The organism is Pantoea sp. ABR1s (assembly GCF_057812235.1).
The window spans coordinates 1434289-1491959 of record NZ_CM173823.1 but is presented as its reverse complement, the minus strand read 5'-3'; the positions used below and the strand labels follow the sequence as shown (position 1 = coordinate 1491959).

Sequence of the window (57671 nt, the reverse complement as noted above, 5' to 3'; positions counted from 1 at the left end):
GTGTGCAGGATCCCGGCTGCCGCCGCTGCGCCCGGATGGGTCGGCAATGCCACATGTACCGTCAGCATCACACCCGCCATCGGCAGGCCAAACTTCAGCGGCGAGACCCGCGCCACTTTGGTAAAGCCATAAATCAGCGGAATAACAATGATAAAGCCGACTTCAAAAAATACCGGGATGCCAAGGATAAAGGCCGCCATGGTTAATGCCGCAACGGTACGCTTCAGCCCCAGCGTTTTACTGAAACGCTGCGCCAGCGACTCGGCACCGCCCGAGGCTTCAATGATCGCCCCGAGCATGGCACCAAGCACGATGATGATGGTGATGTGACCAAGCAGGCCGCCCATCCCGGTGATAATCGTCTCCATGATTTTTTCAGCCGGAATGCCGGTGGCGATGGCCACCAGCAGACTGACAATTAACAAGGCGACAAAGGGATGAACTTTGACTTTGATGACCAGCAGCAGCAGGATCACGATGCTGGCGGTCGCTATGGCTAACAGCAGTGCGGTGGACATAGTAAACCTCAGAAATTGTTGTATTTTTTAGGTTATCGGCGTACAGAATAAACAGGTGCAGGGTCAGAAAAAGGACGAAAAAATCTCAACCGGTGCCGAAACACCGGTTTTTTTAGCCCGTTAAATCAGGTTTTTCTCGCCCAGGGCGCAAACCAGCCAAGGCCCGCAGTAGTGCTGCCGCGCGGGATATATTCGCAGCCCACCCAGCCGGAATAGCCGACCTCATCCAGCAGTGAGTAGAGATAGGGGTAATTGATTTCACCCTCATCCGGTTCATGACGATCCGGTGCCGAAGCAATCTGCACGTGCCGATAGCGTCCGGCATAGTGGCGAATCAGATGGCTGAGGTTGCCATCCACCCGTTGCGCATGGAACAGGTCGAGCTGAGTGAAGACATTGGGTCGATCGATCTGTTCGACCATCTCCAGCGTCTGATACTGGCTGGCATAAAGATAGTTGGGTTTGGTTGTGGGATTAAGCGCCTCAATCAGCAGGATGATGCCGTGCGGCGCAAAGCGCTCAGCCGCATAACGCATATTGCTGATAAAGGTCTCAACGTAGCGCTGACGGTCAGCGTCGGGCGGCACCGTCGCCGCCATGATGTGCACCTGCGGGCAGTTCAGCGCCAGCGCATAGCTCAGGGCGCGATCGATATCCGCCTTTGCTTCTGCTTCCCGTCCGGGGATGGCCGAAACGCCCCACTCACCCGCTGCGACGTTGCCGGGTGCGGTATTGAACAGCACCAAGTCCAGCTGGTTATCATCAAGCCACTGCTTGATCTGCGTGGCGGGATAGTCATAAGGAAACAGAAATTCGACGGCGGTGAAACCGGCTTTCGCCGCTGCAGCGAAGCGTTCAGCAAACGGCAATTCAGTAAACTGCGTCGAAAGGTTAGCAGCAAACTTCGGCATTATCGGCTCCTTAATTCCGCCACTTCGGCATCATTGAGATAACGGATCGGGCGGTCTCCCAGGGTAAAGATCAGCCGGGCGGTCTCCTCCAGCTCTTCCGTGTTGTCTGCCGCTTCCTGCAACGATTTCCCCACTACTACCGGGCCATGATTCGCCAGCAGGAAGGCACGGTAACGTGGAGCCAGCGCCGCGAGATCCTCGGCCAGTCGCCCATCACCCGGCTTGTAGTAAGGCACAACCGGCACATCACCGACACGCATCACCACATAGGGGGTAAACGGACGGATGCAGTTGTCCGTGTCCAGCCCCTGTAAACAGGAGAGCGCCGTCAGGTAGTGGCTATGCAGATGCACCACCGCCCTGCAGTCGGGATTATTCAGATAGAGCGCGCGGTGAAACGCAATCTCTTTGGAGGGTTTATCGCCTGAGAGCCATTCACCGTCAGGCGTGACTTTTGCCAGCCGGTCACCCTGTAATTCACCCAGGCATGAACCGGTGGGTGTCGCCAGCAGATTGCCATCCTCCAGCAACATTGAGAGGTTGCCCGCCGAGCCGGTGGCATAGCCGCGCTGAAAGAACGAAGCGCCAAGACGCACCATCTCGTCACGCGCCTGCTGTTCCGTTAAAGAGAAAGATTCAGACATCAGTAAACTCCGTTTGCGCGCGGCGGAAGAAATCTTCATCGCCAAAATTGCCCGATTTCAGTGCCAGAGAGAGCGGCTGATGAATGTCGCGCACCCAGGGCACGCCGGGCGAAATCGTCGGGCCGATATGAAAGGCCGTCACACCCAGGCTCTGCGCGACCACGCCGGAGGTTTCGCCACCCGCCACGATAAAGCGCTGCCATCCGCGCCGTTTCAGCTCGCGGGTCACCGCGGCAAACAGCTGCTCAACGGCTTCGCTGCTGCGCTGAGCACCATAACGCTGTTGAATCGCCTGCAAGTGTTGCGCGTCAGCGGTGGCAAACAGCAGGGGTGCCAGCGTCTGATCGCTGTTCGCTTCCACCCAGTCGCATAACTGCCGGGCATAAGCCCCGGCATCGTCCAGACAGCGTTCAGTCTCAACTTCGCAGGCCGGTGCCAGCTGGCGGTACGCGGCGACCTGACGATTGGTCATCTGTGAACAGGAACCGGAAAGCACTACGGCGCGATCGCCCTGCGGACGGCCTGCCTGCTCCGCTTTTGCATCACTTTCAGCCGTCGCCCACTGCCGTGCCAGACCGATGGCCAGCCCGGAACCGCCGGTGACCAGCCGCAGATCGCTCAGTGCTTCGCCCAGCGTCAACAGATGTTCCTGATGCAGGACGTCAGTTACGACGTAGTTGAGCCCCTGCGCCGCCAGCTGACCCAGCGCCTGCCGTACTGACTCAGCGCCTTGATCGACCTGTGCCGCAGCGATCAGACCGGCTTTGCCCCTCGCCTGTGATGTCATCAGCCGCAGCAGGTTGCTGTCGTGCATCGGTGTAACCGGGTGATGCCGCATACCGGAATCTGACAGCAGCTGATCGCCGACAAACAGGTAGCCCTGATAAACAGTGCGGCCATTCACCGGCAGCGCCGGACAGATCACCGTCTGCGTTTCACCCAGCGCCTGCAGCAGGGCGTCGGTTACCGGACCGATATTGCCCTGCGCGGTGCTGTCGAAGGTGGAACAATATTTGAAGTAGAAGCGCTCACAGCCTTGCTTCTGCAGCCATGCCAGCGCAGCCAGTGACTGAGCAACCGCCTGGTCTGCCGGACAGGAGCGGCTCTTCAGGCTGACCACAATCGCCTGCGCCTCTGTGATTTCCTCGCTGTCAGGAATGCCGTTGAACTGAATAGTGGTCAGCCCGTTCTGCACCAGAAAACTGGCGATGTCAGTCGCACCGGTAAAATCGTCCGCTATCACGCCAAGCCGCATCAGATTTTCTCCTCTGCCTGCGGCAGCGTGATGCCGCTGAAGATTTTAATCACTGCACTGTCATCTTCCCGGCCGTAACCGGCGTTGCTGGCTTCGGTGAACATATTGAGGGCGGTTGAGGCCAGCGGCAGCGGGAAGTGCAGGGATTTCGCGGTATCGGCCACCAGGTTGAGATCTTTCACAAAGATATCGACCGCCGATTTCGGGCTATAGTCGCCGTCCACCACATGCCGCATGCGGTTTTCGAACATCCATGAATTGCCTGCGGCGTTGGTGACCACTTCATACATGGTTTCCAGCGGGATGCCGGCACGCGCCGCCAGCGCCATCGCTTCTGCCCCGACCGCGATGTGAACACCTGCCAGCAGCTGATGGATAATTTTGACGGTTGACCCGAGGCCGATCTCACTGCCCACGCGATATACTTTGGCTGCGACGGCATCCAGTACAGATTGCAGTTGTGCAAAGGCCGCGTCGCTGCCGGACGCCATCACCGTCATCTCACCGCTGGCCGCCTTAGCGGCACCGCCGGAGACCGGTGCATCCAGCATCAGCAGCTGATATTGCGCCAGCTGTTGTTCAATCTGCTGCGCATCCCGGGCGGACAATGTGGATGAGACCATGACCACGGTGCCGGGACGCAGTTTTGCGGCCAGGCCCTCTTCTCCGAACAGAATGGCGTTAACCTGCTGCGCATTTACCACCAGCAGCAAAACGGCATCAAGCTGGTCTGCAAAGGCGGATGCTGAAGGCTGCGCATCACGCGCGCCTGCCTGGCGTAAGTTCTCAAGCGCGGCGGGATTCAAATCGACACCCCAGGTATTGAGGCCGGCACGCAGGCAGGATTTCGCGGCACCCATGCCCATGGAACCTAACCCGATAACGCAGATATTTTCAGCTGGCACGATACGCCTCCACTGTTAATTTAAGTGATTATTTGTTTGTTACTGTTAATCCTGCCAGCTTCCTGTCGGCAAAAATGTGTTGTCGCTCACAAAAAAATATTCCCAATGTGAACGCGAACAATTTTTAACATTACCACACTGGCAGCACTGGCCCTGCTGCAGTGCAGTTAGCGCCGCCGCTGCCGGGATTAAAGCTGTTATTATTTGTTCTGGTTAACCCGCAGATCCTTTATAATGTGAAAAAATGGTAATCATCAGGGAGCCGATATGATTCCGGTTGAACGTCATCAACAGATTCTTGCGCTGGTGGCCGATCGTGGCGTGGTGAGCATTGCAGAACTCACTGAACGGCTGGGTGTGTCACACATGACCATACGCCGTGATGTGCAGAAACTGGAGGAGCAAGGGGCCGTGCTGTCGGTCTCCGGCGGCGTGCGCTCAGCCGAGCGGCTGGCCGCTGAGCCGTCACACCTGACGAAAAGCACCCTCTACAACGAGGAGAAGCGCGCCATTGGCCGCACCGCCGCCCGACAGATCCCCCGTAACAGCTGCATCTACCTGGATGCCGGCACCACAACGTTAGCGCTGGCAAGAGAAGTGGTGGATCGCGATGATTTGCTGGTGGTAACCAATGATTTTATGGTGGCGAATCTGCTGATGGAGGCCAGTCAGTGCCGGGTTATTCACACGGGCGGCACCGTTTGCCGGGAGAACCGCTCCTGTGTCGGCGAGTCGGCGGCACGCAGCCTGCGTCATCTGGCCATTGATATTGCCTTTATTTCCGCCTCCTGCTGGGGGCCGCGTGGCTTGTTTACGCCGGATGAAGATAAAGTGATGGTGAAGCAGGCGGTGAGTGAGGTGAGCAGTAAGCGGGTATTGCTGAGTGACAGTTCGAAGTACAACAGGATCGCGACGTTTCTGGCTTTACCGCTGGAGAGCTTTGATCGGGTGGTGACAGACACGCATCTGAGTGAGTCGGCGCGGGAGTTGTTAAGTGCGGCGAGCTGTGAACTGATACTGGCTGGTTAAGCTGTCGCCGCCTTCCCTGAGACCGGGAAGGCGGCAACGTGAGCGTGATTAAACTTCTTCGCTGAACTGCGGCACCGGATTACGGAAGCTGCGGGTTACGAACGCCAGGTAGATAATCCCGATGGCGGCCCAGATCAGGCCCAGCTCCATAGAACTCTCTTCCAGGTTCACCCACAGCGCACCCACCGTCAGCGCGCCAAGCAGCGGCAGCAGCAGATACTGAACGTGATCTTTCAGCGTGCGGTTACGCTTCTCACGGACCCAGAACTGCGCAATCACCGACAGGTTAACGAAGGTAAACGCCACCAGCGCACCAAAGTTAATCAGCGCGGTTGCGGTCACCAGGTCGAAGTTAATCGCCATCAGTGCAATCGCACCCACCAGCAGCACGTTGAGCGACGGAGTACGCCATTTCGGATGGATGTAACCGAAGAAACGCTCCGGGAACACACCATCACGGCCCATCACATACATCAGACGCGAGACGCCAGCGTGCGCCGCCATACCGGATGCCAGCACCGTGACCACCGAGAAGATCAGGATGCCGACCTGCAACGCTTTACCGGCCACGAACAGCATGATTTCAGGCTGCGATGAGTCCGGATGCTGGAAGCGTGTGATGTCCGGGAAGTAGAGCTGCAGGAAGTAAGATGCCGCGATAAAGATCACACCACCAATCAGCGCGGTCAGGAAAATAGCGCGCGGAATGGTGCGTTCTGCATCTTTGGTCTCTTCGGACAGCGAACTGATGCCATCAAAGCCGAGGAACGAGAAACAGAGTATCGTCGCACCGGTAATCATCGGCACCACATGCGCATTCTCAGACCAGAATGGACGGCTGCTCACCAGCGTGCCGGAACCCACGCCGCTTGCCACACCGTAGATTACCATCGCGGTAATCCCGACCATGACAACCACCTGCAGCACCACAATCACACTGTTGAAGTTGGCGACGGTTTTGATGCCCTTGAGGTTAGAGAGCGTCATAAACCCGACCAGCAACACCACAAAAATCCACGACGGGATGCCCGGCACCAGCGATTCGAAATAGTTTTTAGCCAGCAGGATGTTGATCATCGGCATGAACAGGTAGTCCAGCAGTGATGACCAGCCGACCATAAAGCCGACGTGCGGACTGATCGCCTTCTGAGCGTAGGTATAAGCGGAGCCCGCAGAGGGGAAGCGGCGTACCAGCTTACCGTAACTCACGGCAGTGAACAGAATCGCAATCAGCGCGAAAGCATAAGCGGTGGCGACGTGACCTTCGGTCAGCCCGGAAACGATGCCAAAGGTATCGAACAGGGTCATAGGCTGCATGTAGGCTAAGCCCATCATGACGACCGGAAGTAACGTGAGTGTTTTTTTGAGTTGCGCACGCTGCGGTGCGGCGGAGGTATTAAGCGACATGCTTCAGTCCCCCATGTGCGACAACCTGGCTGGGCTGGGTCACAGGGCAACTGCGCATTAAGCGACAGGGAGTAAGGTTAGCGGTTAACGCGGCGCCGTAGTCATCACGAAAACGCGTACCAGCGTTGGCTGGCAGAGTGTAAAACATCCCCATCTTTGTCATCCTCAATCTCACGCTTATGCGTGTTTTCAGTGTTTATCTATCCGGGTGCGTGCCCGGCCTCGGTTAAGTCAGCAAAAAACGCTCTAATAAAACTGGATGCAAAAAAATAACCGGCGCGGTTAGCGTCGGTTATCATCTGATTTTGCAGGCCGCGTATTCTGCCCTAACCCGTGGCAGGAATACAAGCCATCGGGGCATCTTATGCAAAAAAAAGCGCGTCAGATGACAGGTAAAAAAACCTGTCAGGCATTTTTCAGCATCCAGTCAATCTCGGTAGACGTAATCAGCCGTTCAAACTGCATCAGTTCATGATGCTTACAGCTGTGCCAGACACTGGCAAAGCGTTCGCCCAGTAACTTCTGCAGCGGATAGCTGTTGTCAAACTCATACAGCGCATCGCTCTGGCGGATCGGCAGTGCCAGACCCTCGGCATGGTGACCGTTGCCGGTGACCGGATGGGGCAACGGCAACTGGGTATCCAGCCCATGCAGCATCCCGGCAAGAATAGCCGACACCACCAGGTAGGGATTAGCATCCGCGCCCGCAACCCGGTACTCAATACGATGATTGTCGATATCCCCGCACGGCACCCGCAGCGCAACGGTCCGGTTGTTATGGCCCCACGATGCCTGCAACGGCACATAGGCGTCCGGAACAAAACGGCGATAGGCATTCACATTGGGTGCCAGCAGCGCCATTGAGGCGGGCATCAGATCGATCATCCCAGCCAGCGCCCGTTTCATCAGCGGCGAATCACTGCCGTCATCGCAGGCGAAGGCGTTGTGATCGGCGGCATCCAGCATGCTGATATGCACATGCATGCCGCTGCCCGCATACTCCTCATAGGGCTTCGCCATAAACGTGGCGGTCATACCGTGGTTTTCTGCCACCTGACGAATCAGTCGCTTCAGCTGCACCGCATGGTCACAGGCCCGCAGCACGTCGCGGGTATGATGCAGGTTAATTTCAAACTGTCCGGGCGAGGCTTCCGCCAGCGCACCATCGGCCGGGATGCCCTGCTGACGGGCCAGATCGTCGATGTCACGCAGCACATCGGCGAAATGATCAAGGTTATCTACCGAGTAGACCTGGCTCTGCATATTGCGTTCATCACTGCCGGGCGAGCACGGCGGCTGGATAAAGCCTTCGGCATCGCGCTTTTTGTCCACCAGATAGAACTCCAGCTCTACCGCTACCACCGGAAACAGACCTCGGTTACGCAGCTGTTGCCACAGCCGGTTAAGGACATTTCGGGGTTCAACGTCAAAGGGAGTGCCATCTTGGTTGCACATTGTTAACAGCAGTTGCGCAATGTGCTGAGGGTCAGACGCGGAGGGAACTAAAGTACCGGTGACGGGCAGACAGAGATTATCGGGTTCGCCCAGTGACTGGCCGAGTCCCGCTTCTTCTACTGTGTTGCCGAGGATATCCATGGCAAACACCGAGGCGGGGAAATAACACCCTTTTTCCAGCTTAGGCAGCGCAGAGACCGGAATACGCTTGCCGCGGAACACACCATTTAAATCATTTAACAGGATGTCGACATACTGCGTGTCAGGATGGCGCTCCAGCCAGGTTTTCACCTCAAGCTGGAACGCGCTGGTTCGTTTCTCTTCACTGTGAAGCGTGAAGTCTTCCACTTCTACCAGGTTAGTCATGATCTCACCCGCCCCTATTAGGTTTGCGTAATGCTCAAAATAACAGCCACACCACTAACATAGCGCCAACATAAAAAGTGTGCAAATGTAACAAATCTGTTTGAAGAACAAACAGCAGATTGCTAGATTGAAAAAATATTGCACACTTAACCGCCAGACGTGCCCTTTCGGTAGATATTTCGAACAGCGATGCGAGGACGTGAGATGGGCATTATTTTTGACAAGCCGTTGATTGGCGTAGTGATGTGCCAGAAGGATCTGGGCGGCCATCCGAGCCAGACGGTTCACAATAAGTATACCGATGCGGTTGTCCTTGCGGGTGGCGTACCGCTGGCCCTGCCCCACAGTCTGATGAATGCGCCTCATCTATTAGAAAACGCTATGGCTGTTCTGGATGGCCTGCTGCTGACCGGCAGCCCCAGCAATATCGAACCCTGGCATTATGGCGAGGCGGGCGAAGAGCTGCATGCCGATCCGGGCCGTGACCATCTCGCCTTTCAGCTGATCACCTGGGCCACCAGCCACAAGATGCCGATGTTCGGGATCTGCCGTGGGCTGCAGGAGCTGGTGGTGGCAAATGGCGGTGCGCTGTGGCGGGAGCTCAGCGGGCAGCCGTCGTTTCAGCGTCACCATGAAGATGAGACGCTGCCGCTGGAGCAGCAGTATGCTCAGGCGCATCCAATCACTATTGAACCCGACGGCCTGCTGGCGACGCTGCTGGACAGCAACAGTCCGCTGGCGGTCAATTCACTGCATCATCAGGGGGTACGCGAACCGGGCCCGCAGTTGCGCGTTGAAGCGCGCGCGCCGGATGGCCTGATTGAGGCGGTGAGTCTGCGCCATCATCCCTTCGCCCTGGCGGTGCAGTGGCATCCCGAGTGGCAGCCGGAACACACAGCGGGATCGCAGGCGCTCTTCAGCGGCTTTATTCAGGCCGCCATTCGTTATCACAAGGAAAAAGAAAATGAGTGATGCCACGCTGGCGCCGGGACGACGGCTGGCGCAGATCCGGCAGACACTGGGGCTGTCGCAACGCCGTGTCGCCGAACTGGCCGGACTGACCCATAGCGCCATCAGCACCATTGAACAGGATAAGGTCAGCCCGGCGGTCAGCACCCTGCAGAAGCTGCTTAAAGTCTATGGGCTCTCGCTGTCAGAGTTCTTCTCGGAACCCAAACCGGATGCGGAACCTAAGGTCATTGTCCGCGCCAGCGACCTGCTGGAGATTGGCAGTCAGGGGGTTTCGCTGAAGCTTATCGACAATGGCCGTGCACAGCGCACGCTGGGCATGCTGCTGGAAACTTATCAACCCGGTGCCAGCACTGGCGAGAAGCTGCGTCATCCGGGCGAAGAGACCGGCACGCTGCTGGAAGGAGAGATTACGCTGGTCATCAACGGAGAGCACTATCATCTCTCCGCCGGAGAGAGCTACGTCATTGATACGGGCTTACCACACAGTTTCACCAACCGTGCTGAAATCCCCTGCCGCATTGTCAGTGCCCATACGCCAGCCAACTTTTAGGCGCTTCCGGAGGTTGTTATGAATTACGTGGAGAGTTATTACGCAGCGACCGCCAATCCGCATGCGCCCTGGCCGACATTACAGGAGAGCATTCAGTGTGACGTCTGCATTATTGGTGGCGGTTTCACCGGTCTTTCGGCGGCGCTGCATCTGACCGAGGTAGGCTATGACGTGGTTGTGCTGGAAGCGGCGCGGGTCGGCTTTGGTGCCAGCGGGCGTAACGGCGGTCAGGTGGTGAACTCCTACAGCCGCGACGTGGATGTGATTGAGCAGCGCTACGGTAAAGAGAGCGCCCGTATGCTGGGCAGCATGATGTTTGAAGGCGCTGAAATCATCCGCGATCGCATTAAGCGGTACGCGATCGACTGCGATTACCGGCCTGGCGGCGTTTTTGCGGCCCTGAATGCACGTCAGATGGCGCATCTGCGAAAACAGAAAGCGTTATGGCAGCAGTATGGGAATCATGATCTGGAACTACTGGATGAGCGAGCCATCCGCCGTGAAGTCGCCACCGAACGCTACGTTGGCGGGCTGCTGGATCGGCGCGGCGGCCATCTGCATCCGCTGAACCTGGCGCTGGGGGAAGCGGAGGCGATCCGTCGACATGGCGGACGCATCTATGAACAGTCCGCGGCGACCAGTGTGGTTTATGGCACACCAAACCGGGTAAAAACCGCCCAGGGCGAGGTCAGCGCGACCTTTGTGATCTTCGCCGGGAATGCCTATCTGGCCCCGCAGCTGGAACCGCGACTGAGCAGGAAAAGCATGCCATGCGGATCGCAGATTGTGGCAACCGAACCGCTGTCAACCGACCAGGCGTTGTCGCTGATGCCGAACAACTACTGTGTGGAAGATTGTAACTATCTGCTGGATTACTTCCGTCTGACGGCGGACAACCGGCTGCTCTATGGCGGCGGCGTGGTTTATGGCGCACGGGAACCGGCCGATATTGAAGCGTTGATCCGGCCCAAGCTGCGCCGCACTTTCCCGCAGTTGCAGAACGTGAAGCTGGACTTCAGCTGGAGCGGCAATTTCCTCCTGACGCTGTCGCGCATGCCGCAGTTTGGCCGACTGGAGAAGAATGTCTATTTTATGCAGGGTGACAGCGGTCATGGCGTAACCAGTACGCATCTTTCCGGCAAGCTGATCAGCGAAGTGTTACGCGGCGACGCCGAGCGTTTTGATGCCTTCGCCCGCCTGCCTCATCTGCCGTTTCCCGGTGGGCGACGATTTAAGGTGCCGCTGACGGCGATGGGCGCAGTGTGGTATGCGTTGAGGGATCGGTTAGGGGTATGAGGCTGAGGGCCAGACCTGGCTGTCTGGCCTGATGAAAACAGGTCTTTCAGCGGGGCACATTCTGCCCTGTTGTTTAAACTGTTATAGTATGTTGTAACTACAGGAAGAGCAGAACTTTCACCTATCAGAGCGGGAGCACTCAGCCCCCGCAACAGCGCCAGCCGCGTATCACTCCAGCGGCATTTTAATCGGGTCGTCATAGCGGTACTCAAAACCGAGTTCGCTACAGATGCGGGAACCATCAATCAGCTTGCCGCTATTCTTTTCCTCCTCGGGTGCGAACTGCGGCGGCTGCAGCCCAAGCTGGTGCGTGACCGCAGGATAGAAGGTGTCACGCGAGGGATGTTTCGAGGCACACAGATTGTAGACCCGGCCCCCTTTGGGCGACTGCAGTAGCAGCGTGATCGCCTCAACCACATCATCCAGATGCACCAGATTCACGCCCTGCGAGCCATTGACCACATCCTGCTTGCCGGCGAGGAAGCGTCCCGGATGGCGCTTTGGTCCTACCAGACCGGCCAGCCGCACAATATCTACGCTGGTGCCCGGCAGATCGTGCAGCCAGTTCTCCAGTTTAACCAGCGTCTTTCCGGCCACCGTTTCTGCGTCCAGCGGGCTGTTTTCCCGCTTAGCGCCGGCGCTGCTGCCATAGACTGAGGTGGAACTGGTAAAGATAATGCGCGGTACCTTATAAACCAGCGCGGTATCGACCACATTCTGCACCGCCTGCAGATAGGCTTCGCCCCCTTCCGCAGTGCGGCTGGCGGGCAGTGTAACGATCAGCGCATCGACGTTGAATAGCGGCTCAATATCGGCAGCATCACAGAGCAGTTCCGGCGTCAGTTCCAGCTGGAACGCCTCAATGCCGCAGCGGCGTGCCGCGTCTACACCGTCTGGCGTGGTTTTGCTGCCGGTGACCTGCCAGCCTCGCGCCGTTAACGCCGTGGCCAGCGGCATGCCTAACCAGCCCAGTCCCACAATCGCGACCTTCTTCATTTTGACTCCTGACGTGAAACATCAACCCTGACTTCACCGTAGTTTGCCCCCGGATTGCAAACCAGAACAACCTGTTTCAGCGCTTTCCGAACCGCCCGTTTAAAAAAGTGTTGCCAAGCGCAGCCATCTTCGCTAGGTTAAACCCCACAAATGAATACTCATTCATCGACGAGATTATTATGACACGCGTTCAGTTCAACCATCATCACCACCATCATCCTGACTAGTCTTTCAGGCGATTGGTGCTGGAAGACTTTCAAGATCTTCCAGTGGTGTGAATGCAAGAGAACCCCCGGAAGATCGTCTTCCGGGGGTTTTTTTATGGGCTGACGTAACCACACATTCAGGACCGAATTAAGAGGACAGGAACCATGTTAGATAACACCCGTTTACGCATAGCTATGCAGAAATCTGGCCGTTTAAGTGATGATTCACGCGAACTGCTGGCGCGCTGCGGCGTTAAAATCAACCTTCAGCAACAGCGCCTGATTGCGTTTGCGGAGAACATGCCGATCGACATCCTGCGCGTGCGCGATGACGATATTCCTGGCCTGGTAATGGATGGTGTGGTCGATTTAGGCATCATCGGCGAGAACGTGCTGGAAGAAGAGCTGCTGTCGCGCCGTGCCCAGGGTGAAGACCCGCGCTACTTTACGCTGCGCCGCCTCGACTTCGGCGGTTGCCGTCTGTCACTGGCGATGGCGACAGATGCCGAATATACCGGCCCGGAATGCCTGGATAAATCCCGTATCGCCACCTCCTATCCGCACCTGTTAAAACAATACCTCGACAAAAAAGGCGTCAGCTTTAAGACCTGTTTACTGAACGGTTCCGTGGAAGTGGCGACCCGCGCCGGTCTGGCTGACGCCATCTGCGATCTGGTCTCTACCGGTGCTACGCTGGAAGCCAATGGCCTGCGCGAAGTTGAAGTAATCTATCGTTCAAAAGCGGTGCTGATCCAGCGTGACGGCGAGATGCCTGCCGCCAAGCAGGAGCTGATCGACAAGATGATGACCCGTATTCAGGGCGTGATTAAAGCGCGTGAATCGAAGTACATCATGCTGCACGCGCCGAGTGAGCGTCTGGAAGAAGTGATCAGCCTGCTGCCTGGCGCAGAGCGCCCGACCGTGCTGCCGCTGGCAGGCGATGTCAGCCGCGTGGCGATGCACATGGTCAGCAGCGAAACCCTGTTCTGGGAAACCATGGAAAAACTGAAAGCGCTGGGTGCCAGTTCGATTCTGGTGCTGCCTATTGAGAAGATGATGGAGTAAGCCATGGCCTTTTCTACCCCGATTGAGTGGCAGCAGTGTACCCCCGAACAGCAGCAGGCGCTGCTGTTACGTCCTGCTATCGCCGCCTCTGAAAACGTGACGCTGACGGTGCGCGATGTGCTGGAGCAGGTAAAGCTGAACGGTGATGATGCCCTGCGCCAGTTCAGCGCCCGCTTCGACAAAGCGCAGGTGGATAACCTGCGTGTTACCGCGCAGCAAATCGCAGAGGCCAGCTTACGTCTGAGTGACGAGCTGAAGCAGGCGATGGCTGTCGCGGTGGGCAATATCGAAACCTTCCACAACGCGCAGATCCTGCCGCCGGTGGATGTGGAAACCCAGCCAGGCGTACGCTGCCAGCAGATTACCCGTCCGGTAAAATCGGTCGGACTCTATATTCCTGGTGGTTCCGCCCCGCTCTTCTCCACCGTGCTGATGCTGGCGACCCCGGCCCGTATCGCTGGCTGTGGCCGCGTGGTGCTCTGTTCGCCGCCGCCGATTGCCGATGAGATCCTGTATGCCGCCCAGCTGTGCGGCGTAGAAGAAGTGTTCCAGGTAGGCGGCGCGCAGGCCATCGCCGCGATGGCCTTCGGCACCGAAACCGTGCCACGCGTGGATAAGATTTTTGGCCCGGGCAACGCCTGGGTGACAGAAGCGAAACGTCAGGTAAGTCAGCGACTCGATGGCGCGGCGATTGATATGCCAGCGGGTCCTTCTGAAGTGCTGGTGATTGCGGATGAAGGCGCCACGCCCGCGTTTGTCGCGTCTGATTTGCTTTCACAGGCAGAGCATGGTCCCGACTCGCAGGTGATTCTGCTGACGCCTTCATTAAAGCTGGCCGAGGCGGTCGCGGTCGCGGTTGAGCAGCAGCTGGCGCAGTTGCCGCGGGCTGCCACAGCGCGTCAGGCGCTGGAAAGCAGCCGCCTGATCGTGGCGCGTGACCTTGAGCAGTGTGTCGCGATCTCTAATCTCTACGGCCCGGAGCACCTGATTCTGCAAACGCGCCAGCCGCGCGATCTGGTGGAGTCGATCACCAGCGCCGGTTCGGTATTTTTAGGCGACTGGTCGCCGGAGTCCGCGGGCGATTACGCCTCTGGCACCAATCACGTGTTACCGACCTACGGTTACACCTCGACCTGTTCCAGCCTGGGCCTGGCCGATTTCCAGAAACGCATGACGGTGCAGGAGCTGACGCCGCAGGGCTTCCTGAACCTGGCCGCCACCATTGAAACCCTGGCCGCCGCCGAGCAGCTGGATGCCCATAAGAATGCCGTCACCCTGCGCGTTGCCGCACTGAAGGAGCAAGCATGAGTCAGGATATTGAGCAGCTGGCGCGCGCCAATGTGCGCGCCCTGACGCCCTATATGTCGGCGCGTCGTCTGGGTGGCAACGGAGATGTCTGGCTCAATGCCAACGAGTTTCCGCTGCCAGTGCCGTTTGAGCTGTCGCAGCAGACGCTGAACCGCTATCCGGAATGTCAGCCTAAACTGGTGATTGAGCGCTACGCGGCTTATGCAGGCTTAACGCCGGAGCAGGTGCTGGTGAGCCGTGGCGCAGATGAAGCCATCGAACTGATCATGCGTGCCTTCTGTGAGCCGGGTCAGGATGCGATTCTGTTCTGTCCACCGACCTATGGCATGTACAGCGTCAGCGCCGAAACCATCGGTATTGAATACCGCACCGTCCCGGCCCTGACCGACTGGCAGCTGAACCTGCCTGCCATTGCAGAGCAGCTGGATGGCGTCAAAGTGGTTTACCTCTGCAGCCCGAACAACCCGACCGGCAACCTGATCAATCAGGACGACATCCGTCAGCTGCTGGCAATGACCGCCGGTAAAGCGCTGGTAGTCGCAGATGAAGCCTACATTGAGTTCTGCCCGCAGGCGACCCTGACCGGCTGGCTGAAGGATTATCCGCATCTGGTGATCCTGCGTACGCTTTCTAAAGCCTTTGCGCTGGCTGGCCTGCGTTGCGGCTTTGCGCTGGCGAATAAGCCGGTCATCGACCTGCTGATGAAGGTCATCGCGCCCTACCCGCTGGCCACACCGGTTGCCGATGTCGCCGGTCAGGCACTGAGCGACCAGGGAATTGCGCTGATGCGTGAGCATGTGGCACAGCTGAATGAGAATCGTAGCTGGCTGCAGGCTGAACTGACTCAGCTGGCCTGCGTTGAGCAGGTTTTCTCCAGTGAAACCAACTATGTGCTGGCGCGCTTTACCGATTCACCAAAAGTCTTCAAAACCTTATGGGATCAGGGCATTATCCTGCGTGATCAGAACAAAAATCCGGGCCTGTCGGGATGCCTGCGCATCTCCATCGGCACGCGTGAAGAGTGCGAACGAGTGATCGCCGCGCTGCAAGCCTTTTCTGTGGAGCAAGCATGAGCCAGAAGACCCTTTTTATTGACCGCGACGGTACGTTAATCTCTGAGCCGCCTGAAGATTATCAGGTGGACCGCATGGATAAGCTGGCGTTTGAGCCAGATGTTATCCCGGCGCTGCTGGCACTGCAGGCCGCCGGTTATCGCCTGGTCATGATCACTAACCAGGATGGTCTTGGCACCCCGGGTTTCCCGCAGGCCGATTTCGATGGCCCGCACAATCTGATGATGCAGATCCTGACCTCGCAGGGCATTGCGTTTGACGATGTGCTGATCTGCCCGCACATGCCGGACGATCACTGCGACTGTCGCAAGCCAAAAACCCGAATGGTGGAAGCCTGGCTGGCCGAAGGCGCGCTGGATACCGCCAACAGCTACGTGATTGGCGATCGCCTGACCGATGTTCAGCTGGCGGAGAACATGGGCATCCAGCCTATCCGCTACGGTGCTGACGGCCAGAACTGGCAGACTATCCAGCAGCGTCTGACCCAGCGTGACCGCCATGCGCTGGTGCAGCGCAACACCAAAGAGACACAGGTGCGGGTAGAACTGTGGCTGGATCGCGAAGGCGGCAGCAAGATTAATACCGGCGTGGGTTTCTTCGACCACATGCTGGACCAGATCGCCGTACACGGCGGGTTCCGCATGAACATCGAAGTGAAAGGCGATCTCTATATTGACGATCACCACACGGTGGAAGATACCGGTCTGGCACTGGGCGAAGCGCTGCTGAAGGCGCTGGGCGACAAGCGTGGCATTGGCCGTTTCGGTTTTGTGCTGCCGATGGATGAATGTCTGGCGCGCTGCGCGCTGGATATCTCCGGCCGTCCGCACATCGAGTTCAAAGCGGAGTTCAACTATCAGCGCGTGGGCGACCTCAGCACCGAGATGGTCGAGCACTTCTTCAGCTCACTCTCCTACGCCATGATGAGCACCCTGCATCTTAAAACCAAAGGCAAGAATGACCATCACCGCGTCGAGAGCCTGTTTAAAGCCTTTGGCCGTACGCTGCGTCAGGCGATCCGTGTTGAGGGCAATACGCTGCCGAGCTCGAAGGGAGTGCTGTGATGAACGTGGTGATCATGGATACCGGTTGCGCCAACCTGTCGTCGGTGAAATGGGCGATTGAACGTCTGGGCTACACCCCGGAAGTGAGCCGCGATCCCGATGTGGTGCTGCGTGCCGATAAACTGTTTCTGCCCGGCGTCGGCACCGCGCAGGCGGCAATGAATCAGCTGGAAGAGCGTGACCTGATCGATCTGGTCAAAGCCTGTACCCAGCCGGTGCTGGGGATCTGCCTGGGTATGCAGCTGCTGGGTCGAGGCAGCGATGAAAACGGCGGCGTGCCGACGCTGGGGATTATCGATGAGCCGGTGTCGTTAATGGACACGCACGGCCTGCCGCTGCCACACATGGGCTGGAACCAGATTACCGCGCAGGCGGGCAATCATCTGTTCCGTGGCATCGACGAAGGCTGCTATTTCTACTTCGTCCACAGCTATGCCATGCCGGTCAACGCCAGCACCATCGCACAGTGTCACTACGGTGAAGCTTTCACCGCCGCGGTGCAGAAAGATAACTTCTTTGGCGTCCAGTTCCACCCGGAACGCTCGGGCAAAGCGGGCGCGCAGCTGCTGAAAAACTTCCTGGAGATGTAATGATTATCCCCGCGTTAGATTTAATTGACGGCAAAGTGGTTCGTCTGCATCAGGGCGATTATGGACAGCAGCGCGATTACGGCAGCGATCCGCTGCCACGTCTGCAGGATTACGTTCGCCAGGGCGCGACCGTGCTGCATCTGGTGGATTTAACCGGCGCGAAAGATCCGGCGAAACGCCAGATCGCGCTATTGAAAACCCTGCTGGATGGCGTTGATGTGACGGTGCAGGTCGGTGGCGGCATTCGCAGCCGTGACGATGTTCATGCGCTGCTTGAAGCCGGAGCGAGTCGTGTGGTGGTTGGTTCCACGGCGGTGAAACAGCCTGAAGAGGTAAAACGGTGGTTTGCGGAATTTGGCGCAGAGGCGATTGTGCTTGCGTTAGATGTGCGCATTGATGCCAGTAACCGCAAAGAAGTGGCAATCAGTGGCTGGCAGGAAGCGGCGGGTGTCACGCTGGAAGAGGTGATTACCGACTTTCAGCAGGTGGGCCTGAAGCACGTGCTGTGCACCGACATTTCCCGCGACGGCACCCTGAGCGGCTCCAATGTTGCGCTCTATCAGGAAGTGACGGCGCGCTTCCCGACGATTGCTTTCCAGTCCTCGGGTGGCATTGGCGACCTCAATGATATCGCCGCCCTGCGCGGCAGCGGCGTTCAGGGCGTGATTGTCGGACGTGCGCTGCTGGAAGATAAATTCACTGTTTCGGAGGCGATCGCATGCTGGCAAAACGGATAATTCCCTGCCTGGACGTACGTGACGGCCAGGTGGTCAAAGGCGTACAGTTTCGCAATCACGAAATCATCGGCGACATCGTGCCGCTGGCGCAGCGCTATGCCGCCGAAGGTGCCGACGAGCTGGTGTTCTATGATATCACCGCCTCATCCGATGGCCGGGTCGTCGACAAAAGCTGGGTATCGCGGGTTGCGGAAGTAATCGATATCCCGTTCTGCGTCGCGGGCGGCATTAAAACCCCGGAAGACGCAGCGCGCATTCTGGAGTTTGGCGCAGATAAGATTTCGATTAACTCGCCGGCGCTGGCCGACCCCACGCTGATCACCCGCCTCGCGGACCGTTTTGGCGTGCAGTGTATTGTGGTCGGGATCGATACCTGGTTTGATGAAGCCAGCGGTAAATATCAGGTGAATCAGTATACCGGCGACGAAGCGCGCACCCGCGTGACGCAGTGGGAAACGCTGGAGTGGGTGCAGGAAGTGCAGAAGCTGGGCGCAGGCGAGATCGTGCTGAACATGATGAATCAGGATGGCGTGCGTAACGGCTATGACCTGGTGCAGCTGAAGAAAATGCGTGAAGTCTGCAACGTGCCCCTCATCGCCTCTGGCGGCGCAGGCACCATGCAGCACTTCCTGGATGCGTTTACCGAAGCTAACGTGGATGGTGCTTTAGCCGCCTCGGTATTCCATAAGCAGATTATTAATATTGGTGAGCTGAAGAGCTTTCTGATCGACAACGGAGTGGAGATTCGCGCGTGCTAACTGAACAACAACAGGCCCTTCTCGACTGGGATAAAACACAGGGCATGATGCCGGTCATTGTCCAGCACTTCGTCTCAGGCGAAGTGCTGATGCATGGCTACATGAACCCGGCCGCACTGGAGAAAACGCTGGCAGAAAGCAAGGTCACCTTTTTCTCCCGCACCAAAAATCGCTTGTGGACCAAAGGCGAAACCTCCGGCAACTTTTTGCAGGTCGTGAGCATCACGCCTGACTGCGACAATGACACCCTGTTAGTGCTGGCGGATCCTATTGGCCCGACCTGCCATCTGGGCACCACCAGCTGCTTCTCACCGGCGGTCCCTGAGTGGACGTTCCTCTATCAGCTTGAGCAGTTGCTGGCCTCGCGTAAAACCGCCGATCCTGAAAGCTCCTACACCGCACGACTCTACGCCAGCGGCACCAAACGCATCGCGCAGAAAGTGGGGGAAGAAGGCGTTGAAACCGCGCTGGCCGCCACGGTCAACGATCGGGATGAACTCACCAACGAAGCTTCTGACCTGGTCTATCACCTGATGGTGCTGTTGCAGGATCAGGATCTCGACTTCCGCGCCGTGATCAACAACCTGCGTGACCGCCATAAGTAACTGTGCAATATGCTGCTCAGAATTTCGTTTTTTATGCGGATTCTGAGCAGTCTTCTGCTCATTCCTCACGTCCATCCGGCACAAAGACGGCAACTCAAACCTCAGGGAGAGAACCGTGACCACCCATGAGAAATTAATCGCCCTGCTCGACCAGCACCAGGCACGCTATCGCCTGATGGAGCATGAGGCGACCGGTAAATGTGAAGCGGTCGCGGCGATACGCGGCACCAAAATCGGCCAGGGTGCTAAAGCGCTGGTCTGTCATGTGAAAGGCAACGGCGTTAAACAGCATGTACTGGCGGTTTTACCTGCCGATCATCAGGCCGATCTGGGCAAAGTCGCGGCAGCAGTCGGAGGAAGACGCGCCTCACTCGCCAGTCCGGCGGAAACCGATCTGCTGACCGGCTGCGTATTCGGGGCGATACCACCGTTCAGCTTTCATCCCGACCTCAGACTGGTTGTTGACCCCGCGCTGTTTGAACGTTATCCGGAGATCGCGTTTAACGCCGGTCTGCTGGAACGCTCAGTGATCCTGAATACCGAAGATTATCGCGCGTTATGCGCGGCTGACGTGGTGAAGATTACGCAGTAATTGCCATCCCGGCAGCCCGGCGATACTCTGCATAATCACTCATCACGACAGAATAAGAGCAAAATCATGAACATTTTTACTCAACGCCTGCGTCAGACGCTGGCTGTGGCGGTTATGGCAGGCTGCGCTTTTGGCGCGCAGGCAAAAATCGAACAGGTGCGTTTCGCGGTCGATCCGACCTATCCGCCCTTCGAATCGAAAACGCCACAGGGCAAGCTGGTCGGCTTTGATATTGATCTGGGCAATGCGCTTTGTACTCAGATGCAGGCAAAATGTGTCTGGGTTGAAAGCCAGTTTGACGGCATGATCCCGGCCCTTAAAGCGCGTAAATTTGATGCCATTCTCTCCGACATGGGCATTACCGAAGAACGCCTGAAGCAGATTGATTTCACCGCGCCGCTCTATGACACCCACACCCAGCTGATTGCCCGTAAAGGTGCTGGCATATTGCCCACCGCTGAATCCCTGAAAGGAAAAACGGTCGGCGTAGAACAGGGAACGGTTCAGGAGCGCTATGCGCTGGCGAAATGGCAGCCTCACGGTGTGACCGTGGTGCCTTATGGCGATCAGGCACAGGTTGAAAGCGATCTGGTTTCAGGCCGACTGGATGCGGTATTCACTGATGCGGCACAGGCTGCCATCGGCTTCCTGAAGCATCCGCAGGGCAAAGATTTTGAACTGGCTGGCCCGATTATACAGGATCCGATCATCGGCCCCGGCACGGCGATTGGCCTGCGTAAAGGCGATACCGAGCTGAAAACCGCACTGGATAACGCCTTCGTCGAAATCAAAAAGAATGGCACCTTTGACCAGATTCAGAAGCGCTACTTCGCCACGGATATCTCTATCCAGCCTTAACCTCGCGGTCGCCCTTTTTCATCCTCACCGCGATCCGGCACTATACTCTAACTATTTCGGGACGGCGCGCTGTCGTCCTTTGCCGATTAAAGGACATTAACACGGTATGCATCAACAACATCATCCACTGTTAAGCGCCTCTTTAGGCACCCAGCGTGAAATCATCAGTTTCCATTTCGCGGAAGACAACGAGCGTCAGGTCTACATTCAGGCTGCGCTGCATGGCGACGAACTGCCCGGTATGGCAGTGGCGTGGTTTTTAAAGCAGCGACTACAGGCGCTGGAGTCCGCCGGTCAACTTAAAGCCGCCTTTACCCTGGTACCGGTTGCCAATCCCCTGGCGCTGGGACAGCACTGGCATGGCACCCATCTGGGCCGATTCCATACACTCTCTGGCCAGGACTTCAACCGCCGTTTCCCGTCACTGGGCGCAACCCTGGCGGCCGGGCTGGCTGAGAGTCTGACCCAGAGTGAAACACAGAATAAGAGCCTGATCCGCGAGGCGATTGATCGTCACTATCGCGATACCGTGCCAAAAACCGAACTGGATGCGCAACGCCACACGCTGATGCGCATGGCCAGTCAGGCCGATCTGATGATTGATCTGCACTGTGACTGGGAAGCCGTGCCACACCTGTACACCACGCCGCACGCCTGGCCGGACATTGAGCCACTGGCGCGCTGGTTAGGCAGCGAGGTGCAGCTGCTGGCGCAGATCTCTGGCGGTGAGCCGTTTGATGAAGCCTGTTGCGAACCCTGGCTGACGCTGGCGGAACGGTTTGGCAAAGATTATCCGATGCCACGGGGATTGCTGCCGGTGACGCTGGAGTTGCGTGGCGTGCGTGATGTGTCGCCTGAACAGGCAGAGAAAGACGCGGAGGCGATTATTTCAGCGCTACAGGAAGGCGGTTATATCAGCTACAGCGAGCCAGCGATTTCCGTGGAAGTGGCTGCGCCCGTGATCGGTGGCGACGAACTGGTCCCGGCGAGCGCGGGCGGAGACGATATCGTGGCTATCAATGACGGCCCGATTGGTTTAAACGTGCCAGATATCGCTGAAGCACCTGGAGAAGCTGGCGTCATCAAAGAGCGCCACAGCGAAGGATCGGCGGCGGCCTCCCCTTCCCTGAAAAATCCACCTACGCCGTTAGCGGGCTGCGAATACATTCACTCACCGGTATCCGGTCTGATCCTGCATCGTAAACCGCTGGGCGCAAAGATTCGGCCGGGAGAAGTGGTGGCGGAGATTGTTGACCCGATAACCGACCAGATCACCCCGCTGGTGACGGAACATGGCGGTATTCTCTATGCAAGACACTGGGCTAAGTTTGCGACGGCAGGCATGCTGGTTGTGAGGCTGGCAGGTGAGCGAGAGATTCGGAGCGGGGATTTGCTGGTGATGTAGTTAACACAATAGTCTGGCGAGTCAATTCATCACGCTATCTGGTACCTTGTATCATTAAACACGAAAAGTGATAACGTCGTGAAATTGACTGCCAGACTATACCAATTATAATAAAGTGACCAACCATAGAATTATCGCTGGTCATCTTTATTAAAACAAGCCGATCATAAGGCGACACATTGGCCGTAAAATAAACCCGACACGTCAAGGCTTATAATAGCATTGGTCGATTTTTTATTTTATTTCACTGATATCCAAGCTAACTAAACCTACACCTAACTTTCGCATATCTTCTCCAATATTTATAGAGTGAGGAGTTGTTGGCGCTGGAGGGGTAATAATAATTTCATTTGAACTGATATTTGAATTGAACTCAATGGACTGTACTGAATCATCTTCATTCAACTTAAAATCACGCCTTAAGCCCGCATAGGAGATTGCTATACTGTTGCTTACATTAGGCCCAAAAGCATGACCTTTAATGGTAAGAATAAAATGCTTAGGCAAATTTCCTTTGAACCTAATTAACACCTCTTCAGCTTCATTTTGATCAGACCAGCGTCCCCAGGCTTCATGCTGTGAAAGCCCATCAACTTCTGCTATATAATTGGGGTAACTTGACTGAGTAAAATCAATGTTTATTCTCTTTTCAGATAAAACCATTTCACTACGGCGTCCGCTTTCAAGTGAGTTAAGGAAACTTGAGAAAGAGGGCAGTAATATTTTATTGCCATAACCGCTTAAATGGTCGCCATCAAAAAAAAGTGGCCTTCCATTTTTATAAGCGCTACATGAAGTTTTATCACATAAAACCGGGAGGGGATCCCAGACATCTAACGGGACACTTTTACTGAGTTCAGTATAACTAGACAATATCGGTGCACGGTTTCGTTCAATTACTCTACGTGAAATTAAATCTCCCCCCTTACAAATTGGATTGTTTTTATTAAACCAATCAGCACAGCGATACACAGGAATTTTAAACAGTGGTTTTGGCGCTTCAAATACTATATATACACCTTTATCAACAAAAGGTTTTAAAGCTAACTTTGCATAGCTTACAGTACGCTCACGCCCTTTTTCAGCATGGTTACTGAAAAGTATATTTTCATGTTGCCTGTCACCAAAGTAGGCCCACTGATCAACAAACCTGGGTAATCTTAATGAAGCAAGGAAAAGTACATCACCTGGTTTTATCCTTTTAGCAATATCCTGAAGTGATGAATCTGAATACTGCTGGCACCTAGGCATATCCATATCTCGTTCGGGCGTAAAGCTCAGGAAGGGACATCCTCCATTATTGTATGCATAAATGGTGGTCTGCGTTTTAATGGCAAAGCTTTTGAATAAGCCAGAGTAGGCCAAAGCATGTGAATCTCCGATGACAAAAATCTGATGTGGATTTGGGGAAGCAGGATTATCACAACCTTTAGGTTTGTAAATCAGTAACAGTGCGCCATTGACATCAACATGTTCGGGTTCTGCCTGGCAACCTGGGTAGCCCTCAACAACACCACTGCCCTCTGGATACCAGTCTTGCGGGGATTTAATTAATACACTTTGCGAAATATTTCCAACGTGAGCATCAATTTTCACAGCAAAAAAATATGATGTCACTATAACCAGAAATCCTGCCGATAAAACCACCCAATTATTTCTCTTAGCGATAAAGCGAGAGGCCCGAACAGGTTTTTCGATAACAAAGTATGAAAAAAGTGAAAACAATGCTGTTATCAGTAATGCTAATAATTGTTGATAGACGGTTTCGAGGCCATACGTCCAGCGAAAAAGCACAAATACGGGCCAGTGCCATAAATAGAGCGAAAAAGATAGCTTGCCGATAAACGTAAGAACTTTATTACTTAATAGTCTGTTGACGTTTGATAGCGCAACACCATAGTAGAGGCTAAAAAACAGACCAAGCGTACTAATTGTTGCGAGCAATGCACCAGGCATTGGAAAACGGTTGGTGTCCGTTATGATAAAAGATGCCAGCAGGCCGATTAGAGAGACAATGCCAATTATTCTTTTTAACCAGATTACCCATTCGCGGGAAACGAGATACTGTCTGAATGTTGTCATAAATTGATATAAAAGAACCCCTGACGCTAGTTCCCAAAATCGACTTGTTGTAAAATAGTAAGCCTGAGTAGGTTGAGTTGCAGACAGGTTAAAGGAGAGTATAAGCGATGCCACACCTAAAACTAAATAAATAACAGAAGATATATATCTCTTACTCGATGAGAGCCAAAAAATATAAAGAAAAGGAAATATAAGATAAAATTGTTCCTCAACTCCTAATGACCAGGTATGCGTAAAAGGATTAAAATCAGTAGTTGGCGCAAAATAATCTCTTCCTGTTGAAGCGAGAATGAAATTACTGAAACCAAAGAAGGCGTAGAAGCCTGTCGACTGATTAACCCAACTTAGCCAAGATCCAGGAATAAATGCTGTTGATAATGTAAAAACAATCAACAGCATAAATATTAATGCAGGGAATATACGCTTTATTCTTCTACTATAAAATATTACAAAAAACTGTAATATCGACGCACCCTTAAAAGCAGAAACTGAAGCACTGACTATAAATCCCGAGATAATAAAAAAAACGTCTACACCTACAAAACCGCCAGGTAATAGTTTTGAATTCAAGTGAAATAGCACAACAGATAATACTGCAAGAGCACGTAACCCATCGATAAATGGATGATAAGGAATATGCTTGTCTGTAATTTTATTATTCATTTGCCAACACCATTTTAAGAGTATTTTTTATTTTTTTAAAAGAATATTTATGACAAAAGAAAACCCGGCAAAGCCGGGTTTTTTAATACCTGATTTCGGTTAATCTAACCACTCAGTATGGAATACGCCGTCTTTATCAATGCGCTTGTAGGTATGCGCACCGAAGTAGTCACGCTGCGCCTGAATCAGGTTAGCAGGCAGCACTTCTGAACGGTAGCTGTCGTAGTAAGCGATCGCCGCAGAGAAGGTTGGCGTCGGGATACCGTTCTGAATCGCGTAGGAAACCACATCACGCAGCGCCTGCTGATACTGATCAGCGATATCTTTGAAGTACGGTGCCAGCAACAGGTTAGCGATGCCTGCATCTTCTGCATATGCATCAGTAATCTTCTGCAGGAACTGGGCACGGATGATGCAGCCAGCGCGGAAGATCTTCGCGATTTCACCGTAATGCAGATCCCAGTTGTTCTCTTCTGACGCGGCACGCAGCTGTGAGAAGCCCTGAGCATAAGAAACGATTTTACCCAGATACAGAGCGCGACGAACTTTCTCGATGAACTCCGCTTTGTCACCGGTGAAGGCCTTCGCCTGTGGACCGCTCAGTACTTTAGAGGCTGCCACACGCTGGGTTTTCAGCGAGGAGAGGTAACGAGCGAACACAGACTCAGTGATCAGTGACAGAGGTTCGCCGAGATCCAGTGAACTCTGGCTGGTCCATTTACCGGTACCTTTGTTCGCTGCTTCATCCAGAATCACATCAACCAGGTATTTACCTTCTTCGTCTTTCTTGGTGAAGATATCTTTGGTGATGTCGATCAGGTAGCTGCTCAGCTCGCCGTTATTCCACTCGGTGAAGGTTTCAGCCAGTTCTTCGTTGTTCAGACCCAGCGCGCCTTTCAGCAGAGCATAGGCTTCAGCGATTAGCTGCATGTCGCCATACTCGATGCCGTTGTGAACCATCTTCACGTAGTGGCCCGCGCCGTCCGGACCGATGTAAGCCACACAGGCTTCGCCATCTTCTGCGCGTGCAGCAATTTTATCCAGAATAGGAGCAACCAGCTCGTAGGCTTCTTTCTGACCGCCAGGCATGATAGATGGGCCTTTCAGTGCGCCCTCTTCACCACCGGAAACACCGGTACCGATGAAGTTGAAGCCCTGGTCTGAAAGCTCTTTGTTACGACGGATGGTGTCTTTATAGAAGGTGTTACCGCCATCGATCAGGATGTCGCCTTTATCCAGGTGTGGAGTCAGGGAGGCGATTGTCTTATCGGTCGCTTCACCCGCCTGAACCATCAGCAGGATACGACGAGGTTTTTCCAGCGATTCGACAAACTCTTCAACGGTGTAAAAAGGAGCAAGTTTCTTGCCCTGGTTCTCGGCGATGACTTCATCAGTCTTTTCGCGTGAACGGTTAAAGATAGAAACAGTGTAACCGCGGCTCTCAATGTTAAGAGCCAAATTGCGGCCCATCACTGCCATACCTACAACGCCGATCTGTTGCTTGGACATTACATACTCCTGTCTGTGGTCTCGCATGGTGTTACTCGTAACACCACTTTGTAAGTGATCAGTATGTTAACTCAGGATAGCGGATTAAAGGTAATGAATGGTGCGGTCGTGCAGATGAAATTATCTGAAAATAAATCACACACTTAACAAGGATTTATAAAGCTTGGTATAGCTTTGAATCATTCTATCTGCTGTGAAAAGGGCTTCAAAGCGTGCTAGCGCCGCAGCACCATAGGTCGTTGCCAGCTCGGGGTTCTGCCAGATTTCATCCATCGCCCGTCGTAATGCTGCGGGATCGGATGGAGGCACGACTAATCCTGTGACCCTATCAATATTAATAAAGGTTGTTCCCGTTCCGATCTCGCTGGAGATTAGTGGTTTTGAATAGAGAGCACCTTCCAGTAAAGAGATACCGAATGCTTCTGAACGTAAATGAGACGGGAAAACCAGACAGGTACATAACTGTAGCAAGGCAGATTTTTCGCTGTCTTCCAGCGCACCCAGGAAATGGATATTGTTCACGCCTAACTGCTGCGCCTGCGATTTCAGCTCAGCCTCAATAGGTCCTGCACCAACCACAACGATTGGATAATGGCTGTTCTTTGCCGCCTCGATTAAGATATGCAGCCCTTTGTAATAGCGAAACGTTCCAATAAAGAGAAAGAAGCCATCCGGAAATCTTGCCTGCCATTTTTGCAGAACGGCAGGATCGTTATTCTGATAAAACTGTTTATCAAGACCGTAAGGAATAACTTCAACTTTATCTTTGAACTGCTGCAGGACCGGGCTACTTTCAACATAGTTTGGCGACGCGGCAACGATACGGTCTACACTGGAGAGAAAGCGGTTCATCAATGGAGTGTAGAGCCTTAGCAACACTTTCTGTTTAACAATATCAGAGTGGTAGCTTACGACTGAAGGCTTTTTGATCGCTGATGCGAAGTGCATAAAATCCATAAAAGGATAGGGGAAATGATAATGAACAATATCCGCATTTTCCGCTAAACTTTTAAATTCTTTAATGGCTGCAAAAGAAAAAGGCGTTGAAGCAACTTCACACAGCGTTTTGACCCGATTAATATGGTGTCCATCCAGCATAGTTACTTTTGCTTCGAAATCGGGACTATGAACAAATACAGTGGACTCAGTTCCCTGCTTAGCCCCGCCTTCTGCAAGTTGATAAATAACTTGTTCAATGCCGCCAAATGTATCTGGATAGTAGGTTTTATAACAATGTAGAACTTTTATCATAAAAAATTAGCAACCTGTTCATAGGCTTCAATCGTTTTATCAGCGCAGTGGGACCATGAAAAAAGACCAGACTGGTTAATACCACGGTCGATCATCGAATGATACTGAGCATCATCATAAATCATGCTTTTAATATAACCCGTAAGCGCATCGACATCTTCAGGATCGTGCATGAGTGCAGCATTTCCGACCACCTCTGGCAATGAAGTGGCATTAGAACAGATCACGGGCGTTCCCGAAGCCATTGCTTCCAGAACAGGTAAACCAAAACCTTCATAGATTGATGGAAAAACAAAACAGGTAGCGGCGCTATACAGTAAAGGGAGATCTTTACCAGAAACATATCCCAGATAAGTAAGCCAGCCTTCACTTTTTCCCTTATCGAAAAGAGTAAAAAGCGCTTCATTCTCCCATCCTTTATACCCGCTAATAACCAGAGGGTATTCTAGTTTTTCTTGCAGGGTGAGTTTGTCATAGGCGCGAAGCAGGGTGATAATATTTTTCCGTGGCTCAATAGTTCCGGTATAAAGAAAAAATTTGCGCCATTTCAGCTGATATTGTTTCAGCACCGCCCTAACATCACATTCCTTTCGCGGATGGAAATCATTATTGCAGGCGAGAGGGGCAACAATTATTCGCGCAGAATCATAGTTAAAGTAGTCAGAGATTTCACCTTTCGTGTACTCTGAGTCAGTAATAAGCATAGTTGCACGATTAACTGTATTTTTTAGCTCTTTCTGCAGGAGATGCACTCTTCCTGCGGGATGAAACTGAGGCCAGTGGAATACAGAGAGATCGTGGAAGGTTGCAATACTGCGTCTAACCCCAGACGGAATATAATAATTAGGGCTATGAAAAACGGCATCCTCTCTTTTTTTCAACAAAAAAGATTTCATCGTGGGGATCGTCAGGCGATAAATGTCACTGACAAGTTTACTGTTTTTCAAATGCCGCTTTATAGATTGTGCTGAAGGTGTTGATTCAGCAGGTTCGGTTAACAAGTGCCCAATTTTTAATCCGTGTAGGAACAGTAGTTCAAGATTTCTCTCAGGCCGTTGAAGTTCTTTGGCCAGTTCATAGGCGTATCGACCGATACCTGTAAGGGGATACCGGATACAGTCTGTTGAGTAGACGACCTTTAGCCTTTCGCTTCCAACATCCATTTCAACGTATCTCTCAGGGTTATGTTCTGTAGAGTCTTGCCCGTGAGCTGCTGCAGCAACGTGATATCACCACAAAGCTCTTTAATCTCGTTTGCCCGCACAAATTTTGGATTAACCTGAATTTCAATTTCATGGCCGGTCAACATTTTGCAAAGTTCAATAATTTCCCGGAGAGAATACATTTCACCTGAAGCGACATTGACGATCTGGGCCGTTGATGGTGCCTTTAGCAACTCTGCGTAACAGCGGACCAGATAGCGGACATCGGAAAAATCCCGCCATACGTCAATATTACCCAACTCAATTTTTTCGGCTTTAGCACGAAAATGCTTAACGATTTTCGGTATTAAGAAATTATCTGCCTGTCCTAAACCCGTATAATTAAAAGGGCGCGCAATAATGAGAGGCAGCCTTTCAGTATAAAGTTTCGCCATGTATTCCATCGCTAACTTACTGACTGCATAATCATTTGCGGGATTGACAGGGCTGGTTTCACTCAATTGCCCTGGCGTAGCATTGCCGTAAACGTTGGCACTACTGGCGATAAGGACAGATTGCGGTTTGTGCTGCGTTTCAGTAAGAGCCTGAAGAAGATTGCGGGTGCCATAGAGATTTACATCATAAAACGCTTTGACGTCCGCATGACCAACAAATGCGATAGCGGCGAGGTGGACAACAACGTCCGGTGAAATCTGATCGATAACCTCTTTTACCTGTTGGTGATCGGTCAGATCAGCCGGAAAGTAGCGGGAGTGCTTTTCTGTAGGCGTAGAGCCCAGGCCATAAACTTCATATCCGGCAGCGGAAAGTTCCGCTGCCATATATTGGCCAGTAAAGCCTTTGATCCCAGTGATCAACGCTTTTTTGCCATGAGTCATATCAGAAAGAAAACCCTTGTTTGTTGCGGCGAAGATCTTCTTCAACCATCATTCTGCAAAGTGCTTCCAGGGTGGTTTTTGGCTCCCAGCCCAGAATATTTTTTGCTCGTTCAGGATTACCGATTAACAACTCAACCTCGGCAGGACGATAGAATTTTGGATTAACTTTTACTACCACTTTGTCAGTCGCGACATCAATTGCAAATTCCTGCTCATTTTTGCCTTCAAAGCGCACTTCGATACCTGCAGCTTTAAACGCCATCGTAACGAAGTCACGGACCGTTTCAGTGCGATTTGTTGCCAGAACAAAGGTGTCGGGCTCATCAGCCTGAAGCATCAGCCACATGCCTTCAACATACTCTTTAGCAAAGCCCCAATCGCGCTTGGCATCCATGTTGCCCAATTCCAGCACATCCAGTTTGCCAAGCTTAATTTTAGCCACTGAGTCAGTGATCTTTCGAGTTACAAATTCCTGACCACGCAATGGAGATTCGTGGTTAAAAAGAATGCCACTGGACGCAAAAATGTTATAGCTTTCGCGATAGTTGATGGTCATCCAGTGTGCATAAAGCTTAGCAACACCATAGGGGCTGCGCGGATAGAAAGGAGTGTCTTCTTTTTGTGGAATGGCCTGAACTTTACCAAACATTTCCGACGTCGAGGCCTGATAAAAGCGAATCTTAGGGTTAACGATACGAATCGCTTCAAGAAGGTTCACCGGACCAATGCCGGTAATTTCCGCAGTAGTCAGTGGCTGGTCAAAAGAAACACCTACAAAGCTTTGTGCGGCAAGGTTATAAACTTCTGTTGCCTGACTTTCCTGTAGTAAGCGAATACTCGAAGACAGATCCGTCAGATCATACTCAACCAGATACAGCTGAGGATGATTTTTGATTCCCAATTCATCGATTCGCCAAAAGTTTACTGAACTTGTACGGCGATATGTCCCGTAAACTTTATAGCCTTTATTCAATAGAAGCTCTGCCAGGTAAGCACCATCCTGACCTGTAATACCCGTAATAACCGCACTTTTCATTTTATAGATAACCTTTTAATCAAAGAGTTTTTTAACAAGATTTTCTGCACTTTGCGCCCAACTCAGCCAGCTGATCTTTGCGGAGTCAGGATGTGCATTATTTTTGAAGAGTTCTATCCACTCTTCTATGGCGCGGACTAATGCTTCAGGCCGACTGGATTCGAAGTAAAAAGCGCCCTCACCCGCGACTTCACGAAGCACAGGTATATCGCGTGATATTAATGGCTTGTTATGCTGCGAGGCCTCGATCAATGGCAGACCAAAACCCTCATCTTCTGACGGATACAGTAAACAGTCAGCGCTCTGGTACAGCTCACTTAACAATTCATCACTAGCGTTATCAAACCAAAAAAGTTTTTTGTTCAATAGTGGGTGATTTTTAACCTTATTTACTATCTCTGGAATTGTACGTCTTGCATCATCTGGTAACCCCTTCCACCCCTCTTTACCGACAATGACTAGGTATGCCTCATTACCTGATGCCCAAAGCTGTTCAAAAGCTGCAATGGCCTGCAAGTGTCCTTTTCTTGGTTCAAGGGTACCTACCATCAGGAAAGAAAGGTTTTGTGTAATCAACGCAACCTTTTCAGCATCATGATAATCAATTCCGTCTGAAGGTATGGTGGAAGAAATATCGGCTCCATGATGAGAATGTTCCAGGTGCAAACGAGGATTATTTAATTTATTATCATCAATGTATTTCTTCACTTCGTTAACGACTGCGTCAGTTACACAGATAATTTTATCAGAATATTCAACTATGGTATTTAGCCAAACTGAAAAATTCTCATTACTTCCCGGTGGGAAAAAGTGATTTTTAGTGACAGGCAAAATATCGTGAATCATAAAGGTGATATTCACATTATTTTTAATAAGGTGATCGTAAAATCCACATTTTTGCGCATCCAGGACCAAATCGCAGGCTAACTCGGACGAAAAGTAAACGTCATTTGGATGTAAATCCACACATCTGTCATGATCAACGAAAGGCACAATTCGCGGATATATTTTTTTCATAAAGCTATTGGCTTCACGTAACGTATAGCCGCCTGGCTCTTTACTCATATAAACCGGGATGAGACTAAAATAGTTATCTGAAAGTTTGATAAGCTCAATCAACAACGCTCGGGTAACGCGCTCGATGCCGGTCCATAAATCGGAATCTTTGATAAGCGAGACATCAAAAAACAGTCTTCTTGTTGATTTCTTTCTTGGGAAATTCGCAGCCAGCAATGTGGCATAGTGCTCACATTCTCTGTCAGTTATGTTAATTCTATTGATTATGTCATTAACCGCAATACCAGCCTTACTATAGGCGGCTTCAATATGCTGAAAACAGGATTGAGCGCAGATCGTAGGGTTGTGCTTTTCTGAAATATAGAGATGCGCGCTATGTCCCAGATTTTCTCTGAATGCTTTGTTTTCACATAAGTAACCAATGGCACTTATCAGATCATCAATAATAAATTCGTCAGCAAGTTTGATTATTCTATCGTCAGGCAGTTCAGCCATTGAGCCATTAGCGTTAACAATAGTAGCCAACCCATAGTTCATACAATCTAAAACGGCAGCGGAAGTTTCTCCTCGTGATAAAGCACGAAGTTGAACCCCAATGTCTGCAGCGGCTAAATACTGACGATATAGCGTATCAGAGGCCCATCCTGTAACTTCAACAACGGCTTGCAGATTATATTTATTTATTAAAGACTCGATAGTTTGTTTATAATTTCCACCTAACTCGCCGACAAAAACCATTTTGATTTTTGTTTTTAAATTTTCTTTTAATTTTCCTAAAGCATCAATAAGCATATGATTTAGCTTTGAGCTATCAAGAATGCCAAATGAGCAAATTAATATAGTTTTATCGGGAATATCAAGTTCAATTCTGACTTGCTGTTTATCCATTGAAACTGGCTCAGCACGCAGCAGTGGAATTCGTTCCCAATCAAGCTCCCGACTGTTTGAATACCATTCTTTCGCTAATTTCCTCGAATGATCCGAGTGCACGATAATCGCTGTCGCATTGCTCAGCACATTAAAATTAGACGGATACCGATACATTATTTTCTCATCATCATTAATCTCTGCTCTCTTAATAAGAGCATTATAACCATGAGAAGAAAGTAACTGTTCACTCCAAAGGCGTTCAAAACCAGCAAAAGTCTCTTTGTGACGAAAATAGTTGCTGAGATAAAAGTCATGCATGCAAACGATGCCCGGATAAATTTCAAGAATCTCATGCATATAGTCATGGAAGACTGAATTACCCATTTGATAAATGATGCGTTCATAGCACATCGCTGCATCTAAAAATTCTTTAGCGGTAATAATACGATAGTGTTCATTATCGCTAGCGTCAGACTGGCTATCATCAATGACTACATCAATTTCATAGAATTTCGACAGTGCGGGCAATAATTCTTCACTATAGAGTGAAATACCTGAACGAGCTGGCCGAAGAGGTGTAAAAAAAGCCAATTTTTTTCTTGTATGTTCTAAGGTTACTTGCTTAGCAACATTTGCAGTTTCAAAAACCTCTTCTAGTGCAGCGAGTGCAACTTTAGCAGAATTTTCCCACGAAAATGCATGAGCTCGAGACAATCCTTTATTTTTTAACGATAAATAAAGTGATTCACTTGTCAGAACATTGTTAATTTTATCTCTAATATCTGTCACGCTGTAAGGATCAAATAATGCATCTTCTGTACCAATCACCTCAGGCAGGCTTGTATTTCCTGCACCAATGACAACGGCACCACATGCAAGGGCCTCCAGCGCCGGCAGCCCAAATCCCTCATGCCAGCTTGGAAAAACAAACAGTTTACACATATTGTAGAGGTGTACGAGCTCCTCATCAGACACATAACCGGTCAGTATCAATGACATATGTTCTAGTTTATACTTACGTGCATGATGATTGAGGTTATCGATATCGAACTGAGAGAGTTTTCCTGCTAAAACAAAATCATAAGCTTTCCGTAATTCCTCTGGAAGTTGGCTTAACGCGTTGATTAAAGCGGGCAAGTTTTTTCTTTCATCAGCCCCTCCTGAATACATAATAAAGGGTTTAGTTACTTTAAATTTACGCTTTATTTTGTCATTTTCTTGCGGAGTGAACTCTATAACTTTAAAAATATCATCACAAGCTGTGGAAACATTAATAATATCACCACTTTTCTCACTAAAATACTCCTGACCTTCAGTTTTAGAAAACTCAGAAATTGCCAGGAGTTTTTTACATTCCTTTAAATAGGAAATTTTTTCTAGATAAAACTTCTTATAATTTGGATTAGGATCCAGGTACTGTGCTGGATTATGTAACGGTATCAGATCATACAGCGTCGATACTACTGGCGTATTCTTATCAAAAACATTGACGCTTAGGACACTGTCATCTTGATAACCTTCAAACATTGCCGGCACATAGATAACATCAGGTTTATGGCTTTTAAAAAAGGCTTCACGAATTATTTTTGCATTAGTATTATTATGATGATTGTCAGGCTTTTCAAAAGCGCATGGACCTGCTGGATACCAGAACTTAATAGCCTGACGACCAAGCAGTGGTGTGAACTCATCAACAATTTCTTTTACAGAAAATGCACCGTTGCCTATCAAAATAACTTCGTATTTTTTATCTGATGCCAGCTTAACCAGAGACTTAACTATTGCGCGAGTATAGCGGCCAATACCTCTAAACCGACTTTCCGACTGCAACCCTTGCATATCAATTGCTATGCGCATTAATCGTTCCCTCTCTGATTTTTAAGCATCTTAATTTTTTTGATATTAGTAATACTATCTCTCGATTTAAAGCTCTCATCTGCAACATCAACTATGGATGAAACAGCCTGACTCGAATTCTGCAAGTAAATCGCTTTGAGCTTTCCATAAAGACCGGTTTTTTTAGTAATGTATACAATGAAACGCCGAGCCTGATAGTTTGCAAGCAACTTTTTTGCAACAGGCACAGCGAAGGAAATAACTTTACGCCTTAGAGGAATTGATGCATTTTTTTCTGATTTATGACTATTAATAAATCTTAATGGCTTTGTTAATCTCCATGACTTACTTGCATAAACCTGTTCGAGTACGTGTTGATGACGCCATATTTCGTCCGCAAAATATTTATTCTTACTAACTGCATCTTCTAGTTCTTTCTTGTTTCTATCAAGAGCGGCTCTTAGAAAGCCCATTTCTTTAGCGTTAACGGATTTCTGCAGTATTAATTTTTCTTTTAGCTTTTCAACTTCAGAATATAGCAAGTTCTCGCTTTCAACAAATTCTAAGTTAAGATTCCTGAAGAGAATGCTTTCCAGCTCACCAGGGATTTTCTGAATGCTAATATTATTTTTATTCCAACCATGCTTTTTATCAAGATAATAAAACAGATGTTTTTCCGCAATACTATCTTCATCTGGCATTGTAATACGCCAGTCATAATAATCTATGTTAAAAAGGTATTCAAATGGAATCAGATAATGAAGTAACCCGAACCTTAATGCACTATTAAAATCATTATTATCAAAATTGATAAATGAAAATGGGGAATCTCCTAATATTTCCGCTCGTTTTCCCCACAGCAGCGCCTCAAAGCCGATGCTTGAATTTATTGTAACTATTTTCTCACAAAGCGCAATAAATTCCTGAGGTGTTAACTCCTCACTTCCACTTGCAATATCTTTATAGTCAATACGTCCGAAAGGATGCTTCCGAATTAAAACTTTTATGGCCTGATTTTTTGCATAATTAATGAGTTCTGGGTTATCAAATCCATTACTGTACGCAATAATATTAGAGTCATCTTCTACCTGAAGAGGAACGCCAATCTCATATTCGTTGAACTTACGTATCGGCTTTATTACTTTAAGAAATAAACTAAGTAAAGCTAAGCGCCCAAACCCAACATATTTCTCATTTGTAGAATCATAATTTTTAAAACGTTCAGCAGCTTCAGTATGGCCATTAACGCCGCTGAAATCAAAATAGCATGTAGGCAAATAAATTGGATCTCTTAAAGGGCCTAATTCATTATGAATAACAGGAATTTTATGGGTATTGGCTATTTTCTTAACAGAAGGGCAATTCGACCATAAAATAACTGCTTTAATATCAAATTCTTTTTTTAATCTGATAAGCTCAGAGTCAAATAACTCCATTAATGGCGCATATTCTTTTGTAAGGATATGTTCCCATACCAGATTCTTTGACTTCAGCTTACCTTCCAGCTCTGAAAAAACATCGCTATTCCAGATGATTTTATCCAATGCTCTTATTTCTTCATTGCATGGCAGATCTGTATTAAAACCTGCGAGCCAGTTTTTGGGCAAATGGGAAGGTACATCCTGAAAAATCTGCTCATGTCCAATATGAATAGCATCATTACAGGGGAATCGCTTAACGCTAAGGTAAAATGCGGTCAGAAATGTCTCATAGGAATATTTGACATCAAAGGGAAGCCAAAAAAATAGATACTTGGATTTCTTACTTGCCATGACTAACATCCACCTCGTGTAATTAATACATATTTCTAAAACTTCAGAATAAATTTATTTTTTTATGACTTTCATTTCTGCCGGGATATGTAGCATCCCGCCAAAATTTTCTTTTAGTAGCTCTACAGGGGTGTTGACAGTAAAAACCTTGACACAAAAGATGCGATCATAAAAGTCAGAAGAGTAAGGTTCAGGTTTAATGCCAATATCGATTCTATACTCACCCATATAAAATGGAATTATGAAATCCCAGCTGATAATAACGTGTTCACCAGCTTTCAGGGCTCCGAGGCGGGTATTGTAATAGTTTGAATTCATGCTTAACACTGGGAAACCATTTTTATCACCAATAAGCATACCAACACATGCTTCAGCAGGCACATCTCTGTTACATCGTATAACCGACTGAACGGTAACTTTATCTTTTGCATAAAGGGTGGCGATCTCTTTACCCTCTGTGTTTAACATTTTAAAATCTAAAAACTCCAAATCAAGACTTCCTGCATTTTCCTGAAGGGAGTTTTGACGGAGATTGGGATTAACTGTAATATCAGGATCAAGCTTATGATTAACTATTAACCCAGTATTTTCCTGTTCTTTAATTGAAATTTTATTTTCAACTAGAGAATTTTGATAAAGGTCGCACACTTTCGCCGCGGGCCCAAACGCTTTAACTTCGCCATCCGCAATATATACAGCACGAGAACAAAATTGCCTTACCTGAAACAGTGCATGACTAACAAAAAGTATAGTTACGTTGTCCTCAAGCATCTTATTCATTCGCTGCATGCATTTAGCCTGAAACGCAAGGTCGCCTACACTTAACGCTTCATCTACAATCAGTATATCGGCCTTAACTGCTGTAGCTACAGAAAATGCAACACGAGCTTGCATACCACTCGAGTATGTTCGCACCGGCGAGTCAAAATATTCACCTATACCCGCAAAACTTTCGACATCACGTATGACCTCATCCATGTCTTCTTCATTAATACCTAGAAGCTGACCAGCTATTACTGCGTTTTGTCTTCCTGTAAAATCAGGATGAAACCCCATACCTAATTCTAGTAATGCAGCAATACGTCCTTGTGATTTAACTTGTCCAGATGTCGCAGCTGTTGTACCAGTAATAATTTTTAGCAATGTGCTTTTTCCGGCACCGTTTACACCAATTATACCTACAGCCTCACCTTTTTCTATTTCGAAAGAAACATTATTAAGGACATGTTTTTCATGAAAACGCTTCTTCTTGCCCGGAGAAACCCACTCTAATAGCCGATCTATTTTTCGTGGATACTGTTTATAACTCTTACTGACGTTTTCAACTTTTATACTATACATTATAATTCATCCACCATATCTGCCGCATGCTTACGGAAGAGATAAAGCCCTAACCCACAAAAAACAATCGAAATAACTATTGTCCATTTCATGGCAAAAAAATCTGGCATTGTGTTATGCAAGAAAATTTCATGATAGCCATTTATGATGAAGGTCATTGGGTTATAACTTAGCCATCCCTGCGCCCAGACAGGCAGCGTTGTATAGACATAGACAACAGGTGTGAACCAGAACCAGAACTGAAGCAAAACGGTGACAAACTGTCCCACGTCGCGGAAGAAAACGTTAAGAACTCCAAGTGTAATGCCCAAACCACTTGCAAAAAGAATCTGAATTATGAGTACAGGAATGATGTAAAGAATGTTAATACCAGGGAAATTCCCTGTTACCAATAAGAAAAATATAAAAAGTGAAAATATAATTAAAAAATTCATTATGCATGATAATATTATAATTACAGGCAAACAAATTCTCGGGAAAGTTACTTTCTTCAATAGATTGGCATTCTCAATAAAAACCACCTGCATTCTTGATAATATCTCTGCGAACAAACCCCATGTAAGAATACCTGAACACAGATAAATGCTATAAGCAAATGGACCTGTCGACTGAGGCATTCTTGCCTGCATGAGCTCTGAGAAGATAACAGTATAAACAGTTATCATGGCCAATGGCTGCAAAACTAACCATGCAGCACCTAATATGCTCATCTGGTAGCGAGACTGAAAATCTCTTTTCACGCTACTCCAGATAAAACCACGATATCTCAATATCGCTAAAAATATTTCTTTCACTTCTGGACTCCATTAAGTAACGCCAGGATATCAACAGTTTTCTCATTCATTAATTCAAGATTACTTTTTGCTTCTACATTTAACCGGACTAAAGGCTCTGTATTGGAGGTTCTTAAATTGAAACGCCAGTCTGAAAAATCTATGCTGATTCCATCAGTAAGATCTAATGTACACTCGTTGCTTACATAGCGATCTTTAATAATTTCAATCTTTGATTTCGCGTTTTCAACTTTTGAGTTAATCTCACCACTGCAAGGAAACGCCTTCATTCTTTCCGAAACCAGTCCGGAAAGTGTCTCCCCTTTCACCGCCAGCAGTTCTGCCACCAGCAGCCATGGAATCATACCGCTGTCGCAGTAAGCGAAGTCACGGAAATAGTGGTGCGCACTCATCTCACCACCGTAAACCGCGTCTTCTTCACGCATGCGCTCTTTGATAAACGCATGACCGGTTTTAGACATCACCGGAATACCACCCGCTTTGGTCACCACATCAATCGTGTTCCAGGTCAGACGTGGATCGTGAATGATTTTCGCTCCTGGCTCTTTCTTGAGGAACGCTTCGGCTAACAGCCCAACGATGTAGTAACCCTCAATGAACTCTGCATTCTCATCAAACAGGAAGCAGCGATCAAAGTCACCGTCGAAGGCGATACCCATATCGGCCTGATGCTCACGCACCGCATCAGAAGTGTCTTTGCGACATTCCGGCAGCAGCGGATTTGGGATACCATTCGGGAAGTTACCGTCTGCTTCATGATGTACTTTGATGAACGTTACTGGCGCATTCGCCTGCTTAAAGCGTTTTTCAATTTCATCAATGATATGACCTGCAGCACCGTTACCGGAGTTGATCACCAGCTTCATTGGTTTAGTGAAGTTGCTCAGGTCGATGTAACCCATCAGGTGATCGACATAGGCATCCAGCACAGAAATCTGTTTATAGCTGCCGCGCTTACTCTCTTCTACCGGAGCAAAATCATTCGCTTCAGCCAGGCGCTGCACGTCACGCAGACCGGTATCACCACTGACCGGGCGAGCACCTTCCCGTACCAGTTTCATCCCGTTGTAGTTCATCGGGTTGTGGCTGGCAGTCACTTCAATGCCACCATCAATGCCTAAATGAAACGTGGCGAAATAGATCTCTTCTGTTCCGCTCATACCAATGTCGAGCACATCGGTGCCCGCATCCCGCAGTCCATTCGCCAGTGCCAGCTTTAACGACTCGCTGGTCAGTCGGACATCACCGCCCACCACGATCGTTTTTGGCCGGATAAATTCACCATAGGCGCGGCCAATGCGGTAAGCGATGTCTTCATTCAGTTCAGTGCCTAACTCGCCGCGGATGTCATAAGCTTTAAAACAGGTCAGTGCTGCCATGATCGTGTCTGTCCTTACTTACTTGCAAACTGTTGTTTAATCAAAATGAGGTCGTCATCACCAAGGTAAGAACCCGACTGGATTTCCAGAAGTTCCAGGGGAATTTTGCCTGGATTTTCTAAGGTATGCGGGTGACCGATTGGAATAAAGGTTGACTGGTTTTCTGTCAGCAGCAGGGTTTTATCCTGAATGGTGACTTTCGCTGTGCCTGAGAGAATCACCCAGTGTTCAGTGCGGTGATAGTGCATCTGCAGTTCAAAGGCTTCACCCGGCTTAACCGTAATGCGGTTAACGTTGAAGCGGCCAGTGTTGACCACCAAATCGCAACGTCCCCATGGCCAGTAAGTTTCACGATGGCGGCGATATTCGCTGCGGCACTCGCTTTTCAGGAACTCAACCACCCGCTTAACGTCCTGTACCTGGTCTTTACGTGCAACCAGCACAGCATCTTTGGTGTTCACAATGACCAGATTCTCAACGCCAATGGCGGCAACCAGCTGGTCTTCACTGTTGATATAGCAGTTTTTGGTGTTGTGCAGGAAGGTATCGCCCTTCAGGGAGTTGCCGTGAGCGTCTTTGTCGTTTACTTCCCACAGTGCAGACCATGAACCGACATCACTCCATCCGGCTGCAAGCGGGACGACAACTGCGGCATCGGTCTGTTCCATTACTGCGTAATCCACTGACTCGTCAGGACAGGCGATAAAATCATCTTTATCAATACTGATGAAATCATTCCCTTCTTTCACGTTAGCCATGGCGCGACGGCAGGCTTCCAGAATATCCGGACGGAATTTCTCCAGTTCCTGCAGATAGCGTTTAGCCCGGAACATGAACATGCCACTGTTCCAGTAGTATTCACCGGACTCAAGATACTGCTCAGCGGTGCTCTGATTCGGTTTTTCAACAAAGCGCTGAACCTCATAAGGGCCGCTTTCTGCGCCTGGCAGTGCTTCGCCACGCTGAATGTAGCCGTATCCGGTTTCCGGACCGGTTGGCACGATACCAAAAGTCACCAGCTTGCCCTGTTTGGCATAAGCGGTAGCGACCTGGATAGCCTGATGAAACGCAGCACGGTCTTCAATCACGTGATCGGCGGCCAGCACCAGCAGAACCGGATCATCACCCTGCTCTACGGCGTTCAGCGCAGCCAGCGCGATGGCCGGAGCAGTGTTACGCCCTACCGGTTCGAGAATAATGTTATGAGATAGCTTGTTAATTTGTCGCAACTGCTCGGCAACCAGGAAACGATGCTCCTCGTTACAGATGACCATCGGTGCGCGCGCTTCGACGCCGCTCAGACGATTAACCGTCTCCTGCAGCATGGAGTGCTCACCGTGCAGACAGATGAACTGTTTTGGGTAAAGTTCGCGGGAAAGGGGCCATAAGCGGCTGCCGGTTCCTCCGGCCATGATTACGGGAAGTAACATTCCACATCCTCTAACAAATTTAAACATGCTATGCATATAAGCGGGTCAATTTTTATTCATTATGAATAAACAGCCACGCTACCGCCCCTGGCTTGCAGCAACCAATGCGCTGTGTGATAGGAATCTTACCTTCACAGGTTAGCCTGTCGATGCGCTGATTATATTTTAATCAATCGCATACAGGTTCCGGGATAACACCAAATAGTACATTTTGTGCGGCAAAAATAATATGCCTAATCTTTCATTGCCAGTGACAAAACTTAAGTGTGACTAAACATTGCTCTCATCCTGCATGAGTAAATGTAATCACTGGCAAAACAGCATAGTAGCGTATGGGGAATCGCGCTTTGCGCCTCTTCACAGAGTCGGATTACCCGCTATTGTGATTAAACACTACAGAAGCCAGACCAGGATAATTCCGTATTAGGTCATCAGTCAGTCACAATCTGGCATTGAGGTGAGGAGAGTGAGCAGGAATATGCAATTTCTCTTAACGCAGGCACAAAAAAACCCGGCCTGAGCCGGGTTTTTTTGAATTTCATCGCAGACTACCGAAACCCATCCGGGTTCTTGCTCTGCCAGTTCCACGTATCGCGCATCATCTCATCGATGCCGCGCGTCACGCGCCAGTCGAGCGTTGTGTTAGCCAGTGACGCATCAGCCCAGAACGCAGGCAGGTCGCCATCGCGACGTGGCTTGATCTCAAACGGGATCGCCTTGCCGGACGCCTTCTCAAACGCTTTGATCATCTCCAGCACCGAGAAGCCTTTGCCGCCGCCCAGGTTAAAGGCGGTGTAGCCCTCAACTTTGCTCAGATAATCCAGTGCTTTCAGATGCCCTTCCGCCAGGTCAACGACATGGATGTAGTCACGCAGACAGGTGCCGTCTGGCGTATCGTAATCACCGCCAAACACGCCCAGCTTCTCCAGACGGCCAATCGCAACCTGTGCAATGTACGGCAGCAGGTTGTTTGGGATGCCCGCCGGATCTTCACCGATTTCGCCTGACTCATGCGCGCCAACCGGATTGAAGTAACGCAGCGCAATCGCCTTGAACTTCGGCTCAGCTTTGGCGAAGTCGCGCATCACGAATTCGGTCATCAGCTTAGAGGTGCCGTATGGACTGGTGGTGCCGCCAATCGGCGTGGTCTCAACGTAAGGAACCGGGGCATCTGCGCCATAAACGGTTGCTGATGAGCTGAAGATAAAGTTCCAGACGCCGGCATCACGCATCTCTTCCAGCAGCACCACGGTGCCCGCGACGTTGTTCTCGTAGTACTCCAGCGGCATACGCGTGGATTCACCGACGGCTTTAAGCGCAGCAAAGTGGATCACGGCTGAAATGCTGTTGGATGCAAACAGGTCACGCAGACAGGCGCGATCACGGATATCGCCTTCAACGAAGGTCGCTTTTTTGCCTGCCAGTTTCTCAACGCGGTTAATCGCTTCGCGTGAGGCATTGCAGAGGTTATCCAGAACCACAACATCATCACCGCGCTGCAACAGCGCCAGTACCGTATGGGAGCCGATATATCCTGCTCCGCCCGTGACTAAAATTGCCATTTGAGCTCCTTTCAATCTGCCGCGCAGGGCGCGACAAATAAATTACTGTTGTTTTGCGAGGATGGTCTGGATAGCTTCGCGGAAATCGCGACCCTGCGCGTTGCTGCGCAGGCCGTAAGAGACAAACGCCTGCATGTAACCGAGCTTACGACCGCAGTCAAAACTGTGACCGGTCAGCAGCGAAACATCAACGGTTTTATGTTTGCTCAGGCTGGCGATGGCATCGGTCAGCTGGATACGGCCCCACGCGCCTGGCTCAGTGCGCTCCAGTTCGGCCCAGATATCAGCAGAAAGGACATAGCGGCCTACCGCAGCCAGGTCAGAGTTCAGTCCGGCGGTATCTTCAGGCTTCTCAACGAAATCGGTAATGGTGCTGATGTCGCCAGGGTGATCAATCGGCTCTGCAGTGGTGATTACCGAGTACTCAGTGAGATTGGACGCGGGCATATGCTGTGCCAGGACCTGGCTGTGGCCGGTCTCTTCAAAACGGGCAACCATTGCTGCGAGGTTGTAACGCATGTGGTCAGCGGTGGAGTCATCCAGCAGCACGTCAGGCAGCACGACCACAAACGGATTGTCACCGATCATCGGACGGGCACAGAGAATCGAGTGGCCCAGGCCCAGCGGTTGTGCCTGGCGCACGTTCATGATGGTTACGCCTGGCGGGCAGATAGACTGCACTTCGCTCAGCAGCTGACGCTTCACGCGCGCTTCCAGCAGCGCTTCGAGCTCATAGGTGGTGTCGAAGTGGTTTTCTACGGCATTTTTCGATGCATGCGTGACCAGCACAATCTCTTTAATACCCGCGGCAACACACTCGTCAATGATGTACTGGATCATCGGTTTGTCGACGACAGGCAGCATCTCTTTCGGAATGGCTTTAGTCGCAGGGAGCATATGCATACCGAGGCCCGCAACCGGGATTACTGCTTTAAGCTTGGTCATATTTATTCCGTTTAATAAAATGAAGATGTGGGTCGATTATGCAGGATCGGCCGGAAGAGCAAGTATAATCTTTATCTGAAAATCGGACAGTAACTCTCTGTCATAACTTGGAAATTCGGCATTTTGCCCATTGCCAGCAACGGCATAAACTGAATAAAGACAATCAGTAATCGAATATCGCCTCTGTTATTTCAACCCCTGGTCGCCGCGCGGCTGAGACCAGCCATAAATGAAAACGGGCGACCCTGAGGCCGCCCGTTGATATAACGCAATTGTGATTACAACCAGCCTTCAAACCACTCTGGCATCACAAACAGATTAAAGTGATTCACCAGCAACATTATGCCGACAAATACCACCGACACCGCCACCCACTGTCGGGCATAAGGGATAAACCGAATGCCAATCACCGGCTTGATAAAGAATGGATGAGCCAGTGCCGAGATCAGAATCTGCGAGATGGAAAGCGTCAGCGCCACATAGAGCACGTTCGGCCAGATAAAGGTGGTTGCCAGCACCGCCAGAACCACAATACTCGCCACGATGTTCCAGTAGAACTCAACGTTGGTCCGTCCATTGGCCTGGGAAATTGCCCCGGTCAGTCCGCCCATCGGCCGCAGCATACCAAACAGCAGCATCAGCGGAATCAGATGATAGACCTGCTCGTGGGATGCGCCGTAGAGCACACGAACGATAACCGGCGAGAAGATGCCAATCACCAGGTACATCGCGCTGCTGAACAGCATGATCCCCAGCGTGCCTTTGAGGAACAGCTTCTTCAGCTGCTCGGCATCGTGCTGCTTCTCTGCAAAGCGCGGCAGTGCCAGACGGTTAATCACCGGCGTCACCAGCTTCAGCGGTTGCAGCACCAGCTCTTTCGCCAGCGAGTAAACACCCAGCATCTCGGCACCCATCACTTTACCCACTACCAGCGCATCGGCCTGGGTTCGCAGCTGGTTAATGGTCTGCGAGCCGAGCTGATAGCTGCCGTAGCGAATCGCGCCAACAAAGGTCGCTTTATCAAACTCCCAGGTCGGACGCCACGACTTCTCACCCAGCGCAATCATGCAGAGGATGCGGGTAAAGGCGTTAATGAACAGACCGAGAATCGCCGCCGCTACGGTGAGCGAGGTGAACTCCAGCATCGCCACCACACAGAGGAAGGCAAACAGCTTGGTGCCCATCTCAATCTTCGCCAGCGAAACCATCCTCTTGGTTTTGATGTAGTGCGCCTGATACTGCGACAGATGCCCCAGCACCAGGAAGTTGAGGCTGGTCAGCATGATCAGACCTACCAGCTCCGGCAGGTGATAGAACCAGGAGACCGGGAAGGCGATCAGCAGCATGATCAGGCCAGTACACAAGCTGAGTGAGACGTTCACCCAGTAGATAGTGCTCTGCTCACGACGGGTAATGTTCTGGCGATGCACCAGATAACTGCTCATCCCCATATCCTGCAGCACACCCGCCACCGCCAGGATGGCGTTGATGATGGCTAACAGACCCAGCTCGTGGGTTTCCAGTTTGCGGGCGAGAAAGCTTAGCTGTGCAACCTGCAGCACTGCCGAGAAGCAGGTGCTGCCGAACAGCCAAATCGCCTGTGACTTAAATCCACTCACACCAGTCGCTCCAGAATCTGTGCCAGTTCGCCGTAGGCGATATGCTGATTAAATTCAGTCTCAACTTTGTGACGGGCGGCCGCGACCACGGGCGCCACATCCACTTCACCCTGAGAGAGCTTCAGCAGCGTCTCCGCCAGCGCCTCAGGATCGTCCTCTTCCACCAGCCAGCCAGATACGTTGTTTTCGATCAGCTCCGGAATGCCGCTGTGGAAGGTTGAGACCACCGGCAGGCCGACCGCCATCGCCTCCATCAGTGCAACCGGAATACCTTCCATATCGCCATCTGCGGCGGTTTTGGAGGGCAGCAGGAAGATGTCAGCCTCACTCAGCGCGCGACGGATCTCCTCCTGCGGTTTAAAGCCCGGCATGCTGACGCAATCTTCCATCCCCTCGCGGGCGATGAAATCACGCATCATCTCATCCTGATCGCCGTTACCGATAATGGTGTACTGAAACTGACCGCCACGCTGCTTCAGGATGGCGCTGGCTTTGACCGCCACATCCAGCCCTTTCTTCTCGGTCAGACGTGCCACCGAAACGATACGCAGCGGCGTCTGAAACGCCTGGCGCGGCTGGAAGTTAAACTTCTCCGGCTCAATGCCCATACGCGTAACGTGAATTTTTTCCGGCGGGCAGCCCATCTCAATCAGCTTGTTCTTCCACAGATTGCTGATAGGCAGCATCAGCTCACTCTGGCGGAACAGATTCACATAGTCGAGTTTGTGCTCTTCCAGAATGTGACGACGGGAAATATCGGCGCCGTGAAACACGGTCGCCTGTTTACCCTTGAGCACGCCCAGCTCACGCAGCTTGTTCGCTAGCGCACCGGCATAGCCGAAATGCACCAGGAACACATCTGCGGTGAAGGTCTGTTTAGCATTCGCCACAATCGACGGCAGCAGCAGTTTGCTGGACTGTGCGCCATAACGGCGCACATTCAGCGAACGCAGCAGCGACGGCTTCGTCACTTTTGGCAGCACCAGCTTGATGCGCTGGTTCAGCTTATCGACAATCGAGATCTTCTCTTCCGGCAGCAGATAATGCGTCTTCGCCGCCAGACCATACTCATCAAAAGCGGCATGCCGGTTCACTAAATCGCCGGGAAAGACTGAAATAATCTCCACCTCGTAACCGGCATCAATAAAGTGGGTTACCTGATTTAATACGAATGTCTCAGAGGCAACCGGGAAACGCATGGTGAAAAAAGTCAGTTTCATCACATTACCCTAATACTTTGAGAATCTCTTCAGTGATCCGGTTGCCAATTTCCCTTTCATTCGCAACGGCCGTGTCGACCTTGAGCTTGATGTTGTCGTAATCGGCAAGCACAGTTTTCACCTTGTCGATTAGCGAGCCATCCATCAGGCTTTTCACATCGGTTGCCATCTGCGGCAGACCAAGCTGGTTCATCACACCCATCGACTTGTGCTCGTAGTTGATCGCCACAGCCGGGGTGCCAAAGTTCATGGAGATAATCGCCGAGTGCAGGCGGGTACCAATGGTCAGATGACAATGATTCAGCAGGATGCCCAGTTCCAGGTCATTAAACTCATCCATAATGACATGGTAATGTTCAGGCTGCGTCACGTGGTCACGCAGGGTCAGTGCAACCATGCGGTCATCTTTGGCATAGCTGTCGATGCCGGTACAGGTTGAGAACGCCACAACCTGATAGCCTTCAGCAATCATGGCGTTGATCACCCGGCCAAATGCCGCTTCATACTCTTTCTGCGTCACACCCAGACGTTTATCAAACGGTGCCAGTTCACGCACGGTGATCGCGATGGTTTTACGGCCATCGATAATGCCCTGCCAGTAGAGCAGGTTATGGCTCGGATTTTCGACTTCGCGTGCCCGCACCAGGAAAGCGGTATCAACGCCAGACGCGACTTTAGAACTGGTGACGCCATCGCGCTTCATCAGGTCAAGACTGACCGATTCACGCAGCACCAGGCTGTCGACCCGATCAAAGACAAAGTTTGCCAGCGCATTGACGCGCGGGTTCTGGAACGGCCCCACCGAGTGACCGATCAGGTAGATCGGCTTTTTCGCCATCAGCGCACAGAGCGCATGGTCAAACTGGGTCACACCATAGAGGTCAACGAAGAACGATCCGCCAACCTGAATAATCGCATCATATTTTGCAAGGCTGTCAGTAAACGCCTTCAGGTGCGGGGGTACAGAGAAAGACTTAAAGATCCCGCCCTTGCCCAGATGCGCCATCATGATATCGGGCATCAGGCGGTTCGCGACTTTACGCTTAAACGAACCGACCAGACCTTTGCCTGATTTGCTGTTGTGCAGATACAGCGCGTCCTGCTGAATATCCTGCTGGAGCAGATAACCGGAGCTGGTTGGATAACGGCTTATAACATCAATTTCTAAATCACTGCGTGCAGACTTCATAGAATCAATCAGTCCACGAAGAATCGCGCCATCCCCGCGATTCCCACACGTGTGGTTACCCACCAATAAAATTTTCATAACAACTCCGAATAAATTTTTTTAATTCTGTAAGCCGCCCAGATCCGCAATGGGCAAAATGAACTCTGTTTAAAGTAATGCTTTACGGGATAACGCACCCAAAGGTAGTGCTCCTGTTAAAACCGGCCGCCTCCATTGTGGCGGCCGTGATGCAAGGTGTTACGACTTGATTGCGAAGTAAGGCAGTGCGACCTGTTTGCCGTTGATCACGACGGAAACAAAACCTTCTGGCTTGCTGGTATCGACCTGATCGGCGGAGAGCGGACGGGAAGCCATCAGCAGGTCGCCCTGCTCATTAGCGCCCACGCCCGCTTTGCCGTTGTGCAGGCTGAAGCGCTGCGGCGCGCGTTTAGTCGCGTCGCCCGCCGGAGGATTGCCCTTCTCCATCTTCGCGTTAACGCGCGCACAGCGACCGGTGACAAAGCGATCTTTACCGGTGGTTTTCACCAGCACGGCCACCGACGGCGTCCAGCCCGCCAGTTTGACGAAGATGCGGACATCGGTGTCATGCTCAGCCACATAGCGCACATCGACAATCGGGCTGCTGCCTTCGGCCGACCAGCTCGCTTCAGAGCGATCTTTTTTGCGCTGTACGTGGATCATCGCGCGGCCACCGGTGGTCTTGTCACCGATCAGGTCCATCAGCGGCTTATCGCCACTGCCGTTGCTGAACTGCGACTGACCAAAAATTTCGATCTCCCACGAATCACCCACCGTCGGGGAGTAGAGGCTGCCGAGATCAAACCAGGTTTCCTGATTCGTGTTGTTCTCTAAACGCCAGCGCGAGGTAATGTAGTTGTACTTCAGGCTGCCATCGAGCGCGACGCCATAGGACTCCACGCGGGTCGATCCCATCTCCCAGATGCTGAGCAGACGGTCGCCCTGCATGGAGTTGTCGATCCAGCTGCCCGACTGCAGGCTGGTCTGGCGCATATTCAGGCGCGTGTTATGCGCGATCAGCGGATTCTTACAATCTTCCAGGCTCAGCGCATCGACAATCCACTGGCCGTTGGAGAGATCGCCCGGATTATCACAGTGCTCAATCCAGCCGTTATGGATAATCGACTGGCCGCAGCGCGGCAGGTTGAGGACTTTGCCACCACGACAGTACTGCGCATTGAAGTTCGACAGCTCAATCGCGGTGCTGTGGTCCCATTTGCCCTGCTTCTGCCCTGACCAGCCCGATTTGATCACATCGCCGCTGCAGCGTGAGGCGTACCACTGGTCGATTTTACAATCCAGAGTATCCTGCAGGCTGATGGCGGTGCCGCCGACTGCGTTAAAGCGCAGGCAGGCACCACGGAAATATTGTCCGCCAGGGCAGTTGTTATGGAAAAAGCCCTGCTTGTTGGGGCTTTTATCGCTGTTGCCGTTAAAATTCAGGTTGGAAAGCTCAACCCGACGGGCATTCATCTCAAAGACGAACTCTGACTTACCATCCGAGACAATCGTGGTCGCCGGGAAGTAGCCGAAGTTTACCATCGCACCGGACATGCGGAAGAAGTTGAGATACTTATCGCCAAGGTTACAGGCTGAGACCATGAAGGTACCGGCCGGGAACTGGACACAGATCTGCTGGTTAGCCTGCTGTGACCACTGGAACATCGCCATAATGGCGGGTGCCGTATCGGTTTTGCCATCGGCAATCGCACCGAAATCAAACAGCGTCAGGCGGTTAAAATCGTCTACCACGCGACGCCAGGAAAAGCCCTCACCGGCAAAGTTTACGCCGCCATCATTCTGAGCGGGCTGGAAGCTGCCAACAAACTCGCCGCCGCCGACTTCCCGTCCTTCATGCCAGCTTTTCAGCTTAACCTTGGCCCCTTCAAACAGCGGACGGGTTTTGCGTAACTCCGCTACGGACGGGATCTCACCAATCAGCTGATAACCCGCGGGCTGCGCCAGACGCTGGCTGAAATCTGCAGCGCCCGGACGGCTGACATCCGCGATGTTGAACAGCGTCTGACCGCTGCTGTCCTCGACTGCCATCGAATGCGACGGATTGGCAATCAGCGCAGCATTGTCCTGAATAAACTGGGCAAAGTTACCTTTGTTCAGCGCGATAGGCTGAGCAATCTCCGACACTTTGCCGCTGGCATCACGCAGGAAGACCGGGATCTGGTTGCCCGGTTTGCTGGCATCTGCACCTGCTTTACCAATCCAGAGTTTGCCTTCAAAACCCTGCCAGAACTGCGGCGGCATGGCGTAGACATTTTCCGGGGTCAGAATTGGCACGTCGCCTTTAGGCACGTCAGTGGCATCGACCGGCTTCAGGGCGATACCGTTACTTTTTGCAGCGTAGCTGGAAAAGGTGCTCACGGAGAGAGCCCCCACCAGAGCGGAGGCGGCGGTCTGTAAAACTTCTCTTCTTTTCATGCATCAATTCCCGTAGTCAATAAGGCCATTGGCCATGGCGGTGTCCCTGAGGCACGTCGCAAGTGAGCTTTTCCAGCTCCGGTTAAACCAATGACAGCCAGCTTTGCTTAATCTGATTACCGTCGAATTTCAGCGCGGTCTGTTTCGTTTTTTCGCTCATGGCATAGAACAGCGCGTCATCGCTGGCGAGCTGCTCCATTCGGGCCAGAAACGTGGCTTTGTCGTTCATCGGAACCAGGAAACCATCTTCCCCGTGATTGATGATCTCCTGTGGACCGGTCGGGCAGTCATATGCCACTACCGGCAGTGACCAGGATTTTGCTTCCAGCAGTACCAGTGGCAATCCTTCATAGCGCGAGGTCATCAGCGCCATATCGCTGTCGCGATAGTAGTCGTTGATATTGCTGACCTTACCGACAAACTTCACGCTGTCGGTGATGCCCAGCACCGCCGCCTGGTCATGCAGTTGCTGACGCAGTTCACCGTCACCGGCAATCACCAGCGTCCAGTCAGGATGGCTGCGGGCGAAGTCGCGCCAGATATCCAGCATCAGGTCAAAGCCCTTCTGGTTATCCAGACGGCCTACGGCCAGCGCCTGGCGATGACGGGTCTGGCGCTGATAGTCTTTGTAAACCACCGGGTTGGGGATTTGCTTGCTGGGAATGCGCCAGCGGCTGAACACCTGATGATCTTTGTCGGTCAGAACAATCACGCGGTCGTAGTAGCGCAGCAGCAGAAACTTGAGGAACTTAATCGGTTTGCTGAAGGAGTTAATGGCGATGTGTTCGCAGGCGTAGGCTTTGCCCCGCTTCTTCTTCATCGCCAGCAGATTCCAGAAAGCGAACATCACGCTCAGGCGACCCATGCTGATCAGGAAGACGGTATCGAAACCCTCTTCGTGAATCCGGGCAACCGCGCTTTTGATCGGATTGCTCTGCCCTTCAAAGCTGACGATCTGTTTGACGTGCTCAAACGGGTAAAAGGTTTTTCCACTGCCTTCCAGCGAGTAGATGGTGACTTCATGGGTCTCGCCAAGACACTCTGACATGAAGTTACAGATGTTCTCGGTGCCCGCATACGAATAAGCATCTTTGATCACCAGGACAATTTTTTTCATGAAACGCTATCCACCTCAAATTTTAAAGACAATCCTGCCGACAGGCTTAACGATGCTTAAGGGTAAACAGCACACCATTCACCATATACCAGGCGTAATAGTAATAGATTTTTAAAGGATTGTTTTTATAGATAATTCTTAATAATTCAAGGTGCCACTGGGCCGCTTTGTTCTTATTACGGGAAAGGGAATCGCCTAATTCGTAATAGTTGACCAGAATCGTCTGAATTACGCGTGCCTGCTTATAGCGGGTGAATAATTCATACAAAAACAGGAAATCTTCGTGGCCTTTGCGCTGGAAGAAAAGCCCCTGCGGCGGGCGGCGGAAACAGACGGAGGAGAAGCAGACGCGATACTGCTTCTTCACAAAGTTTTCCTGCTGCAGGTAAGGTTTGCCGTAGGTAATGTCGTGCTCAGCCTTGCGGGTTTTATAGTGATATTCGGTAATCACAAAATCATCACCGGCCGCGATGGCAGCGACCTGCTGGGTCAGCTTATCCGCATGCCACTCATCGTCGCTGTCGAGAAAGGCGATAATCTCTTCAGTGGCCGCGCGCAGCCCGACGTTACGGGTTTCTGCTGCGCCCATGTTGACCGCGTTATCCAGAATGGTAATGCGCGGATCCTGACAATGCTCACGCACAAATTCCAGCGAGTCATCGGTCGATTTATCGTTGACCAGATAGAGATGCCAGTCGGTATAGTGCTGATTGATAACCGATTGCACCGCGCGTAACACCGTCTGACGTGCATTATACATAGGCATGACAATGCCAACGGTTCCAACAGAAGTATTCATCTTCAACCCTGAATTTATCGAAAAGAGAGGTGCTCCTGGCATCAGGAGCAGAGCGAGGCGCGGCGCGCGTCAGGAGATCGCTTTCTCACCGCCGAAACGTGCCCTGACCTTGTCTTTAACCCGGTTCATGAAATAAGCACGGTTGTCTTTGTTGGTGAGGAAGAAGTAGCGCGCGAAGCTCAGGCTCGCCATCAGCGACTTACCATCCATCTTGTAGCGCAGCGGCAGCTTAAAAGCTTTGTAGGTGTGGATATCACGCGGGGTAAGATGCGGCTTCATGCTATCGAGCCAGAACATCGAGTAGTTCACCGATTCGCCTTTGTGTTTCGAGCCAAACTTAGTGACCAGATGGTAGTTCGCCAGCGGTGCGGCGATCATCACAAAGTCATAGCCCATGCGGTCGGCACGAATGCAGAAATCATAATCCTGATGACGGATGTAGCGGGTATCGAACTGAATTTTTGCCGCGTCTTCCCGCTTCAGCACAATGGTGCTGGTCTGGATAAAGCCGTAGCAGCCGAACAGATACTCCGCGACCGTTTCATTTTTGCCTGGCGGCTGCATCGGCATCACTTTCAGGAACGTGCCATCCTGATAGATATTCACCTGGCTGAAAATGACGAAATTCTTTTTGCCCTGCGCGTCCAGCTGAGCAATTTTTTCGCTCACCTGCTGCAGTTTGTCCGCGGCCCACTCATCATCGGCGTCAAGGAAGCTGACGTAGTCACCGGTCGCCAGCTCAATGCCTTTATTACGCGCACCAGCGCCGTTGAGTTTGACCTCGGAGAGCACCAGATTGATATCGAGATCCCGGTAGCGTTCGCTGCGCACCACATCCGCCAGCGCGGCGGCATCCGCAGATTTATCATCAACGATGATGACTTCGAAATTGCGATACGTTTGTGCTTTAACGCAATCCAGCGTCGTGACAATCGATTCTGACGCGTTATAAGCCGGAATTACGATGGAGAAACGAATGTCCTTCATTGCCAGCACCTCATTAAAGTAGTTCAAAAATAAACAGTTCATTCGACAACGGTCGATGAAAAACCTGTGTTCTGACCGACGACCGCCCCTGGGTGAAACTCGTCACCCAGAGGCGGTCGTCAGATTGATTAGTGGATCAGCCAAAACTCCCGCGCCACTTCATAACCGGTAACGGCCTGTTTGGTTGAAATGGTGTTGTAGTAGAGGTAATAGAGCAGGAAGAACACCAGCATGGCATACAGCGCTGGCTTCCAGGATCGCCTTGCCTGATAAATCAGCGAGGTCAGGATGATCGGCTCGACCTGCTGCAGATAGTTGGACAGGCGCGAACCTGACGGGAAGTTATACAGGAAGATCCTGATCGCTCCGCCGATGGCAAAACTTAAAATCAGCAGATAGTTAAGGCGATACTGGGCGTAATTCTCGCGCTTCAGCTTATCGGTCAGCATGAAATAGAAGAAGACAAACACCAGCATGATGTTTTTCAGGTTCGATACGGCCAGGATGCTGCCACCCATTGCATAGGAGGGGTCATTGTTATAGCCCGATGCCCTCTCTCCCAGCGATCCCAGATGACCGGCAATCAGGGCAATAAAGCCCGAGCCACCCACAACCGATAGCGGCAGACTGGCAACGATGATAATGACCGGCCACCAGCGCCAGTCCCGGATAAACAGGAACGGCACAAGCGTCACCACCATGACACCGGTGTTATGGCTCGTGAACGACAGAATAAAGAAGGCAAATGCCCACCAGTAGCGCTTGAGATAGATCGACCAGAGAACGCCAAGGAACAGCGCAGAACTCAGGCCAAAGCGAATCTGGTTAATGTCTTTGTTGATAAAGATGTGCGCCGAATAGAGCACCAGCGCCAGCACCGGATACGGAGACATCTTCCTGAAAAACCAGGTATTGATGGAAACGGCAATGGCGCAGAAGACAAACAGGAAGATGCTGGCATTGTGCGAAAACAGGCTGGTGAGCCAGGCCATCGCAAAAATCAGCGGTTCGTAACGGAAAAACGCAACGGTATTAAAGAAGCCATTAATCTCAATACGTCTTACAAAGTCTTCGAAGAAGCTCCGGTACTGAAAGTCATCCATGCCGGTACCAAGACCGCGTATTCCCCCGAAAATAATCAAAGTCACGGCGGCAAAACAGAGTAGCCAGGTCAGAATATAATTTGTGCGTTCGTCTTTTTTTAGCGCTATTTCAAACAGCGAAAGCAGCAGTAAAAAGCCTGATACATACCAATATGGAGCCATGGTGTGATTCCTTAATTCCACAAGTTCTCATGCCAGCAATAATCACGCTTCGCCTTACCGACTGGCTTTACAGCGAGTCTGATTGCACGGTCACAAATTGCGTGCGGGCGATGCCTGCTGGTGATGAATTCTGTTGAGTGACGCTCGCCATGCGATTTATAGATGTATCGCTTTTGTGGGTTTGGACAGAATAACCTGTGTAAATTGATGCGTGTCGTCATTCAAAGGGACGATAAAAAGGGGCGGTCAGACCGCCCCCTGTTTTATTGCTCAATGATCAGCTTTTGTTCGTCTTGCCGTAGTCATAGGCGTAGTAGTCATACCCATAGCCATACGCATTAGCGGCTTTGCGCACCACGGCGTTGAGGATCACACCTTTAATCTCAATACCGTTCTGGGCAAAGCGTTTGAAGCTGACGTCTACTTCTTTGGTGGTGTTGGCTTCGAAACGCGCCACCATCAGTGAGGTGCCGGCCAGCTTACCGATGATAGAGGCATCGGTGACGGCCAGGATTGGCGGCGTATCGATTAACACCAGGTCGTAGTTCTTGCTCGCCCACTCCAGCAGCTCACCCATGCGACGATGCATCAGCAGCTCAGACGGGTTCGGCGGAACCTGACCACGTGGCAGGAAGTCGAAACCGTACACGCCCTGCTGAATCAGCGCCGGGCTGAACTCAGTTTTACCGGACAGCACGTTGGACAGACCTGATTTGTTATCTGCGCCCAGCAGTTCGTGGGTGTAACCACGACGCATGTCGCCATCGATAAACAGAACACGCTGACCCGCTTTCGCGACCAGGGTCGCCAGGTTGGCACAGATAAAGGTTTTACCAATACCCGGGCTGGCACCGGTGATCATCAGGATGTTGTTTTTCGCTTCCATCATCGCGAAGTGCAGGCTGGTACGCAGGCTACGAATCGCTTCGATGGAGAGGTCAGTCGGGTTACCCAGCGCCAGCAGCGTTTCGTGCGGATCGGTTTTCACCTTGCTGCCACGACGCGCCAGGGCTTCGGTATCCTTCTTACGCTGCCAGTCTGACAGTGGAACGCTGGCATAGACATTCATGCCCAGCTCTTCCAGCTGATCCGGGTTCTCGATGCCGTGATGCAGCAGCGCTTTCAGCAGAACCAGACCCACTGACACAAACAGACCGAAAATCAGGCTCGCGGCGATGATCAGCAGCTTCTTCGGTGCAACAGGCGAGTTAGCAGTCTGCGCGCCATCGATGATGCGGACATCACCCACGGTGCTCGCTTTACTGATACCCAGCTCCTGCTGACGGTTCAGCAGCTGCATGTAGATCTCCTGACCAGACTGAACGTCACGGGTCAGACGCAGGATTTCCTGCTGAGTCTGTGGCATGCCAGCAATTTTCTTGTTCAGCTGAGCCTGCTCACCTTCCAGCGTTTTGCGTTTTTCAAGCAGCGCGCGATACGTCGGGTGATCTTTGGTAAACAGCTGAGAGACTTCGGCTTCACGGAAGGTCAGTTCGTTCAGCTGACTCTGCACGCTGACAGAGGAGTCCAGAGCGGATTTCGCTTCCAGTGACAGGTCAACAGATTCGTTCTGACGACGGAAGGTGTTCAGCTTGTCTTCCGCTTCATCCAGCTTGCTGCGCACGGCAGGCAGCTGAGTGCGTAAGAACTCCAGGCTTTTCTCTGCCTGCGCTGACTTGCGCTCAACGTTCTGTAACAGATAGTTATTCACAATCTGGTTCAGCACTTTGCTGATCTGCTCTGGATCTTCACCCAGATACTCCAGACCCAGCACGCCGGTATCTTTACCTTTGTCTGCCACGGTCAGGTTAGAGAGCACTGAACGGATCGCCTGCAGGTTATTCAGCTTGGTCACGGTGAAGCTGGTGCCTTCATCAGCGTGAATCTCGCTGACCAGCATGCTGATGTCGCCGTGCGACTCCAGCTGGCCGACTTTACCTTTGAACAGCTCATCGCCATCTTTTGAGACGGTGTAGCTATCCGGACCGGTCACTTCCAGTTCAACGTTACGTTTGTCGATAGTGCGTGGGATTTCCAGGCGCGAAATCGCGATACTGGCGGGTTTGTTGCCCATCAGGCGCGACAGACCTTTACCGATAACCGGGAAATAGTTCTGCTCAACGACGGTATCCAGACCCAGATCGTCAACGGTTTTGCCGATGACCATACGGGATTCCAGAATCTCGATTTCCGTATCAGAGGCTGGTGTCGGTGGCAGAATGCTGTCAATTTCGTTCAGAACGGTGCTGGCATTCTTCTGCTCAACCTGAACTAACGCATCTGCGCTATAAATGGGTGTTGCAAACAGTGTGTAGAGTGTTCCCGCCAGCATGAAAAAAGCGGTAACGGCAACAATGATCCAGCGATGATCAATTAGCTGTCCCACAAGATGCGCCAGATCCCATCCATTCGAATCCTCTCCCGGCGCGGTTCTGACCTTATTTTTTATATTCATGGATAATCCCAACTATCGGCTTAATACGTTCACCCACTTCTGGGTAGCGTTTTCCAGTAATCCGTAAATCTCTTCAAAGGCCTCACGGCTTTTTCTGTACGGATCCGCAATTTCTTTCTGATTGAGCCAGTGCCCAAGCAGCATGGTTTTGCCACGCGCGGCCGGGTCGATGCGATTCACCTGTTCAATATGTCGCTTTTCCATCACCAGAATCAGGTCAACGTTGCGGCACATCTCTGCCGTCAACTGTTGCGCCTCATGTCCTTCCAGCGACAGACCCTGCGCAGCAGCGACTTCAGACGCCGTCTTGTCGGCCGGGTGGCCGACCAGCGCCCCCAGGCCGGCAGAGCGAACGTCGAAATCAGGCAGCGCACGTTTAAACAGGCGCTCTCCGGTAGGAGAGCGGCAGATGTTGCCAACGCAAACGACTAACACGGACTTAATCATGATGGGACCTTAATTACCCCAGGTAC

At 51.3% G+C, this 57671-nt stretch carries 49 protein-coding genes and 1 other annotated feature (2 of these 50 only partly in view); of the genes, 16 read left to right on the top strand and 33 right to left on the bottom strand.

What is annotated here, in order from left to right; all coding sequences use genetic code 11:
- The 5 genes from ACXKZD_RS06810 to ltnD form a co-directional block, all read right to left on the bottom strand.
- On the bottom strand, positions 1 to 518 hold the beginning of the coding sequence (locus ACXKZD_RS06810) for a GntP family transporter (protein WP_187484464.1). It extends 838 nt beyond the left edge of the window; only the first 518 of its 1356 coding nucleotides appear in the window; its start codon is at positions 516 to 518; its stop codon lies off the left edge, out of view.
- Positions 519 to 643: 125 nt separating this feature from the next.
- Positions 644 to 1429: an HPr family phosphocarrier protein gene (locus ACXKZD_RS06805; RefSeq protein ID WP_061703788.1), complete on the bottom strand. Its 786-nt coding sequence runs from the start codon at positions 1427 to 1429 to the stop codon at positions 644 to 646.
- Positions 1429 to 2073: a 3-oxo-tetronate 4-phosphate decarboxylase gene (otnC, locus tag ACXKZD_RS06800; protein ID WP_022625000.1), complete on the bottom strand. Its 645-nt coding sequence runs from the start codon at positions 2071 to 2073 to the stop codon at positions 1429 to 1431. The genes ACXKZD_RS06805 and otnC overlap by 1 nt, the downstream gene beginning before the upstream one ends.
- Positions 2066 to 3328: a 3-oxo-tetronate kinase gene (gene otnK, locus ACXKZD_RS06795; protein WP_187492810.1), complete on the bottom strand. Its 1263-nt coding sequence runs from the start codon at positions 3326 to 3328 to the stop codon at positions 2066 to 2068. The genes otnC and otnK overlap by 8 nt, the downstream gene beginning before the upstream one ends.
- The gene (ltnD, locus tag ACXKZD_RS06790) at positions 3328 to 4233 is read right to left on the bottom strand and encodes an L-threonate dehydrogenase (protein WP_031591321.1); all 906 of its coding nucleotides are present in this window, start codon (positions 4231 to 4233) and stop codon (positions 3328 to 3330) included. Before ltnD ends, otnK begins: the two co-directional genes overlap by 1 nt.
- A 267-nt stretch (positions 4234 to 4500) precedes the next feature.
- Here ltnD and ygbI point away from each other — a divergent pair, with 267 nt between their 5' ends.
- A complete protein-coding gene (gene ygbI / locus ACXKZD_RS06785) occupies positions 4501 to 5262 on the top strand; it encodes a DNA-binding transcriptional repressor YgbI (protein WP_488981959.1) in 762 nt (253 codons plus the stop codon).
- A gap of 48 nt (positions 5263 to 5310) precedes the next feature.
- Here ygbI and ACXKZD_RS06780 read toward each other — a convergent pair whose 3' ends face one another.
- Complete coding sequence (locus ACXKZD_RS06780; protein ID WP_010248042.1) at positions 5311 to 6669, bottom strand: APC family permease; 1359 nt, start codon at positions 6667 to 6669, stop codon at positions 5311 to 5313.
- 405 nt (positions 6670 to 7074) lie between these two features.
- Positions 7075 to 8490 (bottom strand): glutamine synthetase family protein, encoded by a 1416-nt coding sequence (locus ACXKZD_RS06775; protein ID WP_010670953.1) that lies wholly within the window; start codon positions 8488 to 8490, stop codon positions 7075 to 7077.
- A 204-nt stretch (positions 8491 to 8694) separates the two neighbouring features.
- Between ACXKZD_RS06775 and puuD the strand changes: the two genes are divergently transcribed.
- The 3 genes from puuD to ACXKZD_RS06760 are packed head-to-tail and all read left to right on the top strand — an operon-like array spanning position 8695 to position 11308.
- Complete coding sequence (gene puuD, locus ACXKZD_RS06770; protein WP_045140279.1) at positions 8695 to 9462, top strand: gamma-glutamyl-gamma-aminobutyrate hydrolase; 768 nt, start codon at positions 8695 to 8697, stop codon at positions 9460 to 9462.
- Positions 9455 to 10012 (top strand): HTH-type transcriptional regulator PuuR, encoded by a 558-nt coding sequence (gene puuR / locus ACXKZD_RS06765; RefSeq protein ID WP_010670955.1) that lies wholly within the window; start codon positions 9455 to 9457, stop codon positions 10010 to 10012. Before puuD ends, puuR begins: the two co-directional genes overlap by 8 nt.
- A gap of 18 nt (positions 10013 to 10030) precedes the next feature.
- On the top strand, positions 10031 to 11308 hold the full coding sequence (locus tag ACXKZD_RS06760) for an NAD(P)/FAD-dependent oxidoreductase (protein WP_010248052.1): 1278 nt from the start codon (positions 10031 to 10033) through the stop codon (positions 11306 to 11308).
- 168 nt (positions 11309 to 11476) lie between these two features.
- Here ACXKZD_RS06760 and ACXKZD_RS06755 read toward each other — a convergent pair whose 3' ends face one another.
- Positions 11477 to 12304 (bottom strand): SDR family oxidoreductase, encoded by an 828-nt coding sequence (locus ACXKZD_RS06755; RefSeq protein WP_346448325.1) that lies wholly within the window; start codon positions 12302 to 12304, stop codon positions 11477 to 11479.
- Positions 12305 to 12483: 179 nt separating this feature from the next.
- On the opposite strand from ACXKZD_RS06755, the gene hisL reads away from it, so the two are divergent.
- The 12 genes from hisL to ACXKZD_RS06695 all read left to right on the top strand — a co-directional run bounded on the left by hisL (position 12484) and on the right by ACXKZD_RS06695 (position 22565).
- Entirely contained in the window at positions 12484 to 12531 is a 48-nt protein-coding gene (gene hisL / locus ACXKZD_RS06750) for a his operon leader peptide (protein WP_100396937.1), read from the top strand.
- Positions 12507 to 12627 (top strand) — a sequence feature (His leader region). It overlaps the preceding gene by 25 nt.
- 48 nt (positions 12628 to 12675) lie before the next feature.
- A complete protein-coding gene (hisG, locus tag ACXKZD_RS06745; protein ID WP_004571317.1) occupies positions 12676 to 13575 on the top strand; it encodes an ATP phosphoribosyltransferase in 900 nt (299 codons plus the stop codon).
- Between the two features lie 3 nt (positions 13576 to 13578).
- Positions 13579 to 14883, top strand: a complete 1305-nt coding sequence (gene hisD / locus ACXKZD_RS06740; RefSeq protein WP_010670959.1) for a histidinol dehydrogenase — start codon at positions 13579 to 13581, stop codon at positions 14881 to 14883.
- A complete protein-coding gene (gene hisC / locus ACXKZD_RS06735) occupies positions 14880 to 15956 on the top strand; it encodes a histidinol-phosphate transaminase (protein ID WP_124890112.1) in 1077 nt (358 codons plus the stop codon). The genes hisD and hisC overlap by 4 nt, the downstream gene beginning before the upstream one ends.
- A complete protein-coding gene (hisB, locus tag ACXKZD_RS06730; protein ID WP_010670960.1) occupies positions 15953 to 17020 on the top strand; it encodes a bifunctional histidinol-phosphatase/imidazoleglycerol-phosphate dehydratase HisB in 1068 nt (355 codons plus the stop codon). Before hisC ends, hisB begins: the two co-directional genes overlap by 4 nt.
- Entirely contained in the window at positions 17020 to 17610 is a 591-nt protein-coding gene (hisH, locus tag ACXKZD_RS06725) for an imidazole glycerol phosphate synthase subunit HisH (RefSeq protein WP_008926061.1), read from the top strand. Before hisB ends, hisH begins: the two co-directional genes overlap by 1 nt.
- Positions 17610 to 18347, top strand: a complete 738-nt coding sequence (hisA, locus tag ACXKZD_RS06720) for a 1-(5-phosphoribosyl)-5-[(5-phosphoribosylamino)methylideneamino]imidazole-4-carboxamide isomerase (protein WP_031591331.1) — start codon at positions 17610 to 17612, stop codon at positions 18345 to 18347. Before hisH ends, hisA begins: the two co-directional genes overlap by 1 nt.
- Complete coding sequence (hisF, locus tag ACXKZD_RS06715; RefSeq protein WP_010670962.1) at positions 18329 to 19105, top strand: imidazole glycerol phosphate synthase subunit HisF; 777 nt, start codon at positions 18329 to 18331, stop codon at positions 19103 to 19105. Before hisA ends, hisF begins: the two co-directional genes overlap by 19 nt.
- Positions 19099 to 19710 carry a bifunctional phosphoribosyl-AMP cyclohydrolase/phosphoribosyl-ATP diphosphatase HisIE gene (hisIE, locus tag ACXKZD_RS06710; protein ID WP_010670963.1) on the top strand — a complete coding sequence of 204 codons (612 nt, stop codon included), beginning with the start codon at positions 19099 to 19101 and terminating at the stop codon, positions 19708 to 19710. Before hisF ends, hisIE begins: the two co-directional genes overlap by 7 nt.
- Positions 19711 to 19825: 115 nt before the next feature.
- Entirely contained in the window at positions 19826 to 20302 is a 477-nt protein-coding gene (locus ACXKZD_RS06705) for a YbaK/prolyl-tRNA synthetase associated domain-containing protein (protein WP_163640044.1), read from the top strand.
- 66 nt (positions 20303 to 20368) lie between these two features.
- Entirely contained in the window at positions 20369 to 21160 is a 792-nt protein-coding gene (locus ACXKZD_RS06700; RefSeq protein WP_115758976.1) for an ABC transporter substrate-binding protein, read from the top strand.
- A 106-nt stretch (positions 21161 to 21266) separates the two neighbouring features.
- Complete coding sequence (locus tag ACXKZD_RS06695; RefSeq protein ID WP_157352571.1) at positions 21267 to 22565, top strand: succinylglutamate desuccinylase/aspartoacylase family protein; 1299 nt, start codon at positions 21267 to 21269, stop codon at positions 22563 to 22565.
- 234 nt (positions 22566 to 22799) lie between these two features.
- On the opposite strand, the gene ACXKZD_RS06690 is transcribed toward ACXKZD_RS06695, so the two are convergent.
- From ACXKZD_RS06690 to ACXKZD_RS06570, 25 genes are all read right to left on the bottom strand, one after another.
- Positions 22800 to 25310, bottom strand: a complete 2511-nt coding sequence (locus ACXKZD_RS06690) for an acyltransferase family protein (RefSeq protein WP_488981958.1) — start codon at positions 25308 to 25310, stop codon at positions 22800 to 22802.
- A 99-nt stretch (positions 25311 to 25409) separates the two neighbouring features.
- A complete protein-coding gene (gene gndA / locus ACXKZD_RS06685; RefSeq protein ID WP_010248093.1) occupies positions 25410 to 26819 on the bottom strand; it encodes an NADP-dependent phosphogluconate dehydrogenase in 1410 nt (469 codons plus the stop codon).
- 135 nt (positions 26820 to 26954) lie between these two features.
- A complete protein-coding gene (locus tag ACXKZD_RS06680) occupies positions 26955 to 28070 on the bottom strand; it encodes a glycosyltransferase family 4 protein (protein ID WP_340278553.1) in 1116 nt (371 codons plus the stop codon).
- Positions 28067 to 29233 carry a glycosyltransferase family 4 protein gene (locus ACXKZD_RS06675; protein ID WP_488981957.1) on the bottom strand — a complete coding sequence of 389 codons (1167 nt, stop codon included), beginning with the start codon at positions 29231 to 29233 and terminating at the stop codon, positions 28067 to 28069. The genes ACXKZD_RS06680 and ACXKZD_RS06675 overlap by 4 nt, the downstream gene beginning before the upstream one ends.
- A complete protein-coding gene (locus ACXKZD_RS06670) occupies positions 29209 to 30111 on the bottom strand; it encodes a GDP-mannose 4,6-dehydratase (protein WP_324700882.1) in 903 nt (300 codons plus the stop codon). Before ACXKZD_RS06670 ends, ACXKZD_RS06675 begins: the two co-directional genes overlap by 25 nt.
- Before the next feature lies 1 nt (position 30112).
- The gene (gene gmd / locus ACXKZD_RS06665; RefSeq protein ID WP_324700753.1) at positions 30113 to 31147 is read right to left on the bottom strand and encodes a GDP-mannose 4,6-dehydratase; all 1035 of its coding nucleotides are present in this window, start codon (positions 31145 to 31147) and stop codon (positions 30113 to 30115) included.
- Positions 31148 to 31162: 15 nt separating this feature from the next.
- Positions 31163 to 34891 carry a glycosyltransferase gene (locus ACXKZD_RS06660; protein ID WP_488981956.1) on the bottom strand — a complete coding sequence of 1243 codons (3729 nt, stop codon included), beginning with the start codon at positions 34889 to 34891 and terminating at the stop codon, positions 31163 to 31165.
- Positions 34891 to 36642 carry a GT99 family glycosyltransferase N-terminal domain-containing protein gene (locus tag ACXKZD_RS06655; protein ID WP_488981955.1) on the bottom strand — a complete coding sequence of 584 codons (1752 nt, stop codon included), beginning with the start codon at positions 36640 to 36642 and terminating at the stop codon, positions 34891 to 34893. Before ACXKZD_RS06655 ends, ACXKZD_RS06660 begins: the two co-directional genes overlap by 1 nt.
- Before the next feature lie 54 nt (positions 36643 to 36696).
- Complete coding sequence (locus ACXKZD_RS06650) at positions 36697 to 37983, bottom strand: ABC transporter ATP-binding protein (protein ID WP_324700750.1); 1287 nt, start codon at positions 37981 to 37983, stop codon at positions 36697 to 36699.
- Positions 37983 to 38768 (bottom strand): ABC transporter permease, encoded by a 786-nt coding sequence (locus ACXKZD_RS06645; RefSeq protein WP_163658587.1) that lies wholly within the window; start codon positions 38766 to 38768, stop codon positions 37983 to 37985. The genes ACXKZD_RS06650 and ACXKZD_RS06645 overlap by 1 nt, the downstream gene beginning before the upstream one ends.
- Positions 38769 to 38773: 5 nt before the next feature.
- The gene (gene cpsG, locus ACXKZD_RS06640; RefSeq protein WP_425027373.1) at positions 38774 to 40156 is read right to left on the bottom strand and encodes a phosphomannomutase CpsG; all 1383 of its coding nucleotides are present in this window, start codon (positions 40154 to 40156) and stop codon (positions 38774 to 38776) included.
- Between the two features lie 14 nt (positions 40157 to 40170).
- On the bottom strand, positions 40171 to 41586 hold the full coding sequence (locus ACXKZD_RS06635; protein ID WP_488981954.1) for a mannose-1-phosphate guanylyltransferase/mannose-6-phosphate isomerase: 1416 nt from the start codon (positions 41584 to 41586) through the stop codon (positions 40171 to 40173).
- A gap of 548 nt (positions 41587 to 42134) precedes the next feature.
- On the bottom strand, positions 42135 to 43148 hold the full coding sequence (galE, locus tag ACXKZD_RS06630; protein ID WP_010670976.1) for a UDP-glucose 4-epimerase GalE: 1014 nt from the start codon (positions 43146 to 43148) through the stop codon (positions 42135 to 42137).
- A gap of 42 nt (positions 43149 to 43190) precedes the next feature.
- Entirely contained in the window at positions 43191 to 44093 is a 903-nt protein-coding gene (gene galF, locus ACXKZD_RS06625; protein ID WP_010248118.1) for a UTP--glucose-1-phosphate uridylyltransferase GalF, read from the bottom strand.
- Between the two features lie 278 nt (positions 44094 to 44371).
- The gene (locus ACXKZD_RS06620) at positions 44372 to 45712 is read right to left on the bottom strand and encodes a lipopolysaccharide biosynthesis protein (protein WP_050680142.1); all 1341 of its coding nucleotides are present in this window, start codon (positions 45710 to 45712) and stop codon (positions 44372 to 44374) included.
- Complete coding sequence (locus ACXKZD_RS06615) at positions 45709 to 46932, bottom strand: glycosyltransferase (RefSeq protein WP_010248122.1); 1224 nt, start codon at positions 46930 to 46932, stop codon at positions 45709 to 45711. Before ACXKZD_RS06615 ends, ACXKZD_RS06620 begins: the two co-directional genes overlap by 4 nt.
- A gap of 4 nt (positions 46933 to 46936) precedes the next feature.
- On the bottom strand, positions 46937 to 48199 hold the full coding sequence (wcaK, locus tag ACXKZD_RS06610; protein ID WP_033758402.1) for a colanic acid biosynthesis pyruvyl transferase WcaK: 1263 nt from the start codon (positions 48197 to 48199) through the stop codon (positions 46937 to 46939).
- A gap of 159 nt (positions 48200 to 48358) precedes the next feature.
- Complete coding sequence (locus tag ACXKZD_RS06605) at positions 48359 to 50575, bottom strand: phage tailspike protein (protein WP_010248126.1); 2217 nt, start codon at positions 50573 to 50575, stop codon at positions 48359 to 48361.
- An 82-nt stretch (positions 50576 to 50657) separates the two neighbouring features.
- Positions 50658 to 51692, bottom strand: coding sequence for a glycosyltransferase (locus tag ACXKZD_RS06600; protein ID WP_010670977.1), 1035 nt, complete (start codon positions 51690 to 51692; stop codon positions 50658 to 50660).
- A 46-nt stretch (positions 51693 to 51738) separates the two neighbouring features.
- Positions 51739 to 52491: a glycosyltransferase family 2 protein gene (locus tag ACXKZD_RS06595; protein WP_010670978.1), complete on the bottom strand. Its 753-nt coding sequence runs from the start codon at positions 52489 to 52491 to the stop codon at positions 51739 to 51741.
- 69 nt (positions 52492 to 52560) lie between these two features.
- Positions 52561 to 53478 carry a glycosyltransferase family 2 protein gene (locus ACXKZD_RS06590; protein ID WP_031591361.1) on the bottom strand — a complete coding sequence of 306 codons (918 nt, stop codon included), beginning with the start codon at positions 53476 to 53478 and terminating at the stop codon, positions 52561 to 52563.
- 128 nt (positions 53479 to 53606) lie between these two features.
- Positions 53607 to 54743, bottom strand: coding sequence for an EpsG family protein (locus ACXKZD_RS06585; protein WP_010248137.1), 1137 nt, complete (start codon positions 54741 to 54743; stop codon positions 53607 to 53609).
- 277 nt (positions 54744 to 55020) lie between these two features.
- Positions 55021 to 57198, bottom strand: a complete 2178-nt coding sequence (wzc, locus tag ACXKZD_RS06580; protein ID WP_010248139.1) for a tyrosine-protein kinase Wzc — start codon at positions 57196 to 57198, stop codon at positions 55021 to 55023.
- A 12-nt stretch (positions 57199 to 57210) separates the two neighbouring features.
- The gene (locus ACXKZD_RS06575; RefSeq protein ID WP_033758406.1) at positions 57211 to 57645 is read right to left on the bottom strand and encodes an arsenate reductase/protein-tyrosine-phosphatase family protein; all 435 of its coding nucleotides are present in this window, start codon (positions 57643 to 57645) and stop codon (positions 57211 to 57213) included.
- A gap of 9 nt (positions 57646 to 57654) precedes the next feature.
- Positions 57655 to 57671, bottom strand: partial view of a polysaccharide export protein gene (locus ACXKZD_RS06570; RefSeq protein WP_010248145.1) — the 3' end only. The gene runs 1123 nt beyond the window's last position; the window shows 17 of its 1140 coding nt (coding positions 1124-1140); its start codon lies beyond the right edge, outside the window; it ends in the stop codon at positions 57655 to 57657.

Excerpts from the sequence above, each read along its gene's own strand:
- ACXKZD_RS06805 (WP_061703788.1), bottom strand. The coding sequence starts at position 1,429 with ATGCCGAAGTTTGCTGCTAACCTTTCGACGCAGTTTACTGAATTGCCG.
- otnC (WP_022625000.1), bottom strand. The coding sequence starts at position 2,073 with ATGTCTGAATCTTTCTCTTTAACGGAACAGCAGGCGCGTGACGAGATG.
- otnK (WP_187492810.1), bottom strand. The coding sequence starts at position 3,328 with ATGCGGCTTGGCGTGATAGCGGACGATTTTACCGGTGCGACTGACATC.
- ygbI (WP_488981959.1), top strand. The coding sequence starts at position 4,501 with ATGATTCCGGTTGAACGTCATCAACAGATTCTTGCGCTGGTGGCCGAT.
- ACXKZD_RS06780 (WP_010248042.1), bottom strand. The coding sequence starts at position 6,669 with ATGTCGCTTAATACCTCCGCCGCACCGCAGCGTGCGCAACTCAAAAAA.
- ACXKZD_RS06775 (WP_010670953.1), bottom strand. The coding sequence starts at position 8,490 with ATGACTAACCTGGTAGAAGTGGAAGACTTCACGCTTCACAGTGAAGAG.
- puuD (WP_045140279.1), top strand. The coding sequence starts at position 8,695 with ATGGGCATTATTTTTGACAAGCCGTTGATTGGCGTAGTGATGTGCCAG.
- puuR (WP_010670955.1), top strand. The coding sequence starts at position 9,455 with ATGAGTGATGCCACGCTGGCGCCGGGACGACGGCTGGCGCAGATCCGG.
- ACXKZD_RS06760 (WP_010248052.1), top strand. The coding sequence starts at position 10,031 with ATGAATTACGTGGAGAGTTATTACGCAGCGACCGCCAATCCGCATGCG.
- ACXKZD_RS06755 (WP_346448325.1), bottom strand. The coding sequence starts at position 12,304 with ATGAAGAAGGTCGCGATTGTGGGACTGGGCTGGTTAGGCATGCCGCTG.
- hisG (WP_004571317.1), top strand. The coding sequence starts at position 12,676 with ATGTTAGATAACACCCGTTTACGCATAGCTATGCAGAAATCTGGCCGT.
- hisD (WP_010670959.1), top strand. The coding sequence starts at position 13,579 with ATGGCCTTTTCTACCCCGATTGAGTGGCAGCAGTGTACCCCCGAACAG.
- hisC (WP_124890112.1), top strand. The coding sequence starts at position 14,880 with ATGAGTCAGGATATTGAGCAGCTGGCGCGCGCCAATGTGCGCGCCCTG.
- hisB (WP_010670960.1), top strand. The coding sequence starts at position 15,953 with ATGAGCCAGAAGACCCTTTTTATTGACCGCGACGGTACGTTAATCTCT.
- hisH (WP_008926061.1), top strand. The coding sequence starts at position 17,020 with ATGAACGTGGTGATCATGGATACCGGTTGCGCCAACCTGTCGTCGGTG.
- hisA (WP_031591331.1), top strand. The coding sequence starts at position 17,610 with ATGATTATCCCCGCGTTAGATTTAATTGACGGCAAAGTGGTTCGTCTG.
- hisF (WP_010670962.1), top strand. The coding sequence starts at position 18,329 with ATGCTGGCAAAACGGATAATTCCCTGCCTGGACGTACGTGACGGCCAG.
- ACXKZD_RS06700 (WP_115758976.1), top strand. The coding sequence starts at position 20,369 with ATGAACATTTTTACTCAACGCCTGCGTCAGACGCTGGCTGTGGCGGTT.
- ACXKZD_RS06695 (WP_157352571.1), top strand. The coding sequence starts at position 21,267 with ATGCATCAACAACATCATCCACTGTTAAGCGCCTCTTTAGGCACCCAG.
- ACXKZD_RS06690 (WP_488981958.1), bottom strand. The coding sequence starts at position 25,310 with ATGAATAATAAAATTACAGACAAGCATATTCCTTATCATCCATTTATC.
- gndA (WP_010248093.1), bottom strand. The coding sequence starts at position 26,819 with ATGTCCAAGCAACAGATCGGCGTTGTAGGTATGGCAGTGATGGGCCGC.
- ACXKZD_RS06680 (WP_340278553.1), bottom strand. The coding sequence starts at position 28,070 with ATGATAAAAGTTCTACATTGTTATAAAACCTACTATCCAGATACATTT.
- ACXKZD_RS06675 (WP_488981957.1), bottom strand. The coding sequence starts at position 29,233 with ATGGATGTTGGAAGCGAAAGGCTAAAGGTCGTCTACTCAACAGACTGT.
- ACXKZD_RS06670 (WP_324700882.1), bottom strand. The coding sequence starts at position 30,111 with ATGACTCATGGCAAAAAAGCGTTGATCACTGGGATCAAAGGCTTTACT.
- gmd (WP_324700753.1), bottom strand. The coding sequence starts at position 31,147 with ATGAAAAGTGCGGTTATTACGGGTATTACAGGTCAGGATGGTGCTTAC.
- ACXKZD_RS06660 (WP_488981956.1), bottom strand. The coding sequence starts at position 34,891 with ATGCGCATAGCAATTGATATGCAAGGGTTGCAGTCGGAAAGTCGGTTT.
- ACXKZD_RS06655 (WP_488981955.1), bottom strand. The coding sequence starts at position 36,642 with ATGGCAAGTAAGAAATCCAAGTATCTATTTTTTTGGCTTCCCTTTGAT.
- ACXKZD_RS06650 (WP_324700750.1), bottom strand. The coding sequence starts at position 37,983 with ATGTATAGTATAAAAGTTGAAAACGTCAGTAAGAGTTATAAACAGTAT.
- cpsG (WP_425027373.1), bottom strand. The coding sequence starts at position 40,156 with ATGGCAGCACTGACCTGTTTTAAAGCTTATGACATCCGCGGCGAGTTA.
- ACXKZD_RS06635 (WP_488981954.1), bottom strand. The coding sequence starts at position 41,586 with ATGTTACTTCCCGTAATCATGGCCGGAGGAACCGGCAGCCGCTTATGG.
- galE (WP_010670976.1), bottom strand. The coding sequence starts at position 43,148 with ATGGCAATTTTAGTCACGGGCGGAGCAGGATATATCGGCTCCCATACG.
- galF (WP_010248118.1), bottom strand. The coding sequence starts at position 44,093 with ATGACCAAGCTTAAAGCAGTAATCCCGGTTGCGGGCCTCGGTATGCAT.
- ACXKZD_RS06615 (WP_010248122.1), bottom strand. The coding sequence starts at position 46,932 with ATGAAACTGACTTTTTTCACCATGCGTTTCCCGGTTGCCTCTGAGACA.
- wcaK (WP_033758402.1), bottom strand. The coding sequence starts at position 48,199 with ATGAAAATTTTATTGGTGGGTAACCACACGTGTGGGAATCGCGGGGAT.
- ACXKZD_RS06605 (WP_010248126.1), bottom strand. The coding sequence starts at position 50,575 with ATGAAAAGAAGAGAAGTTTTACAGACCGCCGCCTCCGCTCTGGTGGGG.
- ACXKZD_RS06600 (WP_010670977.1), bottom strand. The coding sequence starts at position 51,692 with ATGAAAAAAATTGTCCTGGTGATCAAAGATGCTTATTCGTATGCGGGC.
- ACXKZD_RS06595 (WP_010670978.1), bottom strand. The coding sequence starts at position 52,491 with ATGAATACTTCTGTTGGAACCGTTGGCATTGTCATGCCTATGTATAAT.
- ACXKZD_RS06590 (WP_031591361.1), bottom strand. The coding sequence starts at position 53,478 with ATGAAGGACATTCGTTTCTCCATCGTAATTCCGGCTTATAACGCGTCA.
- ACXKZD_RS06585 (WP_010248137.1), bottom strand. The coding sequence starts at position 54,743 with ATGGCTCCATATTGGTATGTATCAGGCTTTTTACTGCTGCTTTCGCTG.
- wzc (WP_010248139.1), bottom strand. The coding sequence starts at position 57,198 with ATGAATATAAAAAATAAGGTCAGAACCGCGCCGGGAGAGGATTCGAAT.
- ACXKZD_RS06575 (WP_033758406.1), bottom strand. The coding sequence starts at position 57,645 with ATGATTAAGTCCGTGTTAGTCGTTTGCGTTGGCAACATCTGCCGCTCT.